At 58.3% G+C, this 55276-nt stretch carries 56 protein-coding genes, 2 tRNA genes and 2 pseudogenes (1 of these 60 only partly in view); 29 read left to right on the forward strand and 31 right to left on the reverse strand.

What is annotated here, in order from left to right; translation table 11 throughout:
* The 7 genes from CXF97_RS10510 to CXF97_RS10545 all read left to right on the forward strand — a co-directional run.
* Positions 1-414, forward strand: the end of a protein-coding gene (locus CXF97_RS10510; protein WP_101158444.1) for a hydroxymethylglutaryl-CoA lyase. 513 nt of this gene lie to the left of the window's left edge; the window shows 414 of its 927 coding nt (coding positions 514-927); the start codon falls outside the window, past its left edge; the stop codon is at positions 412-414.
* Between the two features lie 181 nt (positions 415-595).
* Entirely contained in the window at positions 596-1927 is a 1332-nt protein-coding gene (locus CXF97_RS10520) for an MFS transporter (protein ID WP_101158445.1), read from the forward strand.
* A 133-nt stretch (positions 1928-2060) separates the two neighbouring features.
* The gene (locus CXF97_RS10525; RefSeq protein ID WP_101158446.1) at positions 2061-2795 is read left to right on the forward strand and encodes a hypothetical protein; all 735 of its coding nucleotides are present in this window, start codon (positions 2061-2063) and stop codon (positions 2793-2795) included.
* Positions 2796-2831: 36 nt separating this feature from the next.
* Positions 2832-3551: a hypothetical protein gene (locus tag CXF97_RS10530; RefSeq protein ID WP_101158447.1), complete on the forward strand. Its 720-nt coding sequence runs from the start codon at positions 2832-2834 to the stop codon at positions 3549-3551.
* A 4-nt stretch (positions 3552-3555) separates the two neighbouring features.
* Positions 3556-3972: a fosfomycin resistance glutathione transferase gene (fos, locus tag CXF97_RS10535; RefSeq protein WP_101158448.1), complete on the forward strand. Its 417-nt coding sequence runs from the start codon at positions 3556-3558 to the stop codon at positions 3970-3972.
* Positions 3973-4032: 60 nt separating this feature from the next.
* On the forward strand, positions 4033-4671 hold the full coding sequence (locus CXF97_RS10540) for a LysE family translocator (RefSeq protein ID WP_101158449.1): 639 nt from the start codon (positions 4033-4035) through the stop codon (positions 4669-4671).
* A gap of 156 nt (positions 4672-4827) precedes the next feature.
* Positions 4828-5331, forward strand: coding sequence for a DUF4142 domain-containing protein (locus CXF97_RS10545; protein ID WP_101158450.1), 504 nt, complete (start codon positions 4828-4830; stop codon positions 5329-5331).
* A gap of 64 nt (positions 5332-5395) precedes the next feature.
* Here CXF97_RS10545 and CXF97_RS10550 read toward each other — a convergent pair whose 3' ends face one another.
* Positions 5396-5806, reverse strand: coding sequence for a low affinity iron permease family protein (locus CXF97_RS10550; protein WP_101158451.1), 411 nt, complete (start codon positions 5804-5806; stop codon positions 5396-5398).
* Positions 5807-5967: 161 nt separating this feature from the next.
* Between CXF97_RS10550 and tam the strand changes: the two genes are divergently transcribed.
* Positions 5968-6738, forward strand: coding sequence for a trans-aconitate 2-methyltransferase (gene tam, locus CXF97_RS10555; protein WP_101158452.1), 771 nt, complete (start codon positions 5968-5970; stop codon positions 6736-6738).
* A 487-nt stretch (positions 6739-7225) separates the two neighbouring features.
* Positions 7226-7585 (forward strand): DUF6124 family protein, encoded by a 360-nt coding sequence (locus CXF97_RS10560; RefSeq protein WP_101158453.1) that lies wholly within the window; start codon positions 7226-7228, stop codon positions 7583-7585.
* A 66-nt stretch (positions 7586-7651) separates the two neighbouring features.
* Here the strand turns inward: CXF97_RS10560 and CXF97_RS10565 are convergent.
* From CXF97_RS10565 to CXF97_RS10600, 8 genes and pseudogenes are all read right to left on the reverse strand, one after another.
* Positions 7652-7903: pseudogene (locus CXF97_RS10565) on the reverse strand (type II toxin-antitoxin system HigA family antitoxin); the annotation flags it as partial.
* Between the two features lie 59 nt (positions 7904-7962).
* Entirely contained in the window at positions 7963-8370 is a 408-nt protein-coding gene (locus CXF97_RS10570) for a type II toxin-antitoxin system HicB family antitoxin (RefSeq protein ID WP_101158454.1), read from the reverse strand.
* 35 nt (positions 8371-8405) lie between these two features.
* Positions 8406-8584: pseudogene (locus CXF97_RS10575) on the reverse strand (type II toxin-antitoxin system HicA family toxin).
* Between the two features lie 425 nt (positions 8585-9009).
* Positions 9010-9083 (reverse strand) — tRNA-Gly (locus tag CXF97_RS10580).
* Between the two features lie 158 nt (positions 9084-9241).
* Positions 9242-10126 (reverse strand): alpha/beta fold hydrolase, encoded by an 885-nt coding sequence (locus CXF97_RS10585; RefSeq protein ID WP_101158455.1) that lies wholly within the window; start codon positions 10124-10126, stop codon positions 9242-9244.
* Between the two features lie 316 nt (positions 10127-10442).
* A complete protein-coding gene (locus CXF97_RS10590) occupies positions 10443-11135 on the reverse strand; it encodes a pseudouridine synthase (protein ID WP_101158456.1) in 693 nt (230 codons plus the stop codon).
* 33 nt (positions 11136-11168) lie between these two features.
* Positions 11169-11399 (reverse strand): cysteine-rich CWC family protein, encoded by a 231-nt coding sequence (locus CXF97_RS10595; protein ID WP_101158457.1) that lies wholly within the window; start codon positions 11397-11399, stop codon positions 11169-11171.
* Positions 11392-12879, reverse strand: coding sequence for a sensor domain-containing diguanylate cyclase (locus CXF97_RS10600; RefSeq protein ID WP_101158458.1), 1488 nt, complete (start codon positions 12877-12879; stop codon positions 11392-11394). Before CXF97_RS10600 ends, CXF97_RS10595 begins: the two co-directional genes overlap by 8 nt.
* Before the next feature lie 344 nt (positions 12880-13223).
* Between CXF97_RS10600 and CXF97_RS10605 the strand changes: the two genes are divergently transcribed.
* From CXF97_RS10605 to CXF97_RS10620, 4 genes are all read left to right on the forward strand, one after another.
* Positions 13224-13628: a hypothetical protein gene (locus CXF97_RS10605; protein ID WP_101158459.1), complete on the forward strand. Its 405-nt coding sequence runs from the start codon at positions 13224-13226 to the stop codon at positions 13626-13628.
* Between the two features lie 195 nt (positions 13629-13823).
* The gene (locus CXF97_RS10610) at positions 13824-15068 is read left to right on the forward strand and encodes a glycosyltransferase family 4 protein (RefSeq protein ID WP_101158737.1); all 1245 of its coding nucleotides are present in this window, start codon (positions 13824-13826) and stop codon (positions 15066-15068) included.
* Position 15069: 1 nt separating this feature from the next.
* Positions 15070-15924 carry a hypothetical protein gene (locus CXF97_RS10615; RefSeq protein WP_101158460.1) on the forward strand — a complete coding sequence of 285 codons (855 nt, stop codon included), beginning with the start codon at positions 15070-15072 and terminating at the stop codon, positions 15922-15924.
* A gap of 2 nt (positions 15925-15926) precedes the next feature.
* Positions 15927-21458, forward strand: a complete 5532-nt coding sequence (locus CXF97_RS10620; protein WP_101158461.1) for a calcium-binding protein — start codon at positions 15927-15929, stop codon at positions 21456-21458.
* A gap of 67 nt (positions 21459-21525) precedes the next feature.
* Here CXF97_RS10620 and CXF97_RS10625 read toward each other — a convergent pair whose 3' ends face one another.
* Positions 21526-22638, reverse strand: coding sequence for an enoyl-CoA hydratase/isomerase family protein (locus CXF97_RS10625; protein ID WP_101158462.1), 1113 nt, complete (start codon positions 22636-22638; stop codon positions 21526-21528).
* Positions 22639-22770: 132 nt separating this feature from the next.
* On the opposite strand from CXF97_RS10625, the gene ung reads away from it, so the two are divergent.
* Positions 22771-23466, forward strand: a complete 696-nt coding sequence (gene ung / locus CXF97_RS10630) for a uracil-DNA glycosylase (RefSeq protein WP_101158463.1) — start codon at positions 22771-22773, stop codon at positions 23464-23466.
* A 124-nt stretch (positions 23467-23590) separates the two neighbouring features.
* Here ung and CXF97_RS10635 read toward each other — a convergent pair whose 3' ends face one another.
* The 4 genes from CXF97_RS10635 to CXF97_RS10650 are packed head-to-tail and all read right to left on the reverse strand — an operon-like array spanning position 23591 to position 27628.
* On the reverse strand, positions 23591-24628 hold the full coding sequence (locus tag CXF97_RS10635; RefSeq protein WP_101158464.1) for an AbrB family transcriptional regulator: 1038 nt from the start codon (positions 24626-24628) through the stop codon (positions 23591-23593).
* The gene (locus CXF97_RS10640) at positions 24621-26135 is read right to left on the reverse strand and encodes a tripartite tricarboxylate transporter permease (protein ID WP_101158465.1); all 1515 of its coding nucleotides are present in this window, start codon (positions 26133-26135) and stop codon (positions 24621-24623) included. Before CXF97_RS10640 ends, CXF97_RS10635 begins: the two co-directional genes overlap by 8 nt.
* A 1-nt stretch (position 26136) precedes the next feature.
* Complete coding sequence (locus CXF97_RS10645; RefSeq protein ID WP_101158466.1) at positions 26137-26595, reverse strand: tripartite tricarboxylate transporter TctB family protein; 459 nt, start codon at positions 26593-26595, stop codon at positions 26137-26139.
* A 55-nt stretch (positions 26596-26650) separates the two neighbouring features.
* Positions 26651-27628, reverse strand: coding sequence for a tripartite tricarboxylate transporter substrate binding protein (locus CXF97_RS10650; RefSeq protein ID WP_101158467.1), 978 nt, complete (start codon positions 27626-27628; stop codon positions 26651-26653).
* A 449-nt stretch (positions 27629-28077) separates the two neighbouring features.
* On the opposite strand from CXF97_RS10650, the gene CXF97_RS10655 reads away from it, so the two are divergent.
* Positions 28078-28749 carry a response regulator gene (locus tag CXF97_RS10655; protein ID WP_101158468.1) on the forward strand — a complete coding sequence of 224 codons (672 nt, stop codon included), beginning with the start codon at positions 28078-28080 and terminating at the stop codon, positions 28747-28749.
* Positions 28742-30127, forward strand: coding sequence for a sensor histidine kinase (locus tag CXF97_RS10660; RefSeq protein WP_101158469.1), 1386 nt, complete (start codon positions 28742-28744; stop codon positions 30125-30127). Before CXF97_RS10655 ends, CXF97_RS10660 begins: the two co-directional genes overlap by 8 nt.
* 9 nt (positions 30128-30136) lie before the next feature.
* Here the strand turns inward: CXF97_RS10660 and CXF97_RS10665 are convergent, their stop codons facing one another.
* Together CXF97_RS10665 and CXF97_RS10670 are read right to left on the reverse strand one after the other, a co-directional pair.
* Positions 30137-30958, reverse strand: coding sequence for an HDOD domain-containing protein (locus tag CXF97_RS10665; RefSeq protein WP_101158470.1), 822 nt, complete (start codon positions 30956-30958; stop codon positions 30137-30139).
* A 34-nt stretch (positions 30959-30992) separates the two neighbouring features.
* Positions 30993-31934, reverse strand: coding sequence for a folate-binding protein YgfZ (locus CXF97_RS10670; protein ID WP_101158471.1), 942 nt, complete (start codon positions 31932-31934; stop codon positions 30993-30995).
* A gap of 150 nt (positions 31935-32084) precedes the next feature.
* Between CXF97_RS10670 and CXF97_RS10675 the strand changes: the two genes are divergently transcribed.
* Both CXF97_RS10675 and CXF97_RS10680 read left to right on the forward strand, forming a co-directional pair.
* Entirely contained in the window at positions 32085-32339 is a 255-nt protein-coding gene (locus tag CXF97_RS10675; RefSeq protein WP_101158472.1) for a succinate dehydrogenase assembly factor 2, read from the forward strand.
* Positions 32323-32775: a protein YgfX gene (locus CXF97_RS10680; protein ID WP_101158473.1), complete on the forward strand. Its 453-nt coding sequence runs from the start codon at positions 32323-32325 to the stop codon at positions 32773-32775. Before CXF97_RS10675 ends, CXF97_RS10680 begins: the two co-directional genes overlap by 17 nt.
* On the opposite strand, the gene nadB is transcribed toward CXF97_RS10680, so the two are convergent.
* Complete coding sequence (nadB, locus tag CXF97_RS10685) at positions 32744-34360, reverse strand: L-aspartate oxidase (RefSeq protein WP_101158474.1); 1617 nt, start codon at positions 34358-34360, stop codon at positions 32744-32746. The two genes, CXF97_RS10680 and nadB, sit on opposite strands and share 32 nt — an antisense overlap.
* A 556-nt stretch (positions 34361-34916) precedes the next feature.
* Here nadB and rpoE point away from each other — a divergent pair.
* The 4 genes from rpoE (at position 34917) to CXF97_RS10705 (ending at position 38732) form a co-directional block, all read left to right on the forward strand.
* Positions 34917-35498 (forward strand): RNA polymerase sigma factor RpoE, encoded by a 582-nt coding sequence (gene rpoE / locus CXF97_RS10690; RefSeq protein WP_003172477.1) that lies wholly within the window; start codon positions 34917-34919, stop codon positions 35496-35498.
* A 30-nt stretch (positions 35499-35528) separates the two neighbouring features.
* The gene (locus CXF97_RS10695; protein ID WP_008077804.1) at positions 35529-36116 is read left to right on the forward strand and encodes a sigma-E factor negative regulatory protein; all 588 of its coding nucleotides are present in this window, start codon (positions 35529-35531) and stop codon (positions 36114-36116) included.
* Positions 36117-36124: 8 nt separating this feature from the next.
* Positions 36125-37090, forward strand: coding sequence for a MucB/RseB C-terminal domain-containing protein (locus CXF97_RS10700; protein ID WP_101158475.1), 966 nt, complete (start codon positions 36125-36127; stop codon positions 37088-37090).
* A 208-nt stretch (positions 37091-37298) separates the two neighbouring features.
* A complete protein-coding gene (locus CXF97_RS10705; protein WP_101158476.1) occupies positions 37299-38732 on the forward strand; it encodes a DegQ family serine endoprotease in 1434 nt (477 codons plus the stop codon).
* 76 nt (positions 38733-38808) lie between these two features.
* On the opposite strand, the gene CXF97_RS10710 is transcribed toward CXF97_RS10705, so the two are convergent.
* The gene (locus CXF97_RS10710) at positions 38809-40242 is read right to left on the reverse strand and encodes a M48 family metalloprotease (RefSeq protein WP_024011999.1); all 1434 of its coding nucleotides are present in this window, start codon (positions 40240-40242) and stop codon (positions 38809-38811) included.
* A 98-nt stretch (positions 40243-40340) separates the two neighbouring features.
* On the opposite strand from CXF97_RS10710, the gene CXF97_RS10715 reads away from it, so the two are divergent.
* On the forward strand, positions 40341-40580 hold the full coding sequence (locus tag CXF97_RS10715; RefSeq protein ID WP_016771269.1) for a sulfurtransferase TusA family protein: 240 nt from the start codon (positions 40341-40343) through the stop codon (positions 40578-40580).
* A 31-nt stretch (positions 40581-40611) separates the two neighbouring features.
* Complete coding sequence (locus tag CXF97_RS10720) at positions 40612-41682, forward strand: AI-2E family transporter (RefSeq protein WP_101158477.1); 1071 nt, start codon at positions 40612-40614, stop codon at positions 41680-41682.
* 50 nt (positions 41683-41732) lie between these two features.
* On the opposite strand, the gene CXF97_RS10725 is transcribed toward CXF97_RS10720, so the two are convergent.
* Both CXF97_RS10725 and CXF97_RS10730 read right to left on the reverse strand, forming a co-directional pair.
* The gene (locus CXF97_RS10725; RefSeq protein WP_101158478.1) at positions 41733-42206 is read right to left on the reverse strand and encodes a peroxiredoxin; all 474 of its coding nucleotides are present in this window, start codon (positions 42204-42206) and stop codon (positions 41733-41735) included.
* Positions 42207-42216: 10 nt separating this feature from the next.
* Positions 42217-42777, reverse strand: coding sequence for a glycine cleavage system protein R (locus CXF97_RS10730; protein ID WP_101158479.1), 561 nt, complete (start codon positions 42775-42777; stop codon positions 42217-42219).
* Positions 42778-43105: 328 nt separating this feature from the next.
* On the opposite strand from CXF97_RS10730, the gene dapA reads away from it, so the two are divergent.
* From dapA to CXF97_RS10760, 5 genes are all read left to right on the forward strand, one after another.
* Entirely contained in the window at positions 43106-43984 is an 879-nt protein-coding gene (dapA, locus tag CXF97_RS10740) for a 4-hydroxy-tetrahydrodipicolinate synthase (RefSeq protein ID WP_101158481.1), read from the forward strand.
* 17 nt (positions 43985-44001) lie between these two features.
* On the forward strand, positions 44002-45117 hold the full coding sequence (bamC, locus tag CXF97_RS10745; RefSeq protein WP_101158482.1) for an outer membrane protein assembly factor BamC: 1116 nt from the start codon (positions 44002-44004) through the stop codon (positions 45115-45117).
* Between the two features lie 6 nt (positions 45118-45123).
* A complete protein-coding gene (locus tag CXF97_RS10750) occupies positions 45124-45885 on the forward strand; it encodes an MBL fold metallo-hydrolase (protein ID WP_101158483.1) in 762 nt (253 codons plus the stop codon).
* 28 nt (positions 45886-45913) lie between these two features.
* A complete protein-coding gene (gene purC, locus CXF97_RS10755; RefSeq protein ID WP_016771262.1) occupies positions 45914-46627 on the forward strand; it encodes a phosphoribosylaminoimidazolesuccinocarboxamide synthase in 714 nt (237 codons plus the stop codon).
* Positions 46628-46711: 84 nt separating this feature from the next.
* A tRNA-Ser gene (locus tag CXF97_RS10760) sits at positions 46712-46801 on the forward strand.
* Positions 46802-46935: 134 nt separating this feature from the next.
* Here CXF97_RS10760 and CXF97_RS28310 read toward each other — a convergent pair.
* From CXF97_RS28310 to CXF97_RS10820, 11 genes are all read right to left on the reverse strand, one after another.
* Positions 46936-49254, reverse strand: a complete 2319-nt coding sequence (locus CXF97_RS28310) for a YecA family protein (RefSeq protein ID WP_218239546.1) — start codon at positions 49252-49254, stop codon at positions 46936-46938.
* A 73-nt stretch (positions 49255-49327) separates the two neighbouring features.
* The gene (locus tag CXF97_RS10770) at positions 49328-50545 is read right to left on the reverse strand and encodes an Arm DNA-binding domain-containing protein (RefSeq protein WP_101158484.1); all 1218 of its coding nucleotides are present in this window, start codon (positions 50543-50545) and stop codon (positions 49328-49330) included.
* Positions 50542-50757 carry an excisionase family protein gene (xisR, locus tag CXF97_RS10775; protein ID WP_073473060.1) on the reverse strand — a complete coding sequence of 72 codons (216 nt, stop codon included), beginning with the start codon at positions 50755-50757 and terminating at the stop codon, positions 50542-50544. The genes CXF97_RS10770 and xisR overlap by 4 nt, the downstream gene beginning before the upstream one ends.
* Positions 50758-50923: 166 nt before the next feature.
* Positions 50924-51331 (reverse strand): hypothetical protein, encoded by a 408-nt coding sequence (locus tag CXF97_RS10780; protein WP_101158485.1) that lies wholly within the window; start codon positions 51329-51331, stop codon positions 50924-50926.
* A 73-nt stretch (positions 51332-51404) separates the two neighbouring features.
* Positions 51405-52217, reverse strand: a complete 813-nt coding sequence (locus tag CXF97_RS10785; protein ID WP_101158486.1) for a DUF2303 family protein — start codon at positions 52215-52217, stop codon at positions 51405-51407.
* A 41-nt stretch (positions 52218-52258) separates the two neighbouring features.
* Positions 52259-52609, reverse strand: a complete 351-nt coding sequence (locus CXF97_RS10790) for a hypothetical protein (RefSeq protein ID WP_073473053.1) — start codon at positions 52607-52609, stop codon at positions 52259-52261.
* Between the two features lie 60 nt (positions 52610-52669).
* On the reverse strand, positions 52670-52912 hold the full coding sequence (locus tag CXF97_RS10795; RefSeq protein WP_101158487.1) for a pyocin activator PrtN family protein: 243 nt from the start codon (positions 52910-52912) through the stop codon (positions 52670-52672).
* A complete protein-coding gene (locus tag CXF97_RS10800; protein ID WP_101158488.1) occupies positions 52909-53292 on the reverse strand; it encodes a hypothetical protein in 384 nt (127 codons plus the stop codon). The genes CXF97_RS10795 and CXF97_RS10800 overlap by 4 nt, the downstream gene beginning before the upstream one ends.
* Positions 53289-53567: a hypothetical protein gene (locus tag CXF97_RS10805; protein ID WP_095667284.1), complete on the reverse strand. Its 279-nt coding sequence runs from the start codon at positions 53565-53567 to the stop codon at positions 53289-53291. The genes CXF97_RS10800 and CXF97_RS10805 overlap by 4 nt, the downstream gene beginning before the upstream one ends.
* Positions 53568-53576: 9 nt before the next feature.
* Positions 53577-54143 carry a deoxynucleotide monophosphate kinase gene (locus CXF97_RS10810; protein WP_101158489.1) on the reverse strand — a complete coding sequence of 189 codons (567 nt, stop codon included), beginning with the start codon at positions 54141-54143 and terminating at the stop codon, positions 53577-53579.
* Between the two features lie 330 nt (positions 54144-54473).
* Positions 54474-55172, reverse strand: a complete 699-nt coding sequence (locus tag CXF97_RS10820) for a LexA family transcriptional regulator (RefSeq protein ID WP_241662888.1) — start codon at positions 55170-55172, stop codon at positions 54474-54476.
* Positions 55173-55276 lie beyond the last annotated feature (104 nt).

The raw sequence follows: 55276 nt of genomic DNA on the forward strand, positions 1-55276 counted from the left end.
GGCATTCAGGGCATCAGCCTCGCCGACACCACCGGCATGGCCAATCCGCGTCAAGTCGATCGCTTGGTGCGGCGCGTTTTGCAGCGGGTTTCGCCGGCTGACCTGACCCTGCACTTCCACAACACCCGAGGCCTGGGTCTGTGCAATGTGCTGGCCGCATACGAGGCCGGTGCGCGGCGCTTCGATGCAGCGTTGGGTGGCCTCGGTGGCTGCCCGTTTGCGCCGGGTGCGTCGGGCAACATCTGCACTGAGGATCTGGTGAACCTGTGCGATGAGGTCGGTATTCCCACCGGCATCGATTTGACGCTGCTGCTGAAACTCTCGCGCGGCTTGCCGGCACTGTTAGGCCACGAAGTCCCCGGCCAACTGGCCAAGGCCGGGCGCAATTGCGACCTGCACCCGATCCCCACCTGAAGATAAGAAATCCTTGTGGGAACGGGCTTGCTCGCGAATACGGTATGTCATTCAACACGGATATCGACTGACCTGACGCGTTCGCGAGCAAGCCCGCTCCCACAGTTCAAAAGCATTGAGCAGTACCACTAGACAACAAAAACAATCGGACGCCATTGGCAGTCCGCCTGGAGAAAAATCCATGAGCCTCAACGTAATGGAGGCGGGCGCAAGTCCGTCTGTCGATCACGACGCCGAAAAAGCCCTGGTCAGCAAAGTCGCCTGGCGCCTGATGCCGCTGATCATGGTCTGCTACCTGTTCGCCTTCTTCGATCGCATCAACATCAGCTTCGCCAAATTCCAGTTGCAGACCGACCTGAGCCTGAGCGACACCGCGTATGGTTTGGGCGCCGGGCTGTTCGTGGTCGGTTACGTGCTGTTCGAAGTGCCGAGCAACATGATGCTGTACAAGGTCGGGGCCCGGCGCTGGATTGCGCGGATCATGATGTCGTGGGGTGTGGCGACGGCGGCGATGGTCTTCGTCAACAGCGAATGGCAGTTCTATGCGCTGCGCTTCGTGATCGGCGCGATGGAAGCCGGGTTTGCTCCGGGCGTGCTGTATTACCTGACCCTGTGGTTTCCTCAGCATTTCCGTGGCCGCATCACCTCGATGCTGTTTCTCGCCTCTGCATTCGCCGGGCTGGTCGGCGCGCCGTTCTCCGGCCTGGTGTTGCAACACCTCGACGGTGTGTTGCAGATGCGTGGCTGGCACTGGTTGTTCCTGCTCGGTGGCGTGCCGTGTATCGCTCTCGGTTTTCTGGTGCTCACGACGCTCAAAGACCGCATCGAGGATGCGCACTGGCTGACGGCTGACGAGAAGAAATTGCTTTCGAGCCGCATCGCCCATCACGAGCCACACAAGAGCGGCGGCTCATTGCTCGCGGCGCTGAAAATTCCCGGTTTCCTGACGTTGGGTTTGATCTATTTCCTGATCCAGGTCGCGTCCTACGGTCTGAATTTCTGGGCACCGCAATTGATCCGCAGCGCCGGCACCGAAAGCCCGGTGATGATCGGTCTGCTGACCGCCATTCCGTACATCTGCGGGGCGATCAGCATGGTGGTGATCGGGCGCTTGTCAGACGCCACCGGTGAGCGGCGCAAGTTTGTCGCCGGGCTGGTGATCGTCGGCGCGATCGGCTTTTTCAGCGCGGGGATCTTCGCCAGCCACACGACATTTTTGATCGTCGCGCTCGGGCTGCTCGGCGCAGGCATCATCGCTTCGATTCCGAGCTTCTGGACCCTGCCACCGAAACTGCTGGCGGGCGCCGGTGCCGGCGCGGCGGGCGGGATCGCGGTGATCAATACCCTGGGGCAATTTGGCGGGATCGTCAGTCCGGTCATGGTCGGGCGCATCAAGGACCTCACCGGCAGCACCACCCCGGCGCTGTATGTGATTGGCGTCGCCGCGCTGATTGCCGCCGTTTTGCTGCTGTGGGGTTTGCCGCAGAAGCTGCGCACGCTCGACAAGTATTGAATTTGCGACGCCGTCGATGACGCCTTCGCGTGCAGGCTTCACACACATGAGAAGATTCGCTGGCCTGATCTGTTGAATCCTTCGATGCAGAAAGGGATAGTGCGCGCCTGGAAATATCTTCAAGGAGCGGGAAGTGACAATGAAGTCCATATGGCTCAGCGCTGCAGCGCTTTGCGGGTGGTTCATGGCTGGGCAGGCGTGGGCTGATTGCACGCCGCCTGCGGTCAGTGGCGAAGCGGACTTTCCTTTGTGCAAGGAATGGCCGGCTTATCCGTCGCTGACGATTACCGCGCTATCGACGTTCGTGCCCGATCCGGTCTATGGCAAGGACGGCCGGGTGGGTTCATACGACCTGGATCTGGCCGTCAGCACGGCTGGCAGCCCCAAACCGCTGGCGACCTATCATCAGCCGTCGGCGTTTCTCTCCGATGCCATCGGGCTGGAAAGTCTGGAACTGGATACTGCCCGCTATAAACTTACGCCCGACCTCCGCGCATTCGGCGTGCGTGCCCATTTCAAAGGCTCGTCACGCGTCAATCCTCTGGATGAAATTTGGCTGTCGCTCTATGTGAAAGAGGGCGACAAACTGCGCCCGGTGCTGGATCGCTTGCTGGTCTACACCTTCAGCGGTGAATGGGATGGCAATTGCGCGGGAGAACGCTCGGAGACTGTGCGTACGCTTGAGATGGCCAAAACCCGATCCAATGGTTACGCCGATATCATCGTCCGCTCAGTCACCATGGGCCTGGTCGGTGAGGGACCGCCTGACACCTGCGAATCGAAGACCACCCACGAAAAGCCAGTGCTGACCACGTTGCGTTACGACGGGAAAACCTACGTTTTACCGCAAGGTTTCAAAGGCATGTGACTGGCGTCACTGATACGAATATTTCAAGGAAGAATCATGAATCTGCATCGTCGAATCTATATCGCCCTCGGCTTGTTCGCGCTTACGGCTCAGGTCCATGCCGCTTGCGAAGTAAAAAAATTCGACGGCCATACGCTCTCGCGCTGCAAAGTCTGGCCTGCGTTCAACACTCAATCAATTGCAGCGAAGGCCACTTTCGTTCCCGATTCTGCGGGTGCTCAGGACGGCGTGTTCGATCTGGCACTGTCAGTAATCAACGCCACGACGGGCAACACATTCGCCAGTTATGCCAAACCCGGCGCTTACAACTCCGATGCGATCAGCTTCGATGATCTGAGGATCGATACGGCGCGTTACCGCTTGGCGGCGGACGTCCGTGCGTTCGGGCTGCGATCGACGTTCATGAGCCACGGTTCCAGAGCCAATCCGTACTCGAAAACCGACCTGGCCTTGTATGTTCGCGAAGGCAATCGCTTACGCCCAGTGCTGGAAGGCCTGGTGGTGCGCAAGGATTTCGGTGAGGGCACCGGGGAGTGCGATACGCGAGACACACGCATTCGCAGGACTGTCGAAATCGGCTCATCCAGCCACAACGGGTTTGCGGATCTGATCGTCAGTTCCAGCGGTTCGTTGATGGAGTCTTTCACGTCAGGCAAACAATGCGCTTCGAAAACCACCAACCTGAAGAACACCCAGGTCACGCTGATCTACGACGGCCAGCAATATGTCGTTCCCGAAGAACTCAGAGGTTACTGATTCGATGCTTACCGGTCTCAACCACCTGACCCTGGCCGTCCGCGATCTGCAGCGGAGTCTGGCGTTCTATCGCGATGTGCTGCAATTGGACATCGAAGCGACGTGGGATAACGGCGCCTATTTGTCACTGCCCGGACTGTGGTTGTGCTTGTCAGAAGATCCTCAGCGCAGCGGGGAGCCGGGCGCGGACTATACCCATTATGCTTTCAGCGTGAGCGCGGCAGACTTCCCTTCACTGGTTGAAACGTTGAAATCGGCTCAGGTGCCGCAGTGGCGAGACAACCGTAGCGAGGGTGCGTCGTTCTACTTTCTCGACCCCGACGGCCACAAGCTGGAAGTCCATGTCGGCGATTTGCAGTCGCGGCTGGCTGCGTGTCGGCAGAAACCGTACCCCGGCATGCGTTTTAACGACGCGCAGTGATCGGGCGCAGTCGGCTGATATAGACTGGCCGCCACGTGTTCTGGCGCTTGCAGGTTTTTCATGACTCCATCATTGCTGTTGGCCGTTCTGGCTTCGGGTTTCATTTACGGGATCACGCCCGGGCCGGGTGTGCTGGCAGTGTTCGGCATTGGCGCGGCCCATGGCCGGCGGGCCGGCGCGGGGTTTCTTTGCGGGCATTTGCTCGGCGATGTGATCTGGTGCAGCACCGCATTGGTGGCCATTGTCGGCGCCCGGGAAATCGGCAGCACCGCATTCGATGTGCTTGGCGTGCTCAGCGCGGTGTATCTGTTCTGGCTCGGCTGGCGTGCGGTGCGTGCCCAGCGGCGCAATGGCGACGAGGCGCAAGGCGCGGCGCGCCAGCCGTTCTGGCACGGTATCGTCTTCGGTCTGACTAATCCCAAGGCCTACCCGGTGGCGGTGGCGACCTTCACCGCGCTGCTGTCGAGCCGCGCCGAACTGCTCAACTGGGCGATGCTGCCGGCGCTGATCGCCCTGAGTTTTGTCGGCGGGGCGCTGGCCTACGCGATTCTCATCGGCGTGGTCGGCGCCCAGCGAGTGCGCATCGTTTATCAGCGTCACGAACTGCTGATCACCCGTTTGTGCGGCGTCATGTTTATCGGTTTTGCCATCAACGCGTTGATGCACGCGCTGCCCGGGTTGATGCCGAACAAGGGCTGATGCCGAAGAAGCACCGTTCGTCGTGCCTCGGTCGTTTTTTCTAAACCTTTGACCGTTAAAGCATTCCTAACAGAGGCGGACGTTTGTCCGCCGCGAGCATTTAAGCAGCGGGCGAATCACGGCCCGCTTGAATTTTCAACGAAGGAGGGCGCGACCATGAGCCGGATGGCCACCCGTTTACGTAACGTCAGTTTTGCAACCCTGCTGGGCCTGTGCGCCAGCACTGCGTTCGCCCAGTCGCCTGCCGAATTCATCAACGATGCCTCCGCCAAGGGCATGGCCGACATCGAAGCCAGCCGTCTGGCCCACGGCAAGACCGAATCGAAAGAGGTCAAGGATTACACCATCGTCGTCATCAACGATCGCACCACGGCCAACCAGCATCTGGCGAAAATCGCCAAGAAACTCGACCTGCCGGTTGCCCCCCGCGAAGAAATCGCCGACAAGGCCAAAGAGCTGATGCCGCAAGTGAAGGACGGCGCGACGTTCGATCAGGCCTACGCGGCAAGCCAGGTCAAAGCCACGGAAGAGGCCATTACCCAGATCGAGCAACAGGCACAGACCACCGACGTGCCGGAAATCAAAGCGTTCGCCGATGAGACTTTGCCGAAACTGCAAAGCCATCTGGAAAAGGCCCGCGCGTTGCAGGCCAGTCGCTAACATTCAGCAGTGGTTCGAATTCGGCCGCCCGGCATGAACTGATGCAGGAGCGGCCGAAGTCATTTCAGCACTCATTCAAATCCTGCTTTGGCTTGCTCTTGTCGCCCAAGCCCTCCAGATCAAATACCTGACTTTCGCCAAGTGCGCGGTAATGCTGGCGCAGCGCTTCAAGCTGCTTCAAATCCAGCGCCTCCAGGCCAAGCATCGCGTTCTGCGCTTCCTTGTTCACCCGCAGCAGCTCATCGAGTTTCAAATGCAAAATGTCGGTATCGCGGTTCTGCGTGTTCTGAATCAGGAACACCATCAGGAACGTGATGATCGTCGTTGAGGTATTGATGATCAGTTGCCAAGTGTCGTTGTAACCAAAAATCGGCCCGCTCAACCCCCACAACCCGATCAGAATCAATGCCCCCATGAACGTCTTCGGGCTACCGGCCCACAGGGCAAGTTTTTGGGCAATTTTTGCGAATTTCATGATGGGAGTCCTTGTTTTGAGAGCTTGAAATTCAGACATCGGCGTTGCGCTGAAAATTCTGTTTACAAACTTTCGACGCAGGACTTTGCTCGCAAAGGCGTGCCGCGCAGATCGCTGTATCGTGTCGTCAATTGCCAAGACACCCTCGACAGGAGAACGCCATGAGCTGGTCTGCCAAGCAGTACGTCGCTTTCGAAGATGAACGCACCCGCCCGGCTCGTGATCTGCTGGCGGCGATACCCACAACGCAGGCGCGAGCGGTGGTGGATATTGGTTGCGGGCCGGGCAATTCCACCGAGTTGCTGGTGCAACGTTTCCCCGAGGCTACTGTGAGCGGCCTCGACAGTTCGGCAGACATGATCGCCGCGGCGCGCAAGCGCTTGCCCGATGTGCAGTTCGAGGTGGCCGAGATCGACAAGTGGACCGATCAAGGCCCGTTCGATGTGATCTTCGCCAACGCGGTTTTGCAATGGGTGCCTGATCACGCTTCGTTGCTGCCAGCCCTGGCGAGCAGACTTTCAGACGGCGGCAGCCTGGCGATCCAGATGCCAGACAACCTCAATGAACCGTCTCACCGTTTGATGCGCGAAGTCGCCGCCAATGGGCCGTGGGCGAGCAAGCTTGCAGGCGCTGCCGGGCAGCGTACCGATATGGCCAATGCCAGTGAATTTTTCGCGATGCTGCGCCCGTACTGCGCGCGAGTGGATGTGTGGCGCACGACGTATCATCATCAATTGCCGGGCGGAGCGGCGGGGGTGGTCGAGTGGTTCAAAGGCAGTGGTTTGATTCCATTTCTGAGCCCGTTGACCGAGGAGGAGCAGGCGCAGTATCTGCAGCGGTATCTGGCGCAAGTTGCAAGGGCTTATCCCGCATTGGCTGATGGCTCGGTGCTGTTGCCGTTTCCACGGCTGTTTATCGTTGCGACTCGCTGAAACAGTTTCCCAAGCGAGCTCGCTTTGAGTCTTGAATTCGACGCGTTGTTTCAGGTCGGCGTAGCGGGCTGAAACAACTCGTTCACGCTGAATTCGCCGGAAAGTTCTTTCTGTATCCGGGGCTTTTAAACGGGTTACGCCGTGGCCGTTTAAAGTTGAATCGCGTTACGTCCCGATGCCTACAAATCCTTGCGCCTCTGCCTACCGGTACGCCAGAATCCGCCGGCTTGTGCGCCTGGGGGGCGGTCGGTAACTTGGTTCGCGTCACTGATTTGCAGTGATCGGGTTTAGCAGCCCGGCCAGGATTGACCAACGGTTGCACATGTACCTTCCAGTCAGGCTTCGCCTGCACTTGATGGTGGCTGTGCGCATGGCACCCTCGGGTGCGCCGGGTTTTGGACTTCCTACCGGTCTGCTAACTTGCGTACAGCTGCCACCCTTTCGTATAGCAGCGGGACGGTTGCAGTTACCACTACAGGAAGATTCCATGTTCAAAGTAACGCCAAATCCACCGGAAACCGATCCGGCCTCCCCGTACCAATCCCTCAATTCGAAAAAACTCCACGAAGCCGCCGAACGCGCCCTCGACCACTACCTCATTCCGCCGCAAACCAGCTCACCGCCATACCAGACCAGCAGCATGTTCCAAGTCAACCCGAGCACCGACACCGAGTCGCTACTGGTCAACGCCAGCGAATCCCTTGGCTCGGCCAGCGTCATGCTGGGCGACTTTGCCGCCTTGCTCGACGGCAGCCAGCGCAAGACCCTGCTCGGCATCGCCCAGGTCGTCATACTGGGTGAACTGGCGGCAAATCAGGTGCTGGATAAAGTGGTGCCGGTGGGTTAGCCGGCGTTGATTTCCGAGTAAAAAGAAACCGGTCGTTGCGACCGGTTTTGCATGCAATATATTTCTTCAGACACTGGCGAGCAGGCATTCATAAGGAATGCGCAAGCCATCGTGCAGACGTTTGATCATTGCCAGACTCAGCTTGCGCTTGCGGTTCAATACTTCCGAAACACGGCCACTGGGGCCAATAAAGGGCTCGAGATCCCGCGGCGTCAAGCCTTGCTGATCCATACGAAATTTGATGGCTTCAATGGGATCAGAGGGCTGCATCGGAAAATGCTGCTCCTCATACTTTTCAGTCAGCAGAGCGAGAATTTCCTCAAACGTCAGACATGAAAAAACCGGCTACTGAGAGCCGGTTGGGCAGTAAGAATTCTTTAACCCTGCTGCAAGACCTTCAACGCCGCCGAAGCCAGAAACCCCGATCGGCTTTTCTCCTCAGGATGATGCAACACGTACTCATCAATGCGATTGAGCAAGTGCCCCGGCAGCGTGATGTTGAGCTTCTGTGCTTTGCCCAGGTATTTGACCACGTCGATATCCACTACCGCCCACGCACATCCGGCGTACTGCGGATTGGCGACATGCAGGCTCAATTTGCTGGCCGATGGAATCGGCGCACCCTCGTCTGCCAGAATTTCGAAATGACCTTCGATCGCCTCGCGCGCCATGGCGACGGCGTCATCAAGGTCGTCGCCGGCAGAAAAGCAGCCAGGAATGTCCGGCACTTCAACTCCCCAAGCGTGTTCCTCGTCGCCTATTGAAATCGCAATCGGGTAAAGCATGTTCGTGATCCTCCAAGGCAACGCTGAGAACGCATTCAGAGCATGGCCTGTTGCAAAATACTGATGGCCGTTTTTTGAGCAGATCCTTTTTTGGATGCGGCACTGTTACCAATCCTGGTTTGGTTGGATGTTTGAAGTGATGATGACTGCCCCGGATACGTACCAGAAACCAACCGTCCGCGACGAGTTGTCCGATTAAAAAACGGTTATTCACAACACCTCCCTGTGGTGTGCTTGGTGGTTACTATACCTACTGAATTCTACAGATCAATAGACTTGCTACCGTTCAGCCATTGTGGCGTCCGGCGAGGTGGTCAACCCAGTCTGGGCCGCGCGTGTTTGGAGGAACGATGGTTGTGTTGCAGTGTTTTGCTGTGACATTTACGCGGCAAAATGAAAGAAAATCGCTCAGCCAGTCATTGCGACTGATAGAGCGAGCTAGGCCGTAAGGAGGGCGACGTTGGGATCGATCCTTCTCTGGATGATGTTCAGAGTCGCTGGGGTTCTTTTTGGAGGTGAAGGCTTTTCCTTGGAAATTGTCTTTCACCAACTTCCAGACACAAAAAAACCGGCCATCAAGGCCGGTTTTTCAATTCCTGCATCCCCCGTCAGACAACACAACGCGAGATCAATATTCGGTGGAGCGGGTAGAGGGAATCGAACCCTCATCTAAAGCTTGGGAAGCTTTCGTTCTACCACTAAACTATACCCGCTCAGAGCGGCTGACTTTGTACCAGACTCGGCCACGGATTTGAAGTTTTCTTTTCTCTGCGATGGCTTTTTCACGCAGAAAACGGTCAATCGCGAGCAAGGGCTGCGCCGTTGTAAACAGGCACTTCACACTTGCAGTCTTGCCCGCGATGACGCTGTTTCAAATGGCCAATGCATGTTGATCCTGCACAAACGAGTAGCGCATCCGGGTGGCTTGCGGCGCTGGTTTAAGAAAGCCGAGCAGGGCGTTCTGGCTGTCGCGGCACGCAGCCTTGTGTTCCATGTCGAGGAAGTGTCCGGTGGCTTGCAGGGTGGTGAAGCTGCTGTGGGCGACGTGGTTGCCGAACAGGCGCGCATCCTCGGCGGCGGTGTATTCGTCCCATTCGCCGTTGAGAAACAGCACCGGCACGTTGATCTTTTTCGCCGCGTTCACATAGCACTGCCGATCGCTGTGCAGCACATCGTTGATGTGAAAGTGCATCTGCCCATATTCATGCTCGGCCAGGCTGCTGACGTGGCGATAGTTGAAGCGTTTGAACAGTGACGGCAGGTGTTTGCCGATGGTGTTGTTGACCAGATGCCCGACCCGATCGCCGTCGCGGCTGCCGAGGTAGTCGACGCCGCGCTCGAGGTAGTCGAGCATGTGCGCATTGATCACCGGCGAGAACGAGCTGATCACGGCTTTTTCTATGCGCCGGGGTTGCTGGGCGAGGGCAACCAGCGTGGCGGCGCCGCCCCAGGAGAACGACAGCACATGCTCGGCTGCAAAGTGGTCGATCAGCTCCAGCAGAATCTGCCCTTCGACTTCCTTCGTCAGATGTTTCTCATGCCGGTTGTGAGCTTTTGACCGACCCGCGTAGGGCTGGTCGTAGCAGACCACGTTGAACTGCGGGTGCAGGTTTTTCACGGTCTGTGCAAACGACGCAGTCGTGGCCATCGAGCCGTTGACCAGAATGATGGTCTTTTCTGCGGCGTCTGCGCGATAGAACTCCGTGTAAACCCGATACTGACCCTGTATATCCAGCACAGCGATTTCTGGCCTCATGTCATAAGACTCCTGGCAAGCAAGCGGGTATGCGCGCAATCGAGATTGCACGAGCTTTGTGACAGGTAGGCATACGCCTGGAATTTGCTGGCCCATGTCGATCCATTACGGCAGGTCGACGGGTGTTGTTATTGGCGGGCAGATTGCCGGCTGAGGCGCAGCCCTTGAGGGCAGACGACCGACAAAAAGTTTCTTGGAAGTATGTGGTGACTCATCGGTCACATTTCGGCCGACGACCTGATTCAAGCAGGGGACTCAGGATCACGCAAGTGCCGTCGGTGAATTGTTCGACAACTTCGGCTGAGCGGTCGCCGGCTTAGAACAAATGAATCTCTTCGGTGCGCAAAGCGCGGTACTCGCCCGGTTTTAGCGCGTGATCCAGCGTCAGTTCGCCGATGGATTCACGGTGCAGGTGCAGGACTTTATTGTTGAAGAAGCCAAACATGCGCTTGACCTGATGGTAGCGGCCTTCAACGATGCTCAGCCGCGCCGAGCGTGGGCCGAGCAGCTCCAGCTGCGCCGGTTGCGTGGTCAGATCTTCGAAAGCGAAGTAGATGCCCTCGGCAAATTTCAGCGCGTAGCTCGGGTCGATGTCCTGTTCGGTTTCGACGTAGTAGACCTTTGGCAGTTTGGTTTGTGGCTGCGTCAGGCGTCGCGACCAGGTGCCGTCATTGGTGATCAGCATCAGCCCGGTGGTGTTGAAATCCAGACGCCCGGCGATGTGCAGATCGTCCTTGTGCGGTTCATCGAGCAGGTCGAGCACGGTCGCATGCTGCGGGTCGCGGGTGGCGCTGACGCAACCCGGCGGTTTGTGCAGCATGAAATAGCGCGCCGGTTTGCCGCTCTGCAGCACCTCATCATCGACTTCGACCCGACTGAATTCCAGCACGTCACTGTGCGGGTCGCTGACGACTTTTCCGTCAATCCGAACGCGTTTTTCCACCAGCAACAGGCGAACCTGCTGACGGTTGTAGCGGGGCAGATTGCTGAGGAAGCGGTCGACGCGCATGGTCACGATTCAACGGACAAAGGGCCGAGCATCTTACGGGATCGGCCGCCGGCCTGCTTGCAGTTGCGCTTCAACCTGTGCGCAGCGCGGGCACAGGCAGGCTTGATTGCGTAGCTCGGCCGGCAGCGCTTCGAGCACCGCCGGCTCGATGGTCACGCCATAGCACCAGCATTCGCGGTCGGCGGTGCGCGGGTCGGCGAGGCTGCAATCGTTGCGGGCGCCGCAGGCCGGGCAGTGGTCGGATTTGATGTTGAGATCAGGCATAGGTCGAGTGCGGCATTTCCATGCAGGTGCGGTTGCGCCCGGATTGCTTGGCGCGGTACATCGCATGATCGGCCCGCGACAGCAGAGTGTGCAAGGTGTCATCGCGCTGCAAGGTAGTGGCGCCGATACTCACCGTCAGATGCAGGCTGTGGCCATCGTAGGCATATTCGTGTTGCTCGACATGCTGGCGGATTTTCTCGGCAATTCTCTGCCCGGTCTCGCCGTCGGTGTCTTTCAACAGAACGATGAATTCCTCACCGCCCCAGCGGCAGACGATATCGGCATGGCGCAGGCAACTCTGCAGATCGCGGGCGAACCCGATCAACACCTGATCGCCGGCCATGTGCCCATAGGTGTCGTTCAACGCCTTGAAGTGGTCGAGGTCGAGCAGCAACGCGGTCAGCGGCTTGGTTTCCCGTTGGGCCTCGTGCAGCGCTTGCGCGGCGAGGATGTCGAAGCCGCGTCGATTCGGCAGTTCGGTGAGGCTGTCGAGGGTGGCGTGCGCCTGAATCTTCGCCTGGAAGCGCTTGATCACTCGATTGAGCAAGGCCAGTACGATCAACGTCACCAACAGGCAGATCAGCAGATTGAGATACAGCGACTGACGGATTTCACTCAGCGCGCCGTCTTCACGTTTATCGACGAACAGGTACCAGTTCAACTCGGGGATAAACCGTACGTTGAGAAAATGCCCCTGTCCGTGGGTTGAATATTCGTAACTGCCGCTGTGCGGCTTGGGCAACTGGCTGACCAGACTTTTCATGCTTTCCAGTTCGCTAAGACTCTGGCCGATGTGCGCGCCCTCCGGGCCACCTTCGGCACCGGTCAACACCAGGCGGCCGAAGGTGTCAACGAAGTACACGCTGCGTTGATAGCGCTGTTGATACTTGTCGATCAGCTTGATCACCGCGTCCACGGTCAGGCCCACTCCGGCAGCGCCGATAAAGCGGTTGTGGTAGTCGTAGACCTTGTAGTTGATGAAGAACGTCAGGTTGTCCTTGTTGGCCAGGTCCGGGTCGACGTTGATCTCGTAGGGATCCTGCATGTCGCGCACGCGGAAGTACCAGGTGTCGCGCGGTTCATCGATTTTGACCTGTTTGAGGACGCCTTTGGCGTGGTAGTAGGTGAGAGTGGCATTAGAGACGAAAAACGCCGTGTAGGCGCCGTAATGGGTCATGACTTCGTCGAGGTAACGAGTCATCTGCTCGGGATTCTGCTCGCCGTTGACCACCCAATCGCGCATGAACGTGTCGCGGGACATCATCGAAGATATGAGGATCGGCCGCACCAGATCTTTCTGGATTTCCGAATAGACCGTGTCGGAGGTCAGCGGTAGTTCGGTGTTGACGATGTTGTCGCGGATCGACTCGCGGGAGGCGAAATAGCTCAACAGCGACGTGGCGAGAAACCCGGCGCCGAGCAGGGCGACGAGGGTAAGCACCAGTGAACGTTGCGAGTACAGGGGAGAACGAAGCGGCATGGCAGATCCGTTGGCAATGGCCCGATGGGATGCATTCTAGTGGGATGGTCGGGAAAACACTGCGGGATTTGTGCCTGAAATGGCGAGGGATACGACTCAGAGATTTGTCAGGGAAATCGCTGCCCGCACCCCAGCGCTCTGCCGAAGGGTGAGGCAGTTAATTAGGGTGATGGCAAAATTGTGCGTTTGACAGGTAAACAAGATTTCATAATCACTTGTTTCAACTTGTTGCGGGAACGCACCAGATTCCGAAAACGCTGTCTGATTTTTCGACAGTCACAGAATTAATGACTGTCGCCTGCCAGCGTCGCTGGTGTGGCCAACCCGCGGTCCAGGAGGCCGCCATGTATCGTCGAATCGTACTGCTTGCCGTGATGCTGTTTTCCCTTGGCGGATGCGTTCCTTATTCCTACGCAGACAACTACTACAGGTCAGAAGTCTACACTTCACCCGCACCGGCCTATTACAGCGGTGGCGGTTCCTATTACCGCAGCGGCGGCACCTATTACACCCAGCCGCGCTATTACCAGCCAGCGCCGCGGTACTACCAGCAACCGCGTTACTACCAGGCGCCGCGGCATTATCAACCGGCCCCGCGTCATTACGAGAGCCGTCGCTGGCACGGTAACGATCGCGGACGCTGGGATGGCCACCGTCGTGGCGGTTGGGACAACGACCACCGGGGTCGCGGCAACTACGAGCGCCACAGCGGTCGCGGCGACCGCAACGGCCGTGGCAACCGCTGGTAAATATCCGCAAATGAACAAGCGGCGCATTGAGCGCCGCTTTTTTTTGCTCGTCGAAAAGTCGTTCCGTTAGCCATCTCCTAGGCAATTCACAGACGCTTCCTACAGTTTCAATTTGTGGCATTTGTTAGCGTTTGTGGATGCCGAACGATGCGAGAAATCCTCAGCTCAATAGCGGCGAAAAAGGACGTTACCGCTATGAAGCTTCTGGTTATTCATCAAAATTTTCCGGGTCAGTTCCGCCATGTGGTGCTGGCCGCGCTGGACCGGCGTGATGAGGTTGTGGCGATAGGTCGGGACACGGCACCGGGACTCGCCGGGGTGAAAATCCATCGATATCGAGCGACCAGCCGAGCGCCCGGCAATGTTCACCCCTATCTGATCCGCTACGAACAGGCGGTGATTGACGGGCAAAAGGTTTTTGAGATGTTGACCAGGCTGAAACGTTCGGGTTATCAGCCAGATGTCATTCTTGCCCATCCCGGATGGGGAGAGACGCTATTCGCCAAGGACGTCTATCCCGATACGCCACTCATTCACTACTGCGAATACTACTATCGAGCGCAGGGCGCCGATTGCGGGTTCGACCTTGAATTCCGGCGAGCCGCGAGGGAGTCGTCACGGCTGCGCGTGCTCAACTCGCTGCATCTTTTGAATATTGAACAATGTGATATCGCGATTGCGCCTACGCAGTGGCAGCGCAGCCTGTTTCCGGCCGCTTACCGGGCGGCGATTCGGGTCATTCACGAAGGTGTGGTTCAAAGTTCTGACCTGGCGAAAATCGGGGCAGTCAGATTGCCCAATGGAATCGAGCTCAAGGCCGGACAGCCGATCGTTACCTATGTCGCCAGAAACCTTGAGCCTTATCGCGGCTTTCACAGTTTCATGCGAGCGATCCCGCTTATTCAGGCTGAGTGCCCCGATGCGCAGATCATCGTGGTTGGCGGTGACGGTGTCAGTTACGGGAGTAGGCCGGTCGGGTACCCGGATTGGCGCAGCAGGATGGAGGCGGAGGTCAGTTTCGATCACTCCAGAGCGCATTTCACAGGGAAACTTCCTTACCAGACTTACCGGGCGATTCTGGCATGTTCGAAAGTCCATGTTTATCTGACGTATCCGTTTGTCTTGTCTTGGTCGTTACTGGAAGCGATGGCGTCTGGTTGTGTGGTCGTTGCGTCGGATACGGCTCCGGTAAGGGAAGTAATCGTCGATGGGGTTAATGGAGTATTGGTGGATTTCTTTGACCATCAAGAAATTGCCAGAAGTGTATGCGAGGTTTTGAAGTCGGCCGGTGAGCACGATGGTCTTGCCAGCGCTGCGAAGTTGACGGCTGGTCGGTTTAGTGTGGAATCGGGAGCGAGCCAATATTTTGAGATTTTTGCAAGCGCGGTATCCGGGCAAAACGACATACCAACCGTTCCGCAATTTGAGCGGGAGGTTTGAAATGTCCAGGAAGTCGCGTAAGCAGGCGATCAAGTGGGTTAAAAGGTTATTGAAATATGGATTGTTCTTTTATGTCTGTTATTGCGTAGCGGGATTTTATATTCGCAAAGAACAATCTGCCGAGTCGGCGGCTATTCACCAGGCAGACGAGAAAGCTTGTCAGAACAAACTGGCGAGCATGCAGCAAGTGCCGATATTAGGCGGCGCCTATGTAGATAAGACGCTGGTTCCTGAGTTTTACGTTGGCATGCCTGAGATGGTGAACAAGAAAGCGTGTCTGGCGATTGCTCTGAAGGGGCTTTTCTGGTGGACCGGGACGGGGCTGCACCGGTACCAGGATCAGCGCATGGAACCGATCCCCGAAAGCTGGCGGCTTTATAAATTGAATGCCGGGCTTTTTACCAGAAAAGAAACCACCGAACCCCATGAGCGCGGTTATCGGCACGTCAACTGGCCGGATGAGTTGATTGTGAAACTAAAGAATTATCCGGGGCTGGAGATTTGGCTGGATGCACCTCCGCCGCATTTCAAGAATGAAGACTCGGTTAGAACGTTTGTCATTACTGGCTGGCCGCGGCGAGATGGAACCCCTCGGTTGATCAACTGTGACGGCTTGATTCGCCCGGCGGCGGAGGAAAAACTGACTGACGAGAAACTGGCAAGGTTCAGCAGAGCTGAATTGGAAAATCTTGATTTCGGCAAACTGAATTTCTTCTGCAATATCAATCTGGATAACTTCGACTTTTCCGGGGGGCACGGTAGCGTAGGTCTCGGATTAGCGTCATTACGCGAAGCACCTGAGATGCTCAAATATCTCAGTGACTATCTTTCACGCTCTGTTATTACAAGGAAGTAACAATGAGTTATGTATTCAGCGATATGGAAAAATCAGAGATTTTCAACGCAGCAAATATTTGCAAAGGAATGAGGCTGCGCTCAAAACAACTTCAGTACGATGCACTGAAATTAGCGGGGGCAAGCTGCGCACCCCTGTACCAGAAGCTATTCGACATTATTGGTGAAAAAGTTTCTGACGTTGCAGCTGCCGATAAAGAGGCTGGAGAGGTGCTGAAAAGCGCCAGACTCTGGCTTGCCGTGGCCATTGATGCCAACGGTGGAAACGGTGCCTACTCTGCCCTGATTCGTGGTTACACCTCCCGCCAGGGTGAACTCAGACTGAATACAATTTTCAGTGAAGACCTGATGCAGCTTTCGTCCAACCAGGTTGCCGTCAATTTCATCAACACCCTGATCAACGGGTCCCTTGCCGGTCAACTGGCACCCTGGACGGTGCCGTCAATCAGCCAGATCGCAGAAATCGACGCCAGCGCGATTGGCGAGGCTCTGTTCAAGGAGGTTTGCGGGGAGGACGACACCGCCGTGAAACGTAACTCTGGTTGGTCTGGAACAGTCGGATTCAGCCTGTTGGGCGGTAAACCTCCCTATGAAACGTGGAGACTGATCTCTGCGGGCGACCCGGATGCGGAAGATGGCGGCCCACCCACTCAGGCAAAAGCCAACCGGCTCGACGACTATAAAAACATTCTCTTCGCCATCGACGCCTATAGCGTCGGCCTGCGAGCGGCGATCAGCAATTTCGGCATCAATCCACTGCAAAGTCTGCTTTCAGTGGTTCCGGAGCAAATCAATATCGCGCTGGCCAGTGGCAGTGTGAATCCGCTGGTTCAGCATGTAGTCAAAGGCACGCCTGTTGCCGCCGTGGTCGAGCTGATCTTGCGCTACGGCCAGAACGAATTTCTCGACATGTTCAAGCGCACTTACGACGGCGATTCTCCTGCCATACCCACCACCAACGAAACCTTCGCCAGCAACGCTTACGCCTTCTTCTCGGCGTTCTCCCCAGAGCAGTCGCAAAGCATCGTCACCCGGACAATAGGCGAGTTCGGTAATGCCAATGCATGGGCGAAACTGGCAGGCGAGGCGACGCCGCTCGGTGTGGCGTTGCGCAACTCTTTGCAGCAACTCAGTGAAGTCGTCATAGAACGAGCCGACGGTTATCCCGATCGCAACCTCGAGCTTTACGATCCGCACACTGGCGAAGGCTTTATCACCGCGCAGTGGCTGGCGGATCGAGCGCAAATGCTGGCGCGGTTGATTGCCCGAACCCAGGGCTCGTTCGCAGAGCACTCGCTGCAGCAGTTTTCCTACTCCGATCTCGCCTCCAGCAAACAGGCGCCGATGACCACCGGAGTGCTGAACCCGTTGGCCATGTTCGGTGATGACGGCGGGCGATCATTCGCCGGCGGCGCCAATGCCGATCATCTGTATGGCGGCGTGGGCAATGACTCGATCGACGGCCTGGCGGGTCACGATGTCATCGAAGGTGGTCGCGGTAATGACTCGATGAGCGGAGGCGACGGCAATGATGAGTTGTACGGGATGGCCGGTGATGATGTGCTGATTGGAGGAAAGGGGAACGATTCTTTGATCGGGGGCGAAGGCAACGACCGTTATGAATTCGCCAGCGGCGATGGCATCGACGAGATTCTTGATGCCAACGCCGATGGGCAACTGTGGATCAACGGCGCGCCGATTCCCCATCTCAAACGCCGCGCGCCTCTGAGCAATATCTGGTCTACCGAGGATCGGTCCATCACCCTGACGCTTGTTGAAAACACCCTCAACATCAAATACGGCCAGGGCGATCTGGTGGTGATCAAAAACTTCCAGCCCGGAATGCTTGGCATCCGCCTCCCTGAATACGAGGAGCAGCCGGTCCCCGTTGCTGATCTGACCCTCCAGGGCGACTGGAAAGCCAAAGATGCCGATCCCACTGTCCCCGGTGATCAGCCCTCCTTTGATGAGCTGGGCAACGTGGTGCTGCTGCCCAAGGTCAAACACCGCAACAAGGCCGACGTACTTTACGGTTCCGCCGCAGACGACGTCATTCTTGGCATGGGCGGTTCTGATCGATTGTTCGGCAAGGCTGGAGACGATCGGTTATTCGGCGACAAGCAGACGACGCTCGAAAAAGCTATGGCCGACGGTGACGCCAAGGGCAAGGCAATTCGCGGAGACTGGCTCGACGGCGGGCAAGGTGACGATTTGCTTATCGGTACGGCGTCCCGAGATGTTCTGCTCGGTGGCAATGACCGGGATACCTTGATCGGCGGTGCTGGCGACGATGTGTTATCCGGAGACGAAACCACCGGTGCGCTGGAACAAGGTTGGGCGGTCAAACGCGCTGACGTCCCCATCGCTGGCGGTGTGACCAGTCACCGAACGGTCTTTTCAAAGGCCTCGATAAACAGTGCCTCCGAGGGCGGTGACGACGTGCTGTACGGGCAGGGTGGCAAGGACTTTATCGACGGCGGCTGGGGTGAGGACCTGCTTGACGGCGGCGCTGACGACGATTTTCTCAACGGCGGTCAAGGTCACGACACCCTGGCCGGTGGCAGCGGCAACGACGTGATGCTTGGTGACAACCTCGATTGGGGCGGTGGCCTGCCCAGCAGACACCATGGCAACGATGTGCTGGACGGCGGCAGTGGTGATGATTCACTCGCCGGTAACGGTGGCAGCGACGCTTTGTATGGCGGCCCTGGCAACGACATTTTGCAGGGTGATGACGGCGTACTGGCCGGCGTCGAGGGCGATGCCGCGCATTTTTTTGGCGAAGATCTGCTGGACGGTGGCTCCGGCGATGACACGCTCTGGGGCGGCGGTGGCGATGATTTGCTCTTCGGCGGCGAAGGCCATGACGATCTGATTGGCGATAACCCTGAGCATCCGGTTCGCTATCACGGCAACGACTTTCTCGATGGCGGCGCGGGGAATGACACCCTGCGCGGCATGGGCGGCGCGGACACGCTGACGGGTGGCGCAGGGACGGATTTTCTCGATGGCGATGTGTCTGACCTGCAGCCGGGCGGAAGCAACAATGACGTGCTTCAGGGCGGTGAAGGAAACGATACGTTACAGGGTGGTTTCGGTGCCGACACGCTGGACGGCGGTGCGGGTGACGACATCCTGGCCGGCGATTACGAAAACAGCGCTGAGGCAGAGCACAATGCCGATTATCTGGACGGTGGTTCAGGCAACGACACGCTGCTCGGAGGCGCTGGCAACGACACCTTGATCGGCGCAGAAGGGACGGACTACCTGCGCGGCGATTCTGGCGATAACGTGTTTGATGGCGGTCCCGGTGCTGACGTGCTGGATGGCATGGATGGCGCCGACATCTACTATTTCGGCGCTGGCGACGGCCTGGATATCGTCACCGATGCCGGCGGCCGCAACATCATCAGGTTCGGTGCAGGGTTTTGCGCGCAAAGCCTGAAGGCCGACGTTATCGAAGTTACCGTCGGCACGGTGTTGCGACTGGCCAATGGCACGGGCGACGCGATACTCATCAAGAATCACGAGCGGTGGAAGGATTCCACATTCAGTTTCAGCGACGGCGGGGTACTTGATTACGCAGAGGTCCTGCGCAAAACACTGCCACCGATAGAAGTGTCCGAGTTACCCGTACCGGAACCTGTCACCGTCCCGGCAACCCCTGAAAGCAAAGTTGCGGATCCAGTTAAGCCAGACGATGTCACCGCTGCGGCGCAAGGCCCGGTGGCGTCTGTTCAAACGGTCAACTGGACCGATGAGTTCCTCGCGCAAACCAAGTCAAAACGCTCCGCCCGCAGACACGCCACAGGTTTCACCTTGAACGATCAAGGCGTCTGGGTTCGCAGTCATATCACCACCACCGACTCCGGTTACACCACTCACACCGAGCTGAACGATGACAGCGTCGAAGCGGGGACACTGTCTGAAACGCCGCCATGGATGAAGGCTGATGGCGGGCAAGCCGTAGTCAGTGAAAGGCAGTCGACAACTACAACCCGTGTCGAACATAAACCGGTGAAAGCCCAGGGAGCAATGCCTTCCTCAAGCCAGGCGCCTCGCTATTATCGATCCGGCTCGGCCAACGGGTTTTCCTTCAATGCGGGCGACGTATTGGTTGAAGACCGAAAGGAATCCGGCGCGCTTGAAGGCTGGTACGTCTATCCGGCGGCAAGCTTCAGGTCGGGCGCAACAGTGCCCAAGGCGTTTCGCTGGGATGTCACAACTGAAACGATCAAACGCAAAATCGTCCATGGCGACGATGCCGGCGGGCGGGTCAAGGTCGAGGTGGAAAACGTTTTCCACGGCGGCGCGGGTGATGATCTGATCGTCGCTTATGCAGGCTCCCCACTTGACTACAGCACTGTCGGCGACAGAACACCGGGCGCGTTTTTATCCGCAGGTGCAGGTGACGATACCTTGCTGGGCTCCGAGGGCGCCGACTATCTGCTCAGCGGCTCGGGTGATGACTGGCTCTACGGCGAAGACGGCGCCGACACCTACATCGTGCAAACGCATGCCGGGGCGACAACTACAATTGCGGACGTGCTCAATCCTGTTTTCCACCGAGCAGAAGTTGGCGTAGCGGGGTGGAAAGACGAGTACGGATTGATCGATCAGGACACGGTCGTTCTTCCCGCAGGCGCGCAGCGCGATGCACTGCAATTGAGCTGGGGTGCTGCGCTGATAGAGACCACCCATGTCGAGCTGGAGCCCAATCCGGATCGCGCGGCTTACCGCAACCCGCCGAGAGCGAAAATGCTTCATCCGACACTCGATATCCAATGGGGCGGGACGCAAAAAGTCCGCATCGTCTTGCCCCACAACGGTGAACTTGAGGGGGCCGGTATTGAACTCGTCAAGTTCGTCGATGGGTCGGTCGCAAGTTTGAAGCAGCTCCTGGAATCGAGTCAGCTCGGCCCTGCGCCCGAGACTTTTCATACGGGTGTCATCGTCAACAATCCCAGCCGTCTCACTTCCTTGCGAGACGGACGAGCACTTCCATTAGTCGGCGGTCGTGGCAATGACACGATAACCGGCGCAGGAGAGATCCGAGGCATGCAGGGGGATGACGTGCTCACGGGCAGCCCCGGTGATGATCTGCTGCTGGGTGGGCCGGGCAATGACACGCTGGCCGGCGGCGCTGGAAATGATCTCTACCGATACGATGGCCTCGGCAGGGACGTGATCATCAACAACGGAGGCGGCCTGGACGGGATCGATTTTTCCGAACGCAGGCTGACGATCGACAACTTGAAGTTTCATCGTGAGCGCGATGATCTGGTGATAGTGGTGGATTACGGAATGGCGCCGAAAATCCGGGTTTCCAGTCACTTTGCCGCAGGTGATAGTGCTATCGGCTTCATAAGAGTCAGCGAAGGAACAGCGATTCAAGACTACAGCGCGACGCAGATTGCTGAACGACTGCATCCTCTTCCGCCATTGAGGGATGTCGAGAAAATTTTGCAAAAAGGCGACGATGAAGCGCAGCGGGCGATGACGGAAATCATCGAGTTCTACGAACTGAACGTCTGAGTTGCTGGACGACCGATTCAGCCAGCCCGCGACGCAAACCAGTTGCCATCGCGGGCTACGAGTCAGCTCAATACTGAGTCAGATCCGCCAACGGATGCCGCCCCTCCCAGACTTTATGAAAATGCGCCTCGACCACCGCCTCCGGCACGTTATTGATATCCGGCCAGTGCCAGTGCGGCTTCTGATCCTTGTCGATCAAACGCGCGCGCACGCCTTCGCTGAATTCGGGATGGCGGCAGCAATTGAGGCTCAGGGTGTATTCCATCTGGAATACTTCGGCCAGCGACATGTGCCGCGCGCGGATGATCTGTTCCCAGACCAGATGGGCGGTCAACGGTGAGCCCTCGGTCATGGTTTTCGCCGCGCGGGCGAGCAACGGATCACTGCTGTCACGGTGCAGACTGATGGCTTTCCACGCACAGGCGACGTCGCTGACATCGAGCAATTCGTCGATCTGCTGCCGACGTGGCAGCCACTGTGCTTCGGGCATCTGCGCAAGTGCTTCCTGCTGCAGAGCCTTGAGCAGGCTGTTGAGCTGCATGGCGGTCTGTTCCTGCCAGTTCAATTGCAACAGGCCTTCGATCAATTGCGGTTGCTGTTCGTCGAGCAGGAAGCGGTCGGCCAGATCCAGATCCAGCGCATCACGGCCGTTGATGTGCGCGCCGGTCAGGCCGAGAAACAAGCCGAGCTTGCCCGGCAACCGTGCGAGAAACCAACTGGCGCCGACGTCGGGATACAGGCCAATGGTGATTTCCGGCATGGCCAGACGGCTGCTCGGCGTGACGATCCGCGTGCTGGCGCCCTGCAACAGGCCCATGCCACCACCGAGCACATAACCGTGGCCCCAGCAGATCAGCGGTTTCGGATAGGTGTGCAGACGATAATCCAGGCGATATTCCGCGCCGAAAAATTGCGCGGCCAGCGGCGGCACTTCGCCGGGGTGAGCGCGGCAGGCTTCGACCAGGCTGCGCACTTCGCCACCAGCGCAGAAGGCTTTGCTGCCGTTACCGCGCAGCAGCACGCAGACGATTTGCGGGTCAGTGGCCCAGGCGTTCAATTTGTCGCTGAGGGCGTTGATCATCGGCAGGGACAGCGCGTTCAGCGACTTTTCCGCATCCAGGCTAGCGATGCCGATGCGTGCGCCGTCGGTGCCGGTGAGTTCTTCGAAGTGCAGATTCATCGTGACCTCGATCGGGAATTTGAACGATCAGTATGATCGTTGTGGGGGAAAGTGCCGGATCTGCGTCAGATCAATTGACAAGCGTGGTCGGCTTTCCTAGGGTTCGCCCCATTGTTTTTGCCGGAAATGACCATGACTGCTGACGACCGTATCAAACTCGAACCGAGCTGGAAGGAGGCACTGCGTGCTGAGTTCGACCAGCCGTACATGGCAGAGTTGCGCAACTTTCTGCAGCAGGAGCGGGCGGCCGGCAAGGAGATCTATCCGCCGGGACCGATGATTTTCAATGCGCTGAACTCCACGCCGCTGGACAAGGTAAAAGTGGTGATCCTCGGCCAGGACCCGTATCACGGCCCGGGTCAGGCCCACGGTCTGTGCTTCTCGGTGCAACCGGGCGTGCCGGCGCCGCCGTCGCTGGTCAACATCTATAAAGAGTTGAAACGCGACCTCAATATCGACATTCCCAACCACGGCTACCTGCAGAGCTGGGCCGAACAGGGCGTCTTGCTGCTCAACACGACCATGACCGTCGAGCGCGCCACCGCCAACGCGCACAAGGACAAAGGCTGGCAGCATTTCACCGATCGCATCATTGAAGTGGTCAGCGAACGGCAGCCGCATCTGGTGTTCATGCTTTGGGGCGCCCATGCGCAGAGCAAGCAGAAGCTGATCGACGCCACCAAGCACCTGGTGCTGACTTCGGTGCATCCGTCGCCGTTGTCGGCCTATCGCGGATTTTTGGGCTGTGGGCATTTCAGCCGGACCAACAAGTTTCTCGAACAGAATGGCGAAACGCCGATCGACTGGCGCTTGCCACCTCTCGCCTGAGATCGTTCCCACGCTCCGCGTGGGAATGCTTCAATGGACGCTCCGCGTCCGCTTTTGGGACGCAGAGCGTCCCGGGCTGCATTCCCACGCAGAGCGTGGGAACGATCAGTTAACGATCAGTTAGTCAGGACTCTGGAATACGATTCCAGTACTTGAACAACGGCTCCGCCAGAAACAGCACAAACAACAGCCGCATCACCTGCATCGCCGTCACCAGCGGCACCGACAATTGCAAGGTCTCCGCCGTCAGGCTCATCTCGGCAATCCCGCCGGGCATCATCCCCAGGGTCAGCGAACGCAGATCCAGATGGGTCAGCGCACTCAAGCCCAACGCCGCCAGCGACGCGATCAACATGGTCAGCGCCGTGCCGATCAACGTGCGCCCCATGAACGACGGCGCGCGACGGAAGAACTGTCGGTTGAAGTGACAACCCAGGCCGCTGCCGATCAGCCACTGGCCGATCTGGCTGCCGCCATTGGGCAGGCCGATGTGCAGATCCCAACCGATACTGACCGCCGCGCTGACCAGCAACGGCCCGAACAGCCAGGGATTGGGTTGGCGCAGACGTTGCCAGAGCCAGGCGAGCAGGGCGCCCGCCGGAAAAAGAATCGCCAGCCAGCGCCAATCGACGCTGCCGGCGTGAGAAATCGGCGTGCCGTCACCGAGCAGATACTTGAACGCCGCCGGCACGCATAACACCACTACCAACACCCGCAGGCTCTGCCCGGCCGCAACATGGCTGAGCAGGGCGCCATTGCGCGCGCCGAGGTTGACCATCTCCCCGGAACCACCGGGCATGCTCGAGAAAAACGCCGTGGCGCGATCTTCGCCGGTGCGCCGCATCAACCACACGCCAACCACCGCCGACAGGCTGGTGACCAGCGCACCGAAGAAGATCAAACCGAAATGACTGAGCACCTGTTCCATCACCTGCGGGGTGAAGTGCAGGCCGATACCGATGCCGACGATCCACTGTCCGCACTTGCGCCCGCCAGGGATTTCCGCCAGTTGCCACGGGGTCAGGCAGCGCACGAGGATGATCGCCAGCAACGAGCCGACCATCCACGGTAGCGGCCAGCCAATCTGGCTGGCGATGAAACCGCCAAGCAGACCGACCAGCGGGGTGCCCCACCAGGCTTTCAAGGAAGCGCGATCAGACATCGGCGATGGCGCGCCGCGCAGCCGAACGCTTGCGCCAGATGCGAATCAGCGGCATCAGCAGCATGATCGCGGTGAGGATCCAGCAACCGAAGGTGATCGGACTCGACCAGAGAATCTCCAGCGCGCCATTGGAGATCGACAGGGCGCGACGCAAGTTCTGCTCCATCAGGCCACCAAGGATAAAGCCCAGCAGCAGCGGCGACAACGGGAAATCCAGTTTGCGCAGGATGTAACCGAAGATGCCGATACCGATCATCAGGAACAGATCGAAGGTGGTCGCGTGCACCGCATAAACGCCGATCCCGGTGATGATCGCGATGATCGGCACCAGTGCCCAGTTCGGCACGGCAAGGATGCGGGTGAACACGCGAATCATCGGGATGTTGAGGATCACCAGCATCACGTTGGCGATGAACAACGACGCGATCAGGCCCCAGACGATGTCCGGTTGCTGTTGAAACAGCAGCGGGCCCGGAGTGATGTTGTACAGCGACAACGCGCCAATCATCACCGCAGTGGTGCCCGAACCCGGAACGCCGAGGGTCAGCATCGGCACCAGTGCACCGCACGCCGCGCCGCCGATCGCGGTTTCCGGCGCGGCCAGACCACGCGGGTCGCCTTCACCGAACTTGCCGCTGGTGCCGGCGATACGTTTCTCGGTCATGTAGGCCACGGCACTGGCGAGGGTTGCGCCCGCACCCGGCAACACGCCCATGATGAAACCGAGCACGCCGCAGCGGACGTTGACCACGAACACCGACGCCGCTTCCTTGAAGTTGAACATCATGCGGCCGGTGGCTTTCACCGCTTCCTGGCCGTGGTGGGTTTTTTCCAGCAGCAGCAGGATTTCGCTGATCGAGAACAGACCCAGCACCAGCACGACGAACTGAATGCCGTCGGTCAGGTGAATGTTATCGCCCGTGAAACGGTACACACCGCTGTTGGCATCGATGCCGACGGTGGAAAGAAACAGACCGATCAGCGCCGCGATAAACGTCTTCAGCGGTCGATCACCGGCCATGCCGCCGAGACAGACAATTGCGAACACCATCAACACGAAATATTCCGCCGGTCCGAAGGCGATCGCCCATTTCGCCAGCAGCGGCGCGAACAGCACCATGCCGCAGGTGGCGATGAAGGCGCCGATGAACGAACTCCACGCCGACAACGACAACGCTACCCCGGCCATGCCTTTGCGGGCCATCGGGTAACCGTCGAGGGTGGTCATTACAGTCGAAGCTTCGCCGGGAATGTTCAGCAGGATCGAGCTGATCCGGCCGCCGTATTCGCAGCCCAGATAAACCGCCGCAAGCAGAATCAGCGCCGATTCCGGCGGCAGGCCGAGGGCGAATGCGATCGGGATCAGCAACGCCACGCCGTTGATCGGGCCCAGGCCCGGCAACAGGCCGACGACGGTGCCGATCAACGTGCCGCACAGTGCGGTCACCAGGTTGTACGGGCTCAGCGCGACGCCGAACCCTTGACCCAAATAGCCAAGAGTATCCATATCAGTTCTCCAGAACGCTGAGCAGGCCGAGGGGCAGCGGAACGTCCATCAATCGGTCGAACAGCAGATAAAGACCGATCGCCATCAGGCTGATGATCACCACGCTCGGCAGCCAGCGGCCGCCATAGAGACGGGCCATCGGTACGCCGGTAATAATGCTGGCGACAATGAAACCAAGGGGTTCGAAGGTGCCGGCGAACACCAGCAACAACACCACGCAGAGGCCGATCTTGGTCAGGCTTTCACGGTCCAGCGGCGGCTCATCCGGGTTGTGCCTGATCGGCGCCGGGCGGAACACCATGTACAGCAGCGCCAGGCCCATCAGGGCGAGCATCAGCAGCGGAAAGGCACGCGGGCCGACGGGTTCGTAGGAAAAAGCCGCTTGGTACGGCCACGCCATCAGTGCCAGGCCGGCACACACCAGCAGCAACACCGAGGCGAAAATGCGTTGAATAAGCATGGGAGCTCCTGTGCGACGTCCCCGCGAAGGAGACGCCGCCACTAGACAGAGACGATCACTGGATCAGGCCGAACTCTTTGGCCAGCACTTTGTAGTCGGCGACCTGCTTCTTCACGTAGGCGTCCAGCTCCGGGCCGGTCATGGCGAACGGGAACAGTTCACGTTGATCGCGCAGCTTGGCGAACTCCGGCGACGCCAGCAGTTTGTCGAACGACTCTTTCCACCAGGCGTAATCTTCGTCGCTGACTTTTGGCCCCAGGTAGAAGCCGCGGACCACCGGCCAGACGATGTCGTAGCCTTGCTCGCGGGCGGTCGGGATGTCTTTCATTTCCGGCTCGTCGAGGCGCTTGTCGGAGAACACTGCGAGCAGACGCATGTCACCGCTCTGGATGTGCGGCATGGAGTCGGAGATGTCGGTACTGCCGACCTGAATGTGGCCGCCGAGCAGGGCAGTGGCGATTTCACCGCCGCCCTCCAGCGCCACGTAACGCAGTTCGCGCGGGTTGATCCCGGCGGCCTTGGCGATCAGCGCAGTCTGCATCCAGTCCTGGCTGCCGACGGTGCCGCCGGAACCGATGACCACCGAGCCTGGATCTTTCTTCAGCGCCTGAACGAGATCATCCAGGGTCTTGTAGGGCGAATCGCTTTTTACCGCGATGGCGCCATAGCTGGTGCCGACCGCTGCGAGCCAGCGCACGTTGGTTTCATCGAAGCGGCCGAACTTGCCCTGGGCCAGGTTGAGCAGCGAACCGCTCGACCACGCCACCAGCGTGCCGGCGTCCGCCGGACGTTGCGCTACCACTGCGTTGTACGCCACTGCGCCGACACCGCCGGGCATGTAGGTTACGCGCATCGGTTTGCTCAGCAGTTTTTCGTTGACCAGTGCGCTCTGCACCAGTTTGCACGTCAGGTCGAAACCACCACCGGGGGAGGCGGGGGCAATGCATTCCGGGCGTTTCGGTTCGGCCATGAGTTGGCCGGCGAACAGCATCACGCCAGCGGCGAGAGCAACTTTACGCAGTGATAAGTTCATCTGAGTCTCCTTGGGAGTTGTTGTTATGGACGTGCAGAATTACCAAAGGGCGACGCTTTGCTCAGCAGCAGGCGCAGGTGTTCGTCGCGCGGACGCATTGGCTGGAATATCGAAAGGGGAAACGGCGTTGCCCGCCATGGAATAACCGGCGAGGGCGGGGTTGCAGCGGGGAGTGTCGGCTTGTGAGAAAGCCGGGGTGTGCATGGACGACATGCGGGTGTACTCCGATTATTGTTCTTATTGGTCGAAAACGCTTCGTGGCGTTTTGCGTTGCGCTGTGTGGCTGCAGCGGTGACAGTCGAAACTGTCCGTAGGCCGACTCTAACCGGCTAACCTTTCAGTAACCTTTCAGCTGTCTTTCACGGTTTTCGGGCTTCACAGCAGCGGTTGCGGCTGTAAACTCCGCGGCAAAGCGCGGCGTCGGCCAACCCTGAACGAGGTAACAATCCATGCGTGTCCTGCTCGTCGAAGACCATCTGCAACTGGCCGAAAGCGTGGCCCAGGCGCTCAAGAGCACCGGTCTGACCGTGGATGTGTTGCACGATGGCGTGGCCGCCGACCTGGCGTTGGGCAGTGAGGAATATGCCGTGGCGATCCTCGACGTAGGCCTGCCGCGCATGGATGGTTTTGAAGTGCTGGCGCGGCTGCGCGCTCGCGGCAAGAACCTGCCAGTGTTGATGCTGACCGCGCGCAGCGACGTGAAGGATCGCGTACATGGCCTCAATCTCGGCGCTGACGATTATCTGGCCAAGCCGTTTGAACTCACCGAGTTGGAGGCGCGTGTCAAAGCGCTGCTGCGCCGCAGTGTCCTGGGCGGCGAGCGTCAGCAGCGCTGCGGCGTGCTCGCTTACGACCTCGATACGCGGCGCTTCACCCTTGGCGAAGAACTGATGACGCTGACCTCGCGCGAGCAAGCCGTCCTCGAAGCGTTGATCGCGCGGCCGGGCCGGGTGATGAGCAAAGAGCAACTCGCCGCGCAGGTGTTCGGCCTCGACGAGGAAGCCAGTCCCGACGCCATCGAAATCTACGTGCACCGCTTGCGCAAGAAGCTCGACGGCCAGCCCGTGGCCATCGTCACCTTCCGTGGCCTCGGCTATCTGTTGGAAAGCCGCGATGCATAAGCCCAGCAGCCTGCGCTGGCGGTTGCTGTGGAACCTCGGATGGTTGCTGGTCGTGTTGATGCTTGCCAGTGGTTTGAGCGCTTACTGGAACGGTCGCGAAGCCGCCGACACCGCGTATGACCGCACGCTGCTGGCGTCGGCGCGAACCATCGCCGCCGGGCTGTCGCAGCGCGATGGCAGCCTCAGCGCCGACGTGCCTTACGTGGCGCTTGATACTTTCGCCTACGACAGTGCCGGGCGCATCTATTACCAGGTCAACGATATTCACCAGAAGCTGATTTCCGGCTACGAAAATCTGCCCGGGCCACCGCCCGGCACGCCGCGCACCGACAGCTATCCGGCGCTGGCACGTTTCTATAACGCGAAGTACAACGGCCAGAACGTGCGCGTGGTCAGCCTGCTCAAAGCCGTGAGTGAGCCAAACATGAACGGCATGGCGGAAATCCGCGTGGCCGAAACCGACGAAGCACGGGTCAGCATGGCGCGCAGTCTGGCGGCTGATACCTTGCTGCGCCTGGGCATGCTGGCCGTGGGCGCGTTGCTGCTGGTGTGGTTCGCAGTGAGTGCGGCGTTGCGCCCGCTGGAGCGGTTAAGAACCGCTGTTGAGGAACGCCAGCCTGACGACTTGCGACCACTGCCGTTGGTGGAAGTGCAGCATGAATTGGGGCCGTTGGTGCGCGCGCTCAACCACTTCACCGAAAGGCTGCGCGGCCAGTTCGAGCGGCAGGCGCAGTTCATCGCCGATGCCGCCCACGAGCTGCGCACGCCGTTGGCGGCATTGAAGGCGCGGCTGGAATTGGGCCTGCGTTCGAATGAACCAGAGACTTGGCGTACGACCCTCGAATCGTCCGCACAAAGTACCGATCGCCTCACCCATCTGGCCAATCAGTTGCTGTCGCTGGCCCGCGTCGAAAACGGTGCGCGGGCGATTGCCGAGGGCGGCGCGCAGTTACTCGATCTGAGCCAGTTGGCCCGAGAACTGGGCATGGCCATGGCACCCTTGGCGCACAAGCGCGGGGTAGCGCTAGCGCTGGAGGCGGACGAGCCGGTTTGGCTGCGCGGTGAGCCGACGCTGCTCAACGAACTGCTGAGCAATCTGGTCGACAACGCGTTGGCGCACACGCCGTCAGGAGGCAACGTAATTCTGCGGGTCACAGCGCCCGCGGTGCTTGAGGTTGAGGATGACGGGCCGGGCATTCCGCTGGAGGAGCGCGATCGGGTATTCGAGCGATTTTATCGGCGTAATCAACAGGTCGCCGGTTCGGGCCTGGGGCTAGCGATTGTCGGCGAGATCTGCCGGGCGCATCTGGCGCAGATCACATTGCATGATGGCGCGCAGGCGGGGCTGAAGGTGCGGGTCAGTTTTATTGCCGGGTAATACTTTTGGTCAGTAGAACATCGACCGCGATTCTTCCAGATCCGCGCAGAACTGCTTGTTCTCGGGGTCAATCCCGAGCTTCCTGAACGCCGGCACGCTAAACGGGTCAATCCGCGCAAACGGATGGTCGGTGCCCTTGCGGCAATATAGATTGGCCACTTGCACGACATCGACGTAATCGATGCGCGTTGAGTCGCGGCTGAAGTCTTGATACAGCAACGGCAATTGCACCAGGCGTTCGGGAAACTCCCAGACCCGCAGCAGTTTCTCGCCCAGCAATGGATGAATCTGTTCGATCACATGGGTCAGGCTGACCGCATCCGAGAGCAATTCATTGTGGTCTTCGGCATAAGTCAGAATCGGCAACACACCAATCTGATGCACCAAACCGCCGAGAGCCGCCTGGTCCGGCTTGAGCTGGGTATAACGACGACACAGCGCGTAGCTGACGCCGGCGATTTCCAGACTGCTGCGCCAGACTTCGCGCATCTTCTGTTCGACCACTTCGGAGCGGGCGTTGAAGATCTGCTCCATGACCAGACCGATCGCCAGATTGCTGCTGTAGTTGATGCCCAGACGGGTGATGGCGGTGTGCAGGTCGGTGACTTCCTGCGCGGCGCGCAGCAGCGGACTGTTGACCACTTTGATCAGACGCGCAGACAGTGCGGTATCGCGGCCGATGACTTTGCTCAGATCGCTGACGCTGATTTCAGGATCCTCGGCGGCCTTGCGAATCTGCAGGGCCACTTCCGGCAATGTTGGCAGAACCAGGTCATCGTTATCGATGGCCGCAACCAAATCCTGTTGGACTTTTTCCGCCAGTTCGCTCATTTGGACTCTCTAGGGTGTTGCAACAATGCTGCGATCAGCGCTGGATTTCGCGGTCGCGATCCAGTTCGTAAGGCAGGTCGAGCACGTGCAACGCGGGGCCTTCAAGGGCGCCCAGATGCAAATCACCGGCTTCGGCAGCTTCGGCCTGCAACACGGCCAGGAGTTCAATGTTTCCCTCGGCATTGGCCGCCAGCACCACTTCGCCGATCGAGCTGTTGTGGCTTGGGGCAAACAATTGAGTGCCGGGCTGCGGCAACTCGGCAGCGTCGAGGCGCAAGCGGTACAGGCGCCGCTTGAGCTTGCCCAGGTATTGCATGCGCGCAACGATTTCCTGGCCGGTGTAGCAGCCTTTCTTGAAGCTCACGCCGCCGACCGCCTGCAGATTGAGCATCTGCGGAATGAACAGTTCGCGAGTGGAAGGCATGACCTGACCGAGACCGGCGCGGATCTGGCCCAGCAGCCATTGGTTCAGTTCGGCCTCAGGCAGCGTGGAGGAGAGTTGGCTCTGGATGTTTTGCGCCTGCGCGGCAGGTACCCAGAGTTCAGCGCGACCGGGCGAGACGCGAATGGCGATCAGGCCGTCATTGCGCACAACACTGTCGGTTTCGGCGGGCAGTGCCAGACCAAGGCTGGTCAGGGCTGCATCGCCATGCTCCAGGCCGAAGCGCACCCAGGCGGCGCTTTCATCGGTCAGTTTCGATTTGGAGAACACCGCGTACTTTTTCAGGTCGGCCAGCTGTGGCTCGAGCAGTTCGCTGGCCATCGCCATCACCACGCCGTCACCTTCCAGCACAATGCGGAAACTCGACTGCATGCGGCCTTTCTGTGTGCAGCGGGCGCCAAGGCTGGCGCGGGTGTCGCTCAGGTAATTGATATTGCAGGTCAACTGGCCTTGCAGGAATTTTCCGGCGTCCGCACCGCGAACCGCGAGTACGCCTTCATGAGACAGGGTGCAGAAAAAAGCAGAATCGGCCATGGGTCATCGCAGGGTAAATAGACTGGGGCACATCATAAGGGGGCAGGGTTGAAATGGGTAGTTGATAAAGGATCAAGGGTGCCCGACCAAAGCCGACTGTGCGGCCCGCGTCGGGGCTGTATACTGCCCGGCAAATTCGAGGAGGGCTCCATGGTCGAACAAGTTGAACTGAATCGCCTCTTTTGGCACAGCCGTCGCGGCATGCTTGAACTTGACGTGTTGCTGGTGCCGTTCGTGCAGGAGGTCTATGCGACGTTGAATCAAGTGGATCGCGATCTGTACGTGCGTTTGCTGACCTGTGAGGATCAGGACATGTTCGGCTGGTTCATGGAGCGCAGCGAGTCGCAAGACCCCGAGTTGCAGCGCATGGTCCGGATGATTCTGGATCGTGTCCAGCCCAAGTAATACGTTCGAGTGCCGCTGGCATGCCTCACGGCAGTTGCTGGCGGCATATCTGTTGGCCCAGGCGTTCGCCATGGGTTCGTTGTTTCTGCTGTCGATTCCGCTCTGGGCCAGTCTGCTCGGCGCTTGCGCTTGTGCGCTGCACGGTTTTTGGGTGATGCCAAGGCAGATTCTGCTGAGTCATCCGAAAGCATTTTGCGGTTTACGGTGCGACGGCGATGGCTGGCAGGTCTGGAATCAGGCTGATGGCTGGCAAGCGGTGCAATTACGCCCTGACAGTCTGGCGCTGCCATTGATCGTGGTGTTGCGCTTTCGCCGGCGCGGAGAATGGCGGGTCAGGTCGATCTGCGTGCCACGTGATTCGCGGACGGCGGATCTGCACCGACGCCTGCGAGTGCGGCTCAAGTTCAGCAGGCGTAGGTGGGCGGCACCAGAATAGTGTCGAGCGCTTCGGGCAGCAGGTCCGGGTAGTCGAGGGTGTAATGCAGGCCACGACTTTCCTTGCGCTCCATGGCTGAACTGATCATCAGCTCGGCGACTTGCGCCAGGTTGCGCAGTTCGATCAGGTCACGGCTGACTTTATAGTTGCTGTAGAACTCATCAATTTCGTCCAGCAGCAAGCGCACCCGATGCTGCGCCCGTTGCAGGCGTTTGTTGGTGCGCACGATGCCGACGTAGTCCCACATGAATCGGCGCAATTCATCCCAGTTGTGCGCGATGATCACGTCTTCGTCCGAATCGGTGACCTGACTGGCGTCCCAGACGGGCAGGGCACTTGGCGCGGCGACATTGTCGAGTTGCGCAAGAATATCTGCCGCTGCCGAACGGGCATAAACGAAGCATTCCAGCAGCGAATTGCTGGCCATGCGGTTGGCGCCGTGCAGGCCGGTAAAACTTGTTTCGCCGATGGCGTAGAGCCCCGGTACATCGGTGCGACCGTGCTGATCGACCATCACGCCGCCACAGGTGTAGTGCGCGGCGGGGACCACCGGGATTGGCTGTTTGGTGATATCGATGCCGAAGCCCAGGCAGCGTTCATAAACAGTCGGGAAGTGATTTTTGACGAACGATTCGGGCTTGTGGCTGATGTCGAGATACACGCAGTCCACACCCAGACGCTTCATTTCATGGTCAATCGCCCGCGCGACGATGTCACGAGGCGCCAGCTCGGCGCGTTTGTCGAAGCGATGCATGAAGCGCTCGCCATTGGGCAGCTTCAAGTGCGCGCCTTCACCGCGCAGGGCCTCGGTGATCAGGAAGCTTTTGGCTTGCGGGTGATACAGGCAGGTCGGGTGGAACTGGTTGAATTCCAGATTGGCCACCCGGCAGCCGGAGCGCCAGGCCATGGCGATGCCGTCACCGCAGGCGCCGTCGGGGTTGCTGGTATAAAGGTAGACCTTTGCCGCGCCGCCCGAAGCCAGAATCACGAAACGTGCGCCGTAAGTGTCGACTTCGCCAGTGGCGCGGTTCAGCACGTAGGCGCCCAGGCAACGATCGCCTGCCATGCCCAAGCGGCGTTCGGTAATCAGATCGACGGCGACGCGCTGCTCCAGCAGTTCGATGTTCGCGTGTTCTTTGGCCTGGGCCAGCAAGGTTCTGAAGATCGCTGCGCCGGTGGCGTCGGCAGCATGGATGATCCGTCGATGGCTGTGGCCGCCTTCGCGGGTCAGGTGAAATTCGAAGCCGCCGTCTTCGGTACCGGACTGTTCGTCACGGGTGAACGGCACGCCCTGGTCGATCAGCCACTGAATGGCTTCGCGGCTGTGCTCGACGGTGAAGCGTACCGCGTCTTCGTGGCACAATCCGCCGCCCGCGTTGAGGGTGTCATCGACGTGGGATTCGACAGTGTCGGTATCGTCGAGCACCGCAGCGACGCCGCCCTGAGCCCAGAAGGTCGAACCGTTGGCGAGATCGCCTTTGCTCAATACGGCAATGCGCAGATGACCGGGCAAGGTCAACGCAAGACTCAAACCGGCAGCACCGCTGCCAATCACCAGAACATCGTGTTGGAACTGTTGGCTCATTTCAGGATTCCGCTCAAAGCGACCCGGATTGGGGTTGGCGCAAGACAGCTGGATCGGCGAGTCAAGACAGCCACACAGCCCACTAGTATATAGAGGGGTTGGACGGCACAATAGCCGGGCTCAGATGGCATTGTGAGACTACTGCGCGGTAAAAAGTGCTGTGCTTCGTCGGAAGTTTTTTTGCCGAATTCGGAAAAAGACACCTGTATCGGCGCTGAAACAGACTTTTGCGGCCAGGGTTGCGCAATGTCGAGTGGGTACGGCTATAAATAATTGGAACTTTTGCCAAAGGCCCAAGATCAATAGACGGTGCCAGAAACCAGGGACAGTGTCGGCTTCAGTGCGGAATCTGCGTTTGGGTTCCTGCCGGCGAAACCGATAACAAGATTATTCGCGCAGCCGGTTTATCCCGCGCTGCGTTTTTCGTGCGTGCCAAATCAGAGCTCGCAGGAAACTTGCTTGGAGGGGGAGAACTTTTGCGAAAAGCCCGAGTCTATGTTTGCAAGTCTGGTCGTTTAGTAATGCAAGTCTCCTCCGGGCTTATCGAGGAGTGTTCATGCTAACCCAGGAAGAGGATCAGCAGCTGGTCGAACGCGTTCAGCGTGGCGACAAGCGAGCTTTCGATCTGCTGGTGCTGAAATATCAGCATAAAATTCTCGGGTTGATCGTGCGATTTGTGCACGACACCCATGAAGCCCAGGACGTTGCTCAGGAAGCCTTTATCAAGGCGTATCGGGCACTTGGAAATTTCCGCGGTGACAGTGCGTTTTATACGTGGCTGTACCGTATCGCCATTAACACGGCGAAGAACTACCTGGTTTCCCGCGGCCGTCGGCCGCCGGATAGCGATGTAAGTTCGGAGGATGCAGAGTTCTATGATGGCGATCACGGCCTCAAGGATCTTGAATCGCCAGAACGTGCATTGCTGCGGGATGAGATCGAAGGCACTGTCCATCGAACCATCCAGCAACTACCAGAGGATTTGCGTACGGCTTTAACTTTACGTGAATTCGATGGTCTGAGTTACGAGGACATTGCGAGCGTCATGCAATGTCCGGTGGGTACCGTGCGCTCCCGGATTTTCCGCGCTCGGGAGGCCATCGATAAAGCCCTGCAACCGTTGTTGCAGGAAAACTGAGACAGCGGCGACAGCCAAGAGAGGAACGCCATGAGTCGTGAAGCCCTGCAGGAATCGCTGTCCGCAGTGATGGATAACGAAGCGGACGAACTGGAATTGCGTCGAGTGCTCAGCGCACTGGATGATGTTGATACCCGTGAGACCTGGGCTCGTTACCAGATCGCTCGGGCAGCCATGCACAAGGATCTGCTGCTTCCGCGTCTGGATATCGCTGCGGCAGTATCTGCTGCGCTGGAAGACGAAACGGCTCCGGCCAAAGTGTCCCGCAGCCCATGGCGTAACCTGGGTCGCCTCGCTGTTGCCGCTTCGGTAACCGTTGCCGTTCTGGCCGGTGTTCGCCTGTACAATCAGGACGAGATCGCTGGTGTTGAACTGGCCCAGCAGTCGAATCAGCCAACTCTGGCCACTCCACAGGTCAAAGGTCCGGCAGTTCTGGCTGGTTACAGCGAAAGCTCGGAAGCGACTGGTCCTATGGCTAACGGCGTTCTGCAGGGTCAGCCAGGCTGGCATGACCAGCGTCTGCCAGGCTACCTGCGTCAGCATGCTCAGCAGGCTGCCCTCAAGGGAACTGAAAGCGCGCTGCCATACGCACGTGCCGCAAGCCTGGAAAACCGTTAAGGAGGATCATGCGCGCCATCCCTCTACTTTCGCTTCTGCTCAGTGGCTGGTTCATAGTTCCAGCCCACGCTGACGAGGCCCAGGACTGGTTGACCCGTCTGGGCCAGGCCGAGCAGCAGCAAAGCTTCCACGGTACTTTCGTTTACGAGCGCAACGGCAGTTTTTCCACGCACAACATCTGGCATCGTGTCCAGAATGGCCAGGTCCGCGAGCGGTTATTGCAGCTCGACGGCTCGGCTCAGGAAGTCGTGCGCATTGATGGACGTACTCAATGCGTCAGCGGCACCCTGATTGCGGGATTGGGTGATTCACCCAACGCTGCCGCCCGTGCGCTGGATCCCAAAAAGCTGAAGAATTGGTATGACCTTGCCGTCATTGGCAAGTCGCGCGTGGCTGGCCGCGATGCAGTGATTGTGTCGCTTACGCCTCGCGATCAGCACCGTTACGGTTTCGAACTGCACCTGGACAAAAAAACCGGGCTGCCGCTCAAGTCGTTGCTTTTGAACGATAAAGGGCAGTTGCTCGAGCGTTTCCAGTTCACCAGCCTCGATACTGATGAAATCCCGTCGGACAAGGAATTGCTGGCGGCCGCCGATTGCAAGCCGATCAACATCGCCAGCGACAAAGCTTCTGCGGCGAAGGCTTTGCAGAACTGGCGTTCGGACTGGCTGCCGCCAGGCTTCGAGCTGACCAGCAGCAGTTCGCACAAAGATGCGCAGACCAAGACTCAGGTGAGCAGCCTGATGTACGACGATGGTCTGGCGCGTTTCTCGGTGTTCCTTGAACCCTTGAATGGTGCGACCGTCACCGACACCCGCACTCAGTTGGGCCCGACCGTTGCGGTATCCCGTCGCCTGACCACGCCGCAAGGTGAAATGATGGTCACGGTGGTTGGCGAAATTCCGATTGGCACCGCTGAACGAATCGCTCTGTCGATGCGTAACAACGATGGCGCTGCAACCAGCAAGCAGTGAGCTGATTTCAGTCATTTCCACTTCGTCTTCGAGACGTCGAAATGTTTGCTGAGCATTTTCATTTGCAAAACCCCTGAAAATTTTTTATAGGTCAGAGCCTCACGGCTCTGGCCTTGTTTGTTGTTCCCGGAACAAAAATGCCGGTCTGTGGTTTCCGGTGTTCCTTTGCTCCATATCGCTTAACCCTGCTCGTCGTAACGGGAGCTGTATGTCGATACCTAGTTTGAAGTCTTACCTTTCCATCTTCGCCACCGTGCTGTTGCTCGGTCAGGCGGTCCCTGCTGCGCAAGCGGCCGATCTGCCTGATTTCACCCAGTTGGTCGAACAAGCATCGCCAGCGGTGGTGAACATCAGTACCACGCAGAAACTGCCGGACCGTCGCGTGAATCAGCAGATGCCGGATCTTGAAGGCCTGCCACCGATGCTCCGCGAGTTCTTCGAGCGCGGCATGCCGCCTCAGCAGCGTTCCCCGCGTGGGGATGGCCGCCAGCGTGAAGCGCAGTCGCTAGGCTCGGGTTTCATCATTTCGCCGGATGGCTACATCCTGACCAACAACCATGTGATCGCCGATGCCGACGAAATCCTCGTCCGTCTGGCCGATCGCAGCGAGATGAAAGCCAAGCTGGTCGGCACCGATCCACGCTCCGACGTGGCGTTGCTGAAAATCGAAGGCAAGGATCTCCCGGTGCTCAAGCTCGGCAAATCCCAGGACCTGAAGGCTGGCCAGTGGGTGGTGGCAATCGGTTCGCCATTCGGCTTCGACCACACCGTGACTCAAGGCATCGTCAGCGCCGTCGGTCGCAGCCTGCCGAACGAAAACTATGTGCCGTTCATTCAGACCGACGTGCCGATCAACCCGGGCAACTCCGGTGGCCCGCTGTTCAACCTGAACGGTGAAGTGGTTGGCATCAACTCGCAGATCTACACCCGCTCCGGCGGCTTTATGGGGGTGTCGTTCGCCATTCCGATCGACGTGGCCATGGATGTTTCCAACCAGCTCAAGAGCGGTGGCAAAGTCAGCCGTGGCTGGCTCGGCGTGGTCATTCAGGAAGTGAACAAGGACCTGGCCGAGTCGTTCGGTCTGGACAAGCCAGCCGGCGCCCTCGTTGCGCAAATCCAGGATGACGGCCCGGCGGCCAAGGGTGGCCTGCAAGTCGGTGACGTGATTCTAAGCATGAATGGCCAGCCGATTGTCATGTCCGCTGACCTGCCACATCTGGTGGGCGCGCTGAAGGCTGGCGCCAAAGCCAATCTGGAAGTGATTCGTGAGGGCAAGCGCAAGAATGTCGAGTTGACCGTCGGCGCGATCCCGGACGAAGACAAAGAGCTGGGTGCACTGCCGAAATCCGGTGCTGAAAGCAGCAGCAACCGCCTCGGTGTTGCGGTCGTCGAATTGACCGCCGAGCAGAAGAAAGCCTACGACCTCAAAGGTGGTGTGGTGATCAAGGAAGTGCAGGACGGTCCTGCAGCCCTGATCGGTCTGCAGCCGGGTGACGTGATTACACACCTGAACAACCAGGCCATCGGCTCGGCGAAGGAGTTCACCGACATCGCCAAGGCGCTGCCGAAGAACCGTTCGGTGTCGATGCGCGTGCTGCGTCAGGGCCGTGCCAGCTTCATCACCTTCAAGCTGGCTGAATAAGCGAGCAACAAGGTAAAAAGAAACCGCCTCGAAAGAGGCGGTTTTTTTGTGTCTGAAGTTTGTCTGCCGGAAACACTCAGCCCATCATGTCCTTGACCATGCGTTCCTGCTCCATCAGCTCGCGCTGGCGGGCATCGATGCGCGAGGAGAGCGGGAAGTTATTGCCAGCCTTGCGCTTGGCGAAGTCCAGTTGCTGGATGGCCTGACGGTAGTCGCCGACCAGCGCAAAGTACTCGGCCCGCGCCTGATGCAGGCCGATGATATTGCCCGACAGGCCACGAGTTTCGGCAACCTGATACCAGACGTCCGGATCATCCGGGCGAGACTTGAGCAAGCTGTCCAGCGCCTTCTCGGCATCGGCGGCGCGGTTCTGTTTCAGCAACAGATCGACGCGCACCTGATTCAGCGGATAGTTGCCCGGAAACTGTGTGAGCATGCGGTCGACCCGCGATTGCGCGTCGGGCAGGCGATTGTTGGTGATGTCCAGATCGACCTGAGCGAGGTTGTAGATGATCTCGTTGGGTGACTTGGCCAACAACTGCTTGAGGTTCTCGCGGGCTTCGTTGAGCTGGCCGCCCTTGATCTGCGCGATGGCCAGGCCGTAACGCGCGACATCGTTTTTCGGATTTTCATCCAGCAGAGCGCGGAAACGCTTGGCGCCCAGCCCTGGTGTTTCTTCGTAGATCAACTGCACCCGCGCGCGAATCAGTTGATAGCGCATGCTGTCTTCGATGCCACCCGGTTTCGCCTGCTCGGCGCGGTTGCGGGTGTCGGCGATACGCGACTCGGTGACCGGGTGAGTCAGGAGGAATTCCGGTGGCTTGGCATCGAAGCGGTACTGGCGCATCAGGCGTTCGAACATGGTCGGCATCGAGCGCGGGTCGTAACCGGCCTTTTCCAGGTTGAGGATGCCGATACGGTCGGCTTCCTGTTCGTTCTGCCGCGAGAAGCGCCGTTGTTCCTGCAACGCCGCAGCCTGGGTGCCGGCGATGGTAGCGATACCGGCATCACCGCCACCCGCGGCGGCAATCACGATACCGGCCAGCAACGCGGCCATCATCGGCACCTGCATGCGTTGCGAGGCTTCCACTCCGCGAGCAAAGTGGCGTTGCGACAAGTGCGCCAATTCGTGAGCGAGCACCGAAGCGTATTCACCTTCGGTCTGCGCGTTGAGGAACAGCCCGCCGTTGACGCCGACCACGCCGCCCGGTGCAGCGAAGGCGTTGAGTTGCGGGCTGTTGATCAGAATGAACTCCAGGCGTCGGTCGGACACCTGGCTGGTTTCAACCAGTTTATAAACGCTGGACTCGACGTAATCCTTGAGCTGCGGATCGTTGAGCTGGGAAACCTGACTGCGCAGCATGGCGAGCCAGGCGCGGCCGAGCTGGTATTCCTGTTGCGGCGAGACGATGGCAGAACTGGCGTCGCCGAGTGACGGCAGATCGTCGGCAAAGCCTGGTGAGGCGAGCAGGCAAGCGAGCGTCAGCAGGGTAGGGCGCAGAAAAGTCATGCACAAAGCCTTAGAAGACAAAGACCGTACTGTAGCCGGACACCGAAGCCGCGACCAGATATTCTAGGCAGCTCGACAACCCGAACCGGAGTGACGCAATGACCGACGCTGTAGCCCATGACGTGGAACTGGACGCCAGTGGCCTGAACTGTCCGTTGCCGTTGCTCAAGGCAAAAATGGAACTCAACAAACTGCAGAGCGGCGCAGTACTCAAGGTCATCGCCACGGATGCTGGTTCGCAGCGCGACTTTCGTACGTTTGCCAAACTGGCCGGTCACGCGCTGCTGCGTGAAGAGGACGAGGCCGGGGTCTACCGTTACTGGTTGAAAAAAGCCTGAAAAGCCGCGCTAAAAATCGTAGGGATTATTGATGTTCAAAGTGTTACGCGACTGGATTCAGCGCTACTTCTCCGATGAAGAAGCCGTGGTGCTCGCGGTGCTGCTGTTTCTCGGCTTCACCGCCGTGCTCACCCTTGGCGGCATGCTCGCGCCGGTGCTGGCGGGCATGGTGCTGGCATATCTGATGCAAGGGCTGGTGGTCACGCTCGAGCGGCTGCGCGTGCCCGGCGGCGTGGCGGTGGGTCTGGTGTTTGCGCTGTTCATGGGGGCGCTGATGTTGTTTGTCGTCGTGGTCTTGCCGCTGTTGTGGCACCAGTTGATCACGCTGTTCAACGAGCTGCCGGGCATGCTCGCCAAGTGGCAGTCGCTGCTGCTTCTATTGCCCGAACGCTATCCGCATCTGGTGTCCGACGAGCAAGTCCTGCAAGCGATCGAAGCGGCGCGGGGCGAGATCGGCAAGTTCGGCCAGTGGGCGCTGACCTTCTCGCTCTCGAGTTTGCCGCTGCTGGTGAACATCATGATCTACCTGGTACTGGTGCCGATTCTGGTGTTCTTCTTCCTCAAGGATCGGGCGATGATCGGCGAGTGGGTGCGCGGCTACCTGCCTCGCGAGCGCGCGCTGATTACCCGCGTCGCCCAGGAAATGAACCGGCAGATCGCCAATTACATCCGTGGTAAAGGCATCGAGATCGTGATTTGTGGCGGCGTGACCTACATCGCCTTCATCGCATTGGGCCTGAACTATGCGGCGCTGTTGGCTTTGCTGGTCGGCTTGTCGGTGGTGGTGCCGTATGTCGGTGCGGTAGTGGTGACCGTACCGGTGCTGCTGATTGCGCTGTTCCAGTGGGGCTGGAGCGATCAGTTCATTTATTTGATGGCAGTGTACGGAATCATTCAGACGCTGGACGGCAACGTGCTGGTGCCGCTGTTGTTTTCGGAAGCGGTCAACCTGCATCCGGTGGCAATCATCTGCGCGGTGTTGTTGTTTGGCGGGCTATGGGGATTCTGGGGCGTGTTCTTTGCGATCCCGCTGGCCACGCTGTTCAAGGCTGTGCTGGATGCGTGGCCGCGCAAGGAGCCGGTGGTGGCCCCGTTGCTTTAAAAGCAAAGATCGTCCGATTGCGGCCCGAGCCTTCGGACGATCTTTTGATCTTAGGCTTTGTTCAGGGCCTCAGCCGCCGCCAAAACCGCATCAACATGCCCCGGCACTTTCACACCACGCCATTCCTGACGCAGGACGCCGTCCTTATCAATCAGGAAAGTGCTGCGATCAACGCCCAGGTATTCCTTGCCATAAAGCTTCTTCAGCTTGATCACATCGAACAATTGGCAAACCGCCTCGTCCTTGTCGCTTATCAGCTCAAACGGAAATTCCTGTTTGCCTTTGAAGTTCTCGTGCGACTTCAGACTGTCGCGGGAAATGCCAAAAACTTCGGTGTTGGCAGCCTTGAAAGCCGCATATTGATCACGAAAGCCCTGGCCTTGGGTGGTGCAGCCCGGAGTGCTGTCCTTCGGGTAAAAATAGATCACCACTTGCCTGCCCTTGAGTTCGGACAGGCTGACGGTCTGCCCGCTGGTCGCAGGCGCGGTGAAATCCGCAACCGGTTGGTCGATGACAACGGCCATGAAAACTTCCTTACATTGGGTTTTGTGGGCGCCAAGGCTCGATCAGTGCATCGAGGTTCATCGCGTCGGCAAAGTCGAGGAACTGATCGCGCAGCCAGCTGATCTGGGTGCCGGCCGGCAGGGTCACGGTGAACGTGGCGTTGAGCATGGTGCCGCCGGTCTGCGGTGCCTGATAGGTGTCGCAGGTGAGGTTTTCCAGCTCGACGTTGTGGTCCATGAAGAACTGGCACAGCTCATTGATGATGTCCGGGCGATACGCCGAGCTGACGTAAGCCACGTAAGGCAGCGCTTGCGGACGATTTTCCAGAGCGGCGCTGCGCACCACGTTGACGGTGAACGCGTGACGCTTGGCCAGCAATGGCAGGCTGCCTTCGAGGCGCGCGAGGGCGTCCCAGCTACCGGAAACTTCCAGCACCAGAGCGCTGCACTCGCCGTGGCGGGTCAGGCGAGAGGTGAGGACAGCGCAGCGGTTTTCATGGCTGGCGCGGCACAGGACGTTGGTCAGCTCCATGGGGTTGGCGCCGAGGGCACTGATGACAAGGAATTGTTCGCGAACTGTGGGGGTGGACATGCAGCATTCCTAAAGCGATGAGCGGTCGGTAGGTTGACGGGCGTTGGCGGCCGGGATTGCCTGTTCTGGCGGTCCGTATAATGAGACCCGGCCGGCGCTCGCGGCTCGCTCCACGGTTCGGGAGCGCGTCGATGCGACGCAGGAACGGGGCCTGGGAGGCCGAAAAGGGAGGCTGGAACCCGGCGTACAAGCTGATCTGTACCGATCAAAGTCTGAAGGGTAGCGAAAAGCGGCGCCAAGGGGAATGGCAGCGGCGCAGTACTTCGCTTGTGCAAGCATCTTGGCGCCAGTACCATTACCGCTCTCTTTTTCCGGCAGGAGCGGTTTCATGATTGCGGGCAGTATGGTGGCACTGGTCACTCCCATGGATGCACAAGGGCGTCTTGACTGGGACAGCCTCAGCAAACTCGTGGACTTCCACCTCAAGAACGGCACCCATGCCATCGTCGCCGTCGGTACTACCGGCGAGTCGGCCACCCTTGACGTAGAAGAGCACATCGCCGTCATCAAAGCCGTGGTCAAACAGGTTGCCGGGCGCATTCCGGTCATCGCCGGCACCGGCGCCAACTCGACCCGCGAAGCCGTCGAGCTGACCCGCAACGCCAAAGCCGCCGGCGCCGATGCCTGTCTGCTGGTAGTCCCTTACTACAACAAGCCGACTCAGGAAGGTCTGTACCAGCACTTCAAGCACATCGCTGAAGCGGTCGACATCCCGCAGATCCTCTACAACGTTCCCGGCCGCACCTCCTGCGACATGCAGGCCGAGACCGTGATTCGCCTGTCCAGCGTGCCGAACATTATCGGCATCAAAGAAGCCACCGGCGACCTCAACCGCGCCAAAGCGATCATCGATGGCGTGAGCAAGGATTTCATCGTGCTGTCCGGCGATGATCCGACCGCTGTCGAGCTGATCCTGCTGGGCGGCAAAGGCAATATTTCCGTCACCGCCAACGTCGCCCCGCGCGAAATGGCTGACCTGTGCGAGGCCGCGCTCAAAGGCGACGCCGACACCGCACGCGCCATCAACGAAAAACTGATGCCGCTGCACAAGGACCTGTTCATCGAGGCCAACCCGATTCCGGTGAAATGGGCTTTGGTCGAAATGGGCCTGATGCACGAAGGCATCCGCCTGCCACTGACCTGGCTGAGCACCCCTTGTCATGAAACGCTGCGCTCGGCCCTGCGCCAGTGCAGCGTCCTGGTTTAATTGAGGAAGTACAACGCATGAAGCGAATGGCCGGACTTTCCGCACTTGCCTTGATTATCTCCAGCACCAGTGGCTGCGGATGGGTCTGGGGGCCGGAAGGTTATTTCCGCGACCGTGGAAGCGATTACCTGCAAGCGCAACAGACTGCACCGATGCAATTGCCACCGGATGTGAGCACTGCCAAGCGTCTCGATCCGCTGTTGCCGATCCCGCGCAACGTCGCCGATGACACCGCGACGGGCGAATACGTTGTCCCGCGTCCTCAGCCGCTGTCGACTGTGGCCGATGCCACTGACTACTCGCTGCAGAAAAGCGGTGATTCGCGTTGGGTCGTGGCCCAGCACCCACCGGCTGAAGTCTGGCCAGTGGCGCTGCAGTTCTTCCAGGACAACGGTTTTCGTCTGGATGAACAGCGTCCGCAGACCGGTGAATTCACCACCACCTGGCAGCACTCCGACGAGCTGTCCGCGTCGATGGCCAAACGCCTGAGTGCGGCCGGTATCGCCAGCGATAGCGAAACCCGCGTGCGTGTGCGCATCGAGCCGGGCGTGCAGCGCAACACCAGTGAAATCTACGTGGTCAGCGCCGAGCGCCCTGCTGGCAGCACTGCAGACGTGGCCTTCACCAACCGTTCGGTCAACACTGGCCTGGACGCTGCGCTGGTCGACGACATGCTCGCGAGCATGAGCCGCACCTCCGAGAAGGGCGGTTCGGTGTCGATGCTGGCTTCGCGTGATTTCGATGCGCCGAGCCGCGTCAGCCTTAGCGAAGACGGCAGCGGCAACCCGGTCTTGAACGTCGGTACCGATCTTGACCGCGCCTGGTCGAGCGTTGGCCGTGCGCTGGAACAGGGTGAATGGCGCGTTGAAGACATCAACCGCAGCCTGGGCCTGTACTACATCAACCTGGCCGAAAAAGCCGAGAACAAAGACGACAAGCCTGGCTTCTTCAGCAGCCTGTTCGGCAGCGCGCCGAGCAAGGAAGAAGTCGAAGCCCGCGCCGAGCGTTATCAGGTGCGCCTGAGCAAGGTGGGCGAGAACATCCAGGTCACCGTCGAAAAGAACATCAACACCGTCGCGCCGGCCGATGTCGCGCGTAAAGTGTTGAGCGTGATTCAGGACAACCTGGGCTGATCCGATATGCGTTTTGCCGTTCTCGGCAGCGGTAGCCAAGGGAACGGCACGCTGATCGCCAGTGCTGATACGTACGTGCTGGTGGATTGTGGTTTTTCCCTGCGGGAAACCGAAAGACGTCTGTTGCGCCTGGGTGTGCACCCGGCGCAACTGAGCGCGATACTCGTGACCCACGAACATGCCGACCACGTGCATGGCGTGGGTTTGCTGTCTCGGCGCTACAATCTGCCGGTCTACCTCAGCCGCGGCACGCTGCGCGGGATGCGCAAACCGCTTGAACCGACAGGCTTTCTGGCCGGCGGAGAGCAACTGCAGATCGGCGCACTGAACGTCGGGGTCATTGCCGTGGCCCATGACGCGCAGGAGCCGACCCAGTACGTTTTCAGTGATCAGGAACAGCGGCGTTTCGGTCTGCTGACCGACCTGGGATCGTTCTGTGAGCGGGTGCTGGATGGCTATCGGGATCTCGATGCATTGATGATCGAGTCCAACCATTGCCGCGATATGCTGGCCCGTGGTCATTACCCGTACTTTCTCAAGCAGCGGGTGGGCGGCGAGCGCGGACATCTGAACAACCATCAGGCGGCATTCCTGGTGGCCGAGTTGGGCTGGCAGGGCTTGCAACACCTGGTCCTGGCCCATCTGAGCAGCAAGAACAACCTGCCGCAGCTGGCCCGGCAATGTTTTGTCGACACCCTCGGGTGCGACCCGGACTGGCTGCAACTGGCCGATCAAGATTCAGGGCTCGACTGGCGCCACATCGCCTAGCCCACCTACTTAGCAAGCGGAGCCCATCATGGAAAAACGTGAAGAACTCTACCGCGGCAAAGCCAAATCGGTTTACAAGACCGACGACGCTGACCGCTTGATCCTGCTGTTTCGCAACGATACCTCGGCGTTCGACGGCAAGCGCATCGAACAGCTCGATCGCAAAGGTATGGTGAACAACAAGTTCAACGCCTTCATCATGCAGAAGCTCGAAGCGGCCGGCGTGCCGACCCAGTTCGACAAACTGCTGGGCGACAATGAATGCCTGGTGAAGAAGCTCGACATGATCCCGGTCGAATGCGTCGTGCGTAACTACGCTGCCGGCAGCCTGGTCAAGCGTCTGGGCGTCGAGGAGGGCATGAAGCTCAATCCGTACACCTTCGAACTGTTCCTCAAGGACGACGCCAAGGGCGACCCGTTCATCAACGAATCCCACGTCGTGGCATTCGGTTGGGGCACCGCCGAGCAACTGGCGCGCATGAAGGAACTGTCGCTCAAGGTCAACGAAGTCCTGAGCAAGCTGTTCGACGACGCTGGCCTGCTGCTGGTCGACTTCAAGCTTGAGTTCGGCGTGTTCAGCGACGGCTCCATCGTCCTGGGCGATGAGTTCAGCCCGGACGGCTGCCGCTTGTGGGACAAGGACACCAAGAAAAAGATGGACAAGGACCGCTTCCGCCAGGGCCTCGGTGATGTCATCGAAGCCTACGAAGAAGTCGCCGCTCGTCTGGGTGTACCGCTTTAATCGACGCAAGCATCTGATAGCACGGAAAAAATTTCGTTTGGGGGGTTCGCAACCAACGAAAGTGTTGTTATGATGCGCGCCGTTGGAGAGATGCCAGAGTGGCCGAATGGGACGGATTCGAAATCCGTTGTACCTTCACCGGTACCTAGGGTTCGAATCCCTATCTCTCCGCCATTATTGAACAAGACGAAGCCCCCGTAATCATTGATGATTACGGGGGCTTTTTCGTTTATCAAGTTTTGGTTAGGGCAAATTTAGGGCATAAAAGGCTTCTGTGAAGCCGTCTCAGGCGGCTATAGGCCATCCGTTTAACGGCCGTGGCACTTCTTGAATTTTGTTCCGCTGCCGCACCAGCAGGGCTCATTGCGACCCGGAGTTCGTGCCGGGCGTTGAGCTAACGCGGACGATGAGGTCGTCAGTTCAATAGTCCGGCAGCTCAGTGCTGCCGCGTCCGCTTTTATTGCATCCGAAGTCATCTGCTCACGCTGAATCCAGTACGTCGTTGCATGGGAGTACTGACCCTGATCACTTACTCCAAAAACGATCAGCATGACCTTCTCGACATCGAGGGATTCGGCTGCGACTTGTGCTTTGAACTGAGCGGCTGAGATGTCAGGAGTATCGCCACTGCGATGCATCCAAAACAGCATTCCCACGTCAACGCGTACTGCAAAATAACGGTATTTATGCTGACGAAGGCTCCTTCTCAAAGGTTCAAGCTGCTGAGCCAAGTTTGTGCGACCTTCAAAGCTAAAATCACGCAGACGGTTATCAGCCTCAATCCAGCCAGAAGCTCGAGTCACATTTAGAGCTGCGAGTAACCTTTGGAGTTCGTCTGGAATATCTTGTCTAGGTGGCTGCTTTTTTTCCCAATCGTGGGTGCTGAAATAATCATCCACAATGGAGCTCATACCATCCATGGTAATTAGGGTTGCACCTTCTTTCAGTTGTCGACGCACGGTTTGGCAGAAGCGATTATTCTCAATGTATGACCCTAGATGATCGAATTCGTCAAATAGGAATACCTCTTTGATCCCTGCAGCTTCCTGACGAATGCTTAAATAATGGATTAGCGCTCCGGTACCAGGAAGGAAACGGTTGAGTACGAGCAACTCATCGATGGCTACAGATATAAATGGATGTTTGCCCAAAATGGGGCTTATCCCTGTCAGCTGTTTGCTGCCAGTGGAGAAAGGCGAATAAGACTCTACTGTCAATCCTATGGGTAGTACTAGCCAGTAGTCGGCAAGACGGATTCTAGCCACCTCTTCGTACCGGCCATCCTTGAATTCGTATATTGGCACTTCGTCCGCTGAAGCGAGGTACTCAATGAACCGCTGACATTGATCGTAGGCTTTCACGACCAAGTCACGCACTGCCCTTGCGTGGCGCTCGAAACTCTCGGCGGGTGAAGCAATGGTCGCGGCTGCGCCTGACTTCGCCTCAATTACAGCTAGTACTCCATCGAGCATGACCAAGGTGTCGTTTTCGAACCACTTACCATTGCGACGGTAATAAACCTCGTTCAAAATTTTTGCGCCTTTTAGCTGGCGACCAAAAATTTTTACAAATGAGCTTTCACTCCATTCCTTCTGGTTTTGTTTAAATTTTTCGGAATATCCGGGATCTCGAACTAAAAGGTTGTAAAGAATCGCTCGGTACGCGGCATCACGGGCAAAACTTGGATCGGTTAGGTAATGAGCTCCATCTAATTTGATCAGCGGTTTTTTGCGTGCGGGCAGCGTACGAAATGGAGTTCCTGAGTAATCTCCAGGAGCATAGAACTCTGTTTCTTCAGCCAACTCGTATGAGAGATCATCTAAAAGAATATCCGGGAGTTTGGTATGTTGCCGGGCGTTGCAGATGCCCCCTTGAAAAAGATCAACGAATGCAGCGCTGGCGGAGTCGGCCTCTTCCGCACGCTCGGCTCTCCAATGCTTCATGCCTTCTTCCATTGATTGTCCGCGAGATTGCACAAACTGTTGTGCATTATTCATGGAGCTTTCAATTGCACGAGCGGCCTTGTCGTGCCCCATGCGTATTGAATTGGCTAGCTCTTGTATGCCGATTGCTACCTCGTCAGCCCCTACGCCATAGGTCTGTAGAAGGGCGTCATTGTGTGGTTCAAGGGCGAAGCTAAAAAACTCTTCCTCCAATACCTGGTAGCGTCCTCCTCGAATCAATACCCACGTGGTTAGGGCATGAAACATGAGATCCTTCGTTCCAGGTCCATACTCGGTTTCGGAGGTTTCCGAGGCGATCAGCATCGTAGCGATCATTGATGCCATTCTCAGCTCCGCGGCGACGAGAATGATCTCCGCGCAGATAGCCTCATTGAGTGCGGTATCGACTTGCAGCGGAGTCGTAGCCAACACGGCATGAACGTATTCAAGAAGGAATTGGGCTTCATCAACGTTAAGCTTTGCTAAAGATTTTGCCGTCTTGTTTGGTGCGTCTTCGTTAGACCTCGTGATTCCGCCAAATAGTAGACCTGCGTAGATATAACCCAGCAAATCCTTGGGAGGTTGAGTCGTAATCAGTTGCCGCAACCTCAGCGCCAAAGTTTTCAGATCGTTCAACGCTTCTGATACGTGTGTTTCAGAAAAAGCATTTTCACTTGAACTCATGGCGACGATCCTTGGCAACGTTCGAAGATCAGAACATTACATCAATTTATCGCAGGCCATATCGGGCCTATGTTCAATCTGTTCTGAATCCCAACATCTTCGAGACGATACCCGCCATGCTCTTCGTGTCCTTCGGTATCCATCTCCCGTAGTGCTTTCGTACCATCGTTGTATCGGCGTGCCCTAGCTGCCTAGCCACCCATTCGACCGGAACGTAGCTCGAAAGCATCTGGCTGGCAAAGGTGTGGCGACATTGGTTCGCCCCGCGATGACGGACTTCCGCCTTTTTGAGATGAGCGGTGAACCAGTTGCTCAATGTCTTGCCGCTCCAGAGTAAGCCGCTGGTGGAACTACGGAAAAGGAACTTCACTTTCACTTTCTTGGAGGTGATGTTGTCGCGTTGGATAACCGTGATCTCTTCGGCTTGTGCGTCCTTGGCAGCAGCCACAATCTCCCGCATAAGTTCGAGGGCAGGGTCTATCAGCTCAACGACTCTTACCCTTGAGCGTTCCTTGGGAACTTTGAATTCTCCTACGACCAGTGCCCGCCGGATGTGTACCAGGCCGGCTTGGAGGTCGACGTCTTCAACAGCCAGTCCGATAAGCTCGGACAGAGACAGACCGGCCCAGCAGTTGAACTCAATCATTCGGGCATCAGCTCGCCGGCCGGGGTCCGCTTTACCAATCAACTCGATCTCGGTGCGACTGAAGGGGTCAGCATGCTCAAGGTCGACGTCTGCCCCGACGTTGCTGATTCGGTCGAGCGGGTTGGCTTTTAGTATTCCGTCACCGAATGCGTCGGCCCAGACTCCGCGAACGACAGTGAAAATGTCGTTCACTGTCTTCGGAGCCAAGCCTTGCTTCAGCAGCTGCGCTTGAAACAACTCGATGTCGCTCTTGCTGATATCGACGATCCGACGCTTACCGAATTTCTTCTCTACGTGTACTGCTTTGCTCACGTAGTTTACGACGGTGCTTGAAGCTTTAAGCGCGCGCTGAACCTCTAACCAGCGATCAATACCTTCCTTCACTGTACGCTTTAGCGAAGGGCCGCCAGCGCCTGTGAACATTGCAGCCCTGGGCGATTTCGGAAAATGTGCCGCGTAGTCGAAGCGACCCTCTTTGATTTCAGCGAGGATGGTCCGACGCTTGTTATCCGCATAAGCGATAGCGGCCTTGTTTACTTTTGAGATTCCTTCCAGTGGTTCCCGGCACCGTTGGCCGTTGAAGATGAACCAGATGCGCAACTGCTTGCCGTTCATCTCAACGCCGGTCGGCATCTTATCGATCATGGTTTCCCTTCCATCCAGCGCTCAATGGCTGCGCGGTTGTAGACGATTACGTTGGCCGGGTCATAACGCCAGTGTTTGCCTTCAAGCCACAGGCCTCGGGTGCGGTACTTGCGGACTGCTTCGGTGCTCAGGCCGAAAACTGGGTACAGCAAGTCTTGCCGGAACCAGGCGCCGGGTGTGATGTGGAAGTCGATTTTTTCTGCTGCACTCATTGTGATTTCTCCGCTGCTCGCCGGGCGATACCTTCGGCTTGGCGCTGCTTGCTGCATTGTTGATGGTTGCCATGTGCCCGCGAGGTGTTGCACTTGTCGCAGATGGTTTGTAAGTCGAGAGGTGGCATTTGCCCTCGGCGAATTCGGACCGTTCGGCGGAGCGCTATCATGAAGTCACCGGAGCGAGAAGAGCTGCCATGGCAAGCGCTTTATCACGTAGCTCAATCGTGTCTCTTTCGAGTTTTTTGCCTGTGCGGAAGGCGGCAAACGTCTCGGCGGCAATCCGAAGCTTCTCGGCGATGTCGAGTAGCGCCTGACGTTCGGTTTCGCCGAGGGCCAGTCCTCCTTGAAGGAGCTTGCTGAATCGCGCGAGGCGGGCGTGGTCAGCCTTAATGAAGTCAAGGGAAGCCTTCAATTCGCGAATGGTCTTTGCGCTTTCGGCACGCTGGATCGCATCGCTTTCTTTCATGCCTGCGGACATACCGTCGTTATGCCCAATGAAATAACCGGCCCAGACAAGTAGGCCGGCTAAGACGACCAGGGAGATGAGTGCGTATATTTGAATTGCAGTCATGTGCTGTGTACCTCAGTAGATCCCTCCGCCGGGATACTTGGTGAGAGGCCGGCGGAGGGGGGGGGAAGGGTGGTTAGCCCAAGTTGAAATTGCCGATAGTCAATTGCGCGCCGCCCCCGACTTCGTGCTGCACGACTTCCTTGAACTCTTGTGCCAAGTCTTCGCGAAGCTGTTCTTCTCCAATCCAGCGCAGGCGTAGCAGGGGTTTGTCCCCGCCAGTGAGAACGGCTACACGCAGGCGGATGATCTGGACTTTCAGCCCTTCATATGGCTCGACGGTGAACAGGAATTCAGCAGGCAACCCTTCTGAGGACTTGGCCTCAATCTGGTCCATCGCTGAACGAGAGGCGCTTAGGTCGCCGACGATGTGTTCGCTCTTGCGTGCTTGCTCGATGCTGATGGAGCGGATGGCGCTCGCGGCTTTACGCAAATCGATGGGGCTGTCATCGGCTGCGAGAGCTTGGAGATTCGATGCCCAATCCTCGATCCAGTCGCTGAGTTCTTTCTGCGCGAACTGAATGGAGGCTGCACGTTCCAGCGCCCGGAAGGCAGCCGTTTTTCTCAAGTTCAAGGTGGCGGTGAAGTCGCCGTGCCCTGGTGACGTGGTGTCGCCCAGGTTGAAAATGACTGTGCACGACATTGCTTCGGCGTCCACAAAACCAGACGCTACAACCTCGGCACTTTGCGTCATTACGTAATTGCCGAAGTCCAGCAGCGAGTGGGTAGTGAGCGCGCCGCGGAACCGGCTACGAGCGGCTTGAAATTTCTCGATGCTGTGGATCTTCTGGTCAGACGGCAATACCAACGCTGGGGTGAAAGTATCCAGCGGCTTGGCATAGGCCAGAACGGCGGTGTCCTGAATCAATTGAATTGCTTTGGCTTCCATTGAATCGACTTCCTTTGGTGAGAGGTTTTGAATCGAACGGTTTAGGACTTCGCGTGAATCGGTGCGTCGTCGCGGTTGAATAGCTGACCGGCGCGGGGGGCTTCGGCGAACAAAGTCAGGCGACCTCCCTCATTGACGTGCATCGGGGTATCGAGGGTGGTGTCCTCGGTACGGCTGCCGCGTTTGGTAGGCACCTTGTAGGCGAGCTTGTGATTGACGGTAACTTGATGACTGTTGGCGATCTGCTTCAAGGTGAAGGTCAGGGTGACCGAGCCGACCTTGCCGTTATCAACAACTCCCGATGCCACTTCAGAAAGGGCGTGACCGATCTGATTGGCGAAGACGCCTGCGTTGAGTTCGCCGATGAATTCGGCCGTATCCGTAGGTTTCATGTGCTGTGCCTATTGATGTGCGATTTGTTGGCCTCTGGACGGCAGAGGCGACCGTTGAAATCAAGCCGCTTGCTTCGCCGCTTGGGCGTCGAGGAACTCGGCCAGGTCGTGCAGGTACACCACTCGTTGAGCGCGAGCCGACCCGTGCAGCCGCTTCACGACCAGCGCGATCCGACCTGCCTTGATCTCGGCCAGTAGGTAGCGGTCGGTGCGAATGTGTGCGAAGTACTGTTCCCGAACAGCGCCCAAGGTCGGGCATGGAGTAGCGAACTGACGTCGCAATTGTTCAAGTGTGTTGTTCACGCTGCGTTCTCCCCGAACCCCTCCGATGGGGGCAGCAACTTGAGGCGAATCAGCTCGGCGAGGCCTTCCTTACTTTTGCCCATTGCAGCCGCACAAATGTTGCCCTTGGCGTCAGCCACTACCGCGCCGAATGGGTACTCAGGCGAGTTAGTCGGCGTAACGTAGGCGACTTGCCCGTCAAGGATCACGTTGTTGACGCAGCGGAATACCTCGGCCAGCTCGGTGCTTAGTACGGGCATGCTTTCCAGTAATTGGATGGCTTCCGTCGAGGCGCCAACGAGCGTTGCGCGGCTGACTACCCCCGGGCAGTTCAAGTAGATCGGGATCAGCTTCAGGGCGCCGAGGGCTTGCGTGTAGGCATTGAGGTTGTTGGTTTTCATGCAGCGGCGTCCTTTTTGGTAATGATGATTCCTAGCTTTTTGGCCAGCCATTCGATCCCTTCTTCCTTCACCATCACCACGGAGTAATGACGGCACTTGTTGAGAGACGGAATCACGGTGCTACGCGGATCCGAATACAGATAGCCGCGATCACGGTGCTGGCTGGCTAGATCGCCACTGCTGTTGAGAATGCCCAGCTCGCGCAACCTGGTGCGGAAGGCGCGGGGCTTGAGTCCGAGCAATGCGGCGGATTCGTCCAGGGTGCGGTTTGTCATAACGCTGCCTCAGGCCGCCGCAGCACGGGTGTGCAGGGTGTCCACAATATGGTTTAGGTTGGTGAACAACTCTTCGAACGGCCCATCATTCGGCAGCCAGATATCTCCCGGCGCGCGCACGACACCGTTTTCACTGCTGTGCTGGTTGACGGTGAGAGCAGCTATCCGCTCCATGTGAATCACCACGCCGCCACGCTTACGGATGAAGTCCGCTTCGTTTTCGAACCGCACGTCGCTGACGACAAAGCCGCGTGTTTCGTCGTGGGTGCGAGCGAGTAGGTCGAGGTTCTGTTCCGCAAGCAGCAGCCAGAGTTCGGGATGCACGTTGGTGCGACCCCACTCGGTGCCAAGTGATTGCATTAACTGGCGAGGGGATTTGCCGAGCCATGGCAGCGGCAGTTCCTTCTGCGCACCGTCGAAGTCGCAAGGACTCAAGTTGAGGATGTGCATCAGACCGTCACGCAGTGGGTCAGCGAACGCGTAAGCCTGGAATCCATGCTGGCTTACCAGATGCTGCGCGGCGGTGTCTTTACCAGAGCGGGCGACGCCAGCGAGACCAATTAATAGAGGCTTCATGCTGCATCACCCCCGAACGGTCCGCATTCGTGAGTGATGACATTCACTTTTGCCGGTGCTAAGCGAGAGCCAGGAGCGACGATTACCAGTAGGCCGGTGCGTTTTTGAATCTCTTTAACGGCTTCTGGGTTAGTGCAAGCTGATGGGTGTAGGTACACCGGGCAACGAGTGTTGCTGTGCTGTGTTGTTTGCATGTTCGTACTCTTTGGTGAGAGATTTACTGTGCAAACGATACAAATACGTATTGATTCAGTCAATACGTATTTGAATTGAATTTTTCACGATGCAAAAAAAACCCACATCGCTGCGGGCCTTTTTTTGGGTTATGTATTAGAAAATTTCTAGCTTCGAAAATACTACGCCACAAATGATTGCGTCGGCCCCTAACTCAATGATCGGCTCTGGCCATGCGGGATTCAGCGGTTTCAGAAACCGGCGGCTGCCCTCCATCACCAATTGTTTGAAGGTCGCTTCTTGGCTATCCATGAGTTTGGCAATCACAAGAGAACCATTTTCCGCGTCTTTCGCGGGATCAACAAAGATGATGTCTCCGTCTCGAAAGGATCGACGTTCATGTTGATTGAACATGGATAGACCACGTACTCGCAGGGCATAGCTTTGGCTGCTATGAGAAGCGGCGCAAGGCAGCCATATCTCTGCGTCATCAAGGGTCCTAACGTCTTCGATCTCACACCATGCGCCGGCCTGAACCCATGAGATGAGAGGGACGTAGCCTTTAATAGCTGGCCCAGGTTCAACGTTCGTCTCATTCGCAGATGGCGCGCCCTGATCAATCATCGGGTCTTTGTGTTCGCCTCCCTTCCAAAGCCAGTTGCTACTGACCTTCAAAGCTTTGCTGATCTTTTCGATATTTTCATGGCGTGGGCTGGTTACCGCGTTCGTCACAATTCTATGAATCGTCGGTTGCGGAACGCCGGAGCGCCGGCCGAGTTCGCCTTCTGACAGTCCCAATTCCTGCATGCGTTGGGCGATGCGGTCTCCGATCACTTTTTCTCTGCCTTGATTCAAAAACGTATCGCCGAGTGTATTGAATCATTCAATACGTTTGTGTATTGTGGCGACCAATGCGAAAGCGCATCGGTGAACGATATGACTATCCAAGAAATGCTTGC

This window comes from Pseudomonas sp. Choline-02u-1, from assembly GCF_002836515.1.
Lineage (GTDB): Bacteria > Pseudomonadota > Gammaproteobacteria > Pseudomonadales > Pseudomonadaceae > Aquipseudomonas.

What these genes read in the sequence shown, in the direction of transcription:
- CXF97_RS10520 (WP_101158445.1), top strand. Translation starts at nt 596, where the DNA reads ATGAGCCTCAACGTAATGGAGGCGGGCGCAAGTCCGTCTGTCGATCAC.
- CXF97_RS10530 (WP_101158447.1), top strand. Translation starts at nt 2,832, where the DNA reads ATGAATCTGCATCGTCGAATCTATATCGCCCTCGGCTTGTTCGCGCTT.
- fos (WP_101158448.1), top strand. Translation starts at nt 3,556, where the DNA reads ATGCTTACCGGTCTCAACCACCTGACCCTGGCCGTCCGCGATCTGCAG.
- CXF97_RS10540 (WP_101158449.1), top strand. Translation starts at nt 4,033, where the DNA reads ATGACTCCATCATTGCTGTTGGCCGTTCTGGCTTCGGGTTTCATTTAC.
- CXF97_RS10545 (WP_101158450.1), top strand. Translation starts at nt 4,828, where the DNA reads ATGAGCCGGATGGCCACCCGTTTACGTAACGTCAGTTTTGCAACCCTG.
- CXF97_RS10550 (WP_101158451.1), bottom strand. Translation starts at nt 5,806, where the DNA reads ATGAAATTCGCAAAAATTGCCCAAAAACTTGCCCTGTGGGCCGGTAGC.
- tam (WP_101158452.1), top strand. Translation starts at nt 5,968, where the DNA reads ATGAGCTGGTCTGCCAAGCAGTACGTCGCTTTCGAAGATGAACGCACC.
- CXF97_RS10560 (WP_101158453.1), top strand. Translation starts at nt 7,226, where the DNA reads ATGTTCAAAGTAACGCCAAATCCACCGGAAACCGATCCGGCCTCCCCG.
- CXF97_RS10570 (WP_101158454.1), bottom strand. Translation starts at nt 8,370, where the DNA reads ATGCTTTACCCGATTGCGATTTCAATAGGCGACGAGGAACACGCTTGG.
- CXF97_RS10585 (WP_101158455.1), bottom strand. Translation starts at nt 10,126, where the DNA reads ATGAGGCCAGAAATCGCTGTGCTGGATATACAGGGTCAGTATCGGGTT.
- CXF97_RS10590 (WP_101158456.1), bottom strand. Translation starts at nt 11,135, where the DNA reads ATGCGCGTCGACCGCTTCCTCAGCAATCTGCCCCGCTACAACCGTCAG.
- CXF97_RS10595 (WP_101158457.1), bottom strand. Translation starts at nt 11,399, where the DNA reads ATGCCTGATCTCAACATCAAATCCGACCACTGCCCGGCCTGCGGCGCC.
- CXF97_RS10600 (WP_101158458.1), bottom strand. Translation starts at nt 12,879, where the DNA reads ATGCCGCTTCGTTCTCCCCTGTACTCGCAACGTTCACTGGTGCTTACC.
- CXF97_RS10605 (WP_101158459.1), top strand. Translation starts at nt 13,224, where the DNA reads ATGTATCGTCGAATCGTACTGCTTGCCGTGATGCTGTTTTCCCTTGGC.
- CXF97_RS10610 (WP_101158737.1), top strand. Translation starts at nt 13,824, where the DNA reads ATGAAGCTTCTGGTTATTCATCAAAATTTTCCGGGTCAGTTCCGCCAT.
- CXF97_RS10615 (WP_101158460.1), top strand. Translation starts at nt 15,070, where the DNA reads ATGTCCAGGAAGTCGCGTAAGCAGGCGATCAAGTGGGTTAAAAGGTTA.
- CXF97_RS10620 (WP_101158461.1), top strand. Translation starts at nt 15,927, where the DNA reads ATGAGTTATGTATTCAGCGATATGGAAAAATCAGAGATTTTCAACGCA.
- CXF97_RS10625 (WP_101158462.1), bottom strand. Translation starts at nt 22,638, where the DNA reads ATGAATCTGCACTTCGAAGAACTCACCGGCACCGACGGCGCACGCATC.
- ung (WP_101158463.1), top strand. Translation starts at nt 22,771, where the DNA reads ATGACTGCTGACGACCGTATCAAACTCGAACCGAGCTGGAAGGAGGCA.
- CXF97_RS10635 (WP_101158464.1), bottom strand. Translation starts at nt 24,628, where the DNA reads ATGTCTGATCGCGCTTCCTTGAAAGCCTGGTGGGGCACCCCGCTGGTC.
- CXF97_RS10640 (WP_101158465.1), bottom strand. Translation starts at nt 26,135, where the DNA reads ATGGATACTCTTGGCTATTTGGGTCAAGGGTTCGGCGTCGCGCTGAGC.
- CXF97_RS10645 (WP_101158466.1), bottom strand. Translation starts at nt 26,595, where the DNA reads ATGCTTATTCAACGCATTTTCGCCTCGGTGTTGCTGCTGGTGTGTGCC.
- CXF97_RS10650 (WP_101158467.1), bottom strand. Translation starts at nt 27,628, where the DNA reads ATGAACTTATCACTGCGTAAAGTTGCTCTCGCCGCTGGCGTGATGCTG.
- CXF97_RS10655 (WP_101158468.1), top strand. Translation starts at nt 28,078, where the DNA reads ATGCGTGTCCTGCTCGTCGAAGACCATCTGCAACTGGCCGAAAGCGTG.
- CXF97_RS10660 (WP_101158469.1), top strand. Translation starts at nt 28,742, where the DNA reads ATGCATAAGCCCAGCAGCCTGCGCTGGCGGTTGCTGTGGAACCTCGGA.
- CXF97_RS10665 (WP_101158470.1), bottom strand. Translation starts at nt 30,958, where the DNA reads ATGAGCGAACTGGCGGAAAAAGTCCAACAGGATTTGGTTGCGGCCATC.
- CXF97_RS10670 (WP_101158471.1), bottom strand. Translation starts at nt 31,934, where the DNA reads ATGGCCGATTCTGCTTTTTTCTGCACCCTGTCTCATGAAGGCGTACTC.
- CXF97_RS10675 (WP_101158472.1), top strand. Translation starts at nt 32,085, where the DNA reads ATGGTCGAACAAGTTGAACTGAATCGCCTCTTTTGGCACAGCCGTCGC.
- nadB (WP_101158474.1), bottom strand. Translation starts at nt 34,360, where the DNA reads ATGAGCCAACAGTTCCAACACGATGTTCTGGTGATTGGCAGCGGTGCT.
- rpoE (WP_003172477.1), top strand. Translation starts at nt 34,917, where the DNA reads ATGCTAACCCAGGAAGAGGATCAGCAGCTGGTCGAACGCGTTCAGCGT.
- CXF97_RS10695 (WP_008077804.1), top strand. Translation starts at nt 35,529, where the DNA reads ATGAGTCGTGAAGCCCTGCAGGAATCGCTGTCCGCAGTGATGGATAAC.
- CXF97_RS10700 (WP_101158475.1), top strand. Translation starts at nt 36,125, where the DNA reads ATGCGCGCCATCCCTCTACTTTCGCTTCTGCTCAGTGGCTGGTTCATA.
- CXF97_RS10705 (WP_101158476.1), top strand. Translation starts at nt 37,299, where the DNA reads ATGTCGATACCTAGTTTGAAGTCTTACCTTTCCATCTTCGCCACCGTG.
- CXF97_RS10710 (WP_024011999.1), bottom strand. Translation starts at nt 40,242, where the DNA reads ATGACTTTTCTGCGCCCTACCCTGCTGACGCTCGCTTGCCTGCTCGCC.
- CXF97_RS10715 (WP_016771269.1), top strand. Translation starts at nt 40,341, where the DNA reads ATGACCGACGCTGTAGCCCATGACGTGGAACTGGACGCCAGTGGCCTG.
- CXF97_RS10720 (WP_101158477.1), top strand. Translation starts at nt 40,612, where the DNA reads ATGTTCAAAGTGTTACGCGACTGGATTCAGCGCTACTTCTCCGATGAA.
- CXF97_RS10725 (WP_101158478.1), bottom strand. Translation starts at nt 42,206, where the DNA reads ATGGCCGTTGTCATCGACCAACCGGTTGCGGATTTCACCGCGCCTGCG.
- CXF97_RS10730 (WP_101158479.1), bottom strand. Translation starts at nt 42,777, where the DNA reads ATGTCCACCCCCACAGTTCGCGAACAATTCCTTGTCATCAGTGCCCTC.
- dapA (WP_101158481.1), top strand. Translation starts at nt 43,106, where the DNA reads ATGATTGCGGGCAGTATGGTGGCACTGGTCACTCCCATGGATGCACAA.
- bamC (WP_101158482.1), top strand. Translation starts at nt 44,002, where the DNA reads ATGAAGCGAATGGCCGGACTTTCCGCACTTGCCTTGATTATCTCCAGC.
- CXF97_RS10750 (WP_101158483.1), top strand. Translation starts at nt 45,124, where the DNA reads ATGCGTTTTGCCGTTCTCGGCAGCGGTAGCCAAGGGAACGGCACGCTG.
- purC (WP_016771262.1), top strand. Translation starts at nt 45,914, where the DNA reads ATGGAAAAACGTGAAGAACTCTACCGCGGCAAAGCCAAATCGGTTTAC.
- CXF97_RS28310 (WP_218239546.1), bottom strand. Translation starts at nt 49,254, where the DNA reads ATGAGTTCAAGTGAAAATGCTTTTTCTGAAACACACGTATCAGAAGCG.
- CXF97_RS10770 (WP_101158484.1), bottom strand. Translation starts at nt 50,545, where the DNA reads ATGATCGATAAGATGCCGACCGGCGTTGAGATGAACGGCAAGCAGTTG.
- xisR (WP_073473060.1), bottom strand. Translation starts at nt 50,757, where the DNA reads ATGAGTGCAGCAGAAAAAATCGACTTCCACATCACACCCGGCGCCTGG.
- CXF97_RS10780 (WP_101158485.1), bottom strand. Translation starts at nt 51,331, where the DNA reads ATGACTGCAATTCAAATATACGCACTCATCTCCCTGGTCGTCTTAGCC.
- CXF97_RS10785 (WP_101158486.1), bottom strand. Translation starts at nt 52,217, where the DNA reads ATGGAAGCCAAAGCAATTCAATTGATTCAGGACACCGCCGTTCTGGCC.
- CXF97_RS10790 (WP_073473053.1), bottom strand. Translation starts at nt 52,609, where the DNA reads ATGAAACCTACGGATACGGCCGAATTCATCGGCGAACTCAACGCAGGC.
- CXF97_RS10800 (WP_101158488.1), bottom strand. Translation starts at nt 53,292, where the DNA reads ATGAAAACCAACAACCTCAATGCCTACACGCAAGCCCTCGGCGCCCTG.
- CXF97_RS10805 (WP_095667284.1), bottom strand. Translation starts at nt 53,567, where the DNA reads ATGACAAACCGCACCCTGGACGAATCCGCCGCATTGCTCGGACTCAAG.
- CXF97_RS10810 (WP_101158489.1), bottom strand. Translation starts at nt 54,143, where the DNA reads ATGAAGCCTCTATTAATTGGTCTCGCTGGCGTCGCCCGCTCTGGTAAA.